Below are 56,126 nucleotides of genomic sequence, written 5' to 3'. Positions count from 1 at the left end.
GACGAACGCGCGCAGGGCCTCGTGCAGATCAAAGACCTGATCGAGGGCAAGCGCCTGTCGGGCGAGATCGAGGACAACACGGCATGGCGCGAAGCCCGCGTCGCCCAGGTCTCGGTGCCGGAGACAGACCTCGTCGCCAAGGTGCGCGAAATGCTGGCCGGGCAGGCAGAAGACCGGGCGCGTAGCTGAGATGCTTAAAATCGTGCCGGTGATGAGACCCCTCCCCAACCCTCCCCACAAGGGGGAGGGAGTGGTTTCGTGTGCGCCGGCCGCATCAGTTACGACAACCGATGCCGGACAGCCGTCGAGAGCGAGGCTTGGCCAGATCTGGCGGAGTGCCACCCCCAGAGTTTTAAATCTGGAAAACGGCCGGTTCGGCAGATTAACTCCCTCCCCCTTGTGGGGAGGGTTGGGGAGGGGCATTTCCGCACCCACCTTCTTTGCGAGTGTCCCATGCCCCTGATCAACCTTCCAGCCTTTGCCGCTGATCTTCTCGCGGATTTCGAGCGGCTGGGCACCGTGCGCGTCGATACGCCGGTCATCCAGCCGGCCGAGCCGTTCCTCGATATGGCCGGCGAGGACCTGCGCCGCCGTATTTTCATGACCGAAAGCGAGACCGGCAAGAGCCTGTGCCTGCGCCCGGAATTCACCATTCCCGTCTGCCTGCGCCATATCGAGACCGCCACCGGCACGCCGCAGCGTTACTCCTATCTCGGCGAGATCTTCCGCCAGCGGCGGGAAGGGGCCAATGAATTCTACCAGGCCGGCATCGAGGATCTCGGCGAAACCGATGTGGCAAGCGCCGACGCGCGCGCCATCAGCGATGCCATCGCGATCCTGACTGCGCGCCTGCCGGGCAAAAAGCTCGACGTGACGCTGGGCGATCAATCGGTGTTCGAGGCGGTCGTTGCCGCCTGCGGCCTGCCCGCCGGCTGGCAGAAGCGGCTGATCCACGCCTTCGGCAATCCCGCCCAGATCGACACGCTGTTGACGCGGCTCTCACGCCCGCAGCCGGTGACGGGGCTGAGCGCGGAGATCGAGGCGCTGCTGTCGTCCGGCGACGAGGCCATGCTGATTGCCCATCTCGACGAGACGATGGAGGCGACCGGCTATTCCACCAATGCCAGCCGCAGCCCGAAGGAAATCGCAGCGCGGCTGAAGGAAAAGCGGGCGCTCGAAAAAACAGCGCTCGATGGCCGCACGCTCGCCGTCCTGCGCGAATTCCTCTCTCTCAACATGCCGCTTGCGGATGCGCCGGCAGCTTTGTTTGCATTTGCGGAAAAATCCGGCCTGACACTTGATGGCGCCCTGTCGCGGTTCGATGCCCGCGTCGCCGCACTCGGCAATGCCGGGGTCGATGCAAAAGCGCTCGCCTACCGCGCCGCCTTCGGCCGTCCGCTCGATTATTATACCGGCATGGTGTTCGAGATCGCCGTCGAGGGCTCCCCGGCAGTGCTGGCCGGTGGTGGCCGTTTTGACCGGCTGATGACGCTGTTGGGCGCCAGGGAACGCATTCCGGCCGTCGGCTTCGCGCTCTGGCTCGACCGGATGGAACAGGCCCTTGCCACGCCGCACAGCGTCGCCACGCACAAACCGGAGGCCGCCCAATGACCATCACCATCGCGCTGCCTTCCAAAGGCCGGATGAAGGACGATGCCTCCGCCATCTTCGAAAAGGCAGGCCTGAAAATCGTCGCCGTCGGCAACGAGCGGTCGTATCGCGGCCGTGTCGAAGGTCTCGACGATGTCGAGATCGCCTTTCTGTCCGCATCGGAAATCTCGCGCGAAATTGGCGCAGGCTCGATCGATTTCGGCGTCACCGGCGAAGACCTGATCCGCGAGGGACTGTCGGAAGCCGATGCCCGCGTCGAATTCTGCGCCCGGCTTGGGTTCGGCCATGCCGATGTCGTCGTCGCCGTCCCGGAGATCTGGCTCGATGTGGATACGATGGCCGATCTCGGCGATGTCGCCGCCGATTTCCGCGCCCGTCATGGCCGCAGACTGGCAATCGCCACCAAATACTGGCGCCTGACCCAGCAGTTCTTCTCCTCCCAGCATGGCATCCAGCTCTACCGCATCGTCGAAAGCCTGGGCGCCACCGAAGGCGCGCCGGCCTCCGGCTCCGCTGATATCATCGTGGATATCACCTCGACCGGCTCGACCCTGAAGGCCAACCACCTGAAGATCCTCTCTGACGGCATCATGCTGCGGTCGCAGGCCTGCCTGGTGCGGGCCCGCAAGGCCGGCCATGCGGACGACCCGGCCGTGACAAGGATTATCGAGGCGGTGCAGGCGGCGGTCGCTTAGCCCAACGGCTTGGCATCACTCATCCTTTAAAGTCTGACCCAGCACCGCAGCATAGTCACGGCGGCCCCAGAAGACATTTGTGATCCAGACCACCTGGTTTTCAACGACGTAGAGAATAACGGCCTTGCGCTCGAAGGGGACGATCCGGATGCCCGGACCCAGATCGTCTCTTGAGACACCACCAAAGGGAGCATCGCCAATTTTCTCGCAGCGTTCGAACACCCGGTCGGTGAACCGGGCGGCCGTCACCGCATCGGAACTGGCTTGAAGGACGTCGTCGAACAGCCGCTCGATATCTTCAACCGCATCGGTGCGATACTCGACCGGAAGCCGCTGCATTGTGCTCAACCATTGTGTTTTGCATAAAGCGCGTCGAGCCGCGCGCGCACCTGTTGACCGGTCAGATTCGGCCGGGAGTCTTCGAGTGAATGTTTTACCCGGGCCCGCAATCCTTCCAGACGCTTTTCATGCTCTTCTTCAAGGCGCAGCCAGGTCCGCATTGCCTCGCGAATGACCTCGCTGGTCGAGGCGTGGGACCCGGCTTCGACGCGGCTTTTGATCGCATCGACCATTTCGGAGGGAAGCGTGATGCTCAGTTTCTCCACCATGAGGCAGCTCCAAAGTTTGCTGGGTGGCAGAGTAGGATAAAATCCCCCTGGAGCAAACCTCCAAAATTTCCAAAACCTCACCCTGACATTTTGGACACGACTGTCTTATATTCGAATTCCCACCTCAAGGAGTTCCTCATGGCCGATCTCAGTTCCTTTCCGATCACCACCCGCTGGCCTGCCAAAAATCCCGATATCATCCAGCTCTATTCGCTGCCGACGCCAAATGGCGTGAAGGTTTCGATCGCGCTTGAAGAACTTGGTCTGGCCTATGAGCCGCACTTGGTCTCCTTTGGCACCAATGACCAGAAAACGCCGGAATTCCTGTCGCTCAATCCCAACGGCCGCATTCCCGCGATCATCGATCCGAATGGCCCGGACGGAAAGCCGATCGGCCTGTTCGAATCCGGCGCCATCCTCGTCTATCTCGCCGAAAAGACCGGCAAGCTTATTCCTGCCGATGCGGCCGGGCGCTACGAGACCTTGGCATGGGTGATGTTCCAGATGGGCGGCGTCGGGCCGATGTTCGGCCAGTTCGGCCATTTCTTCAAATTCGCCGCCGACAAGGTCGCCAACAATTCCTATCCGATGGAACGCTACCGGGATGAAGCCAAGCGGCTTCTCAGCGTGCTGGAAGGCCGCCTTGAAGGACGCACATGGTTGATGGGCGATCAATATACCATCGCCGACATCACCACCTATTCCTGGATCGAGGGTGCCCGCAAATTCTATGGCGCAGCCGATGTGCTGGAATATGAGAGCTTCCCGAACGTCATGGCCTGGGTCGATCGTGCGCTCGCCCGGCCGGCTGTCCAGAAGGGCATGGAAATTCCCAAGCGCGACTGATCGCGCGCATGCCCCGATCCACACCCAATCTACACCCCAATCTACACATTGTCTGCCTGAGTTGACGGCACTCGGGCGGACAGGCTACGTCTGAGGAAAAGAAGCATTCTCGACGGGTGGAACAAACGTGACAGGCAGACTTGTTGTGGTGGGCGGCGGTCAGGCCGCTTTTGCGTTGGTGGCGAAGCTGCGGGCTTTGAAGGACGAGCGCCCGATTACGATCGTGGCGGCAGAAGCCAGCCACCCCTATCAGCGGCCGCCGTTGTCAAAGAAATACCTTCTGCGCGAGATGGATCTGGACCGGCTGCTCTACCGGCCGGAAAGCTGGTACGCCGAGCATAATATCGACATCCACCTCTCCACGTCGGTGACGGCGATCGATCGTCTGGCCAAGACGGTCACCCTCAGCGACAGTTCGACGCTGGACTATGACGTGCTGGCGCTCGCCACCGGCTCGACGCCGCGCAAGCTGCCAGCCAGTCTCGGCGGCGACCTCGAGGGCGTTTTCGTGGTGCGCGATTTCACCGATGCCGACCGGCTTGCCGGCGAAATGCAGCCCGGCAAACATGCGCTGATCATCGGCGGCGGCTATATCGGGCTGGAGGCAGCGGCGGTGGCGCGCTCGAGCGGGCTGGATGTCACCGTCATCGAAATGGCCGACCGTATCCTGCAGCGCGTCGCATCCGTTGCCACATCCTATCTCGTCAAGGATATCCACACCTCGCGCGGCGTCGATATCCGCGAAGGCACGGGCCTTGTCCGCCTGGTCGGCACCGATGGCCGGGTAACATCAGCGGAACTGACAGATGGTTCCACCATCCCGGTCGATCTCGTCATCGTCGGCATCGGCGTCACCGCCAATGATGCGCTGGCGCAGGCTGCGGGTCTCGACGTCGCCAATGGCATCATCGTCGATGGTTTCGGCCGCACGTCCGACCCTTCGATCCATGCGATGGGCGATTGCGCCGTGTTGCCGTGGAAGGACATGCGCATCCGGCTGGAATCGGTGCAGAACGCCGTCGATCAGGCCGAGGCCGTGGCGGCTCTGCTCGCCGGTGGAGAAGCGCCCTATGATCCAAAACCCTGGTTCTGGTCGGATCAGTATGACGTCAAGCTGCAGATCGCCGGTTTCGGCCACGGGCATGACGAGACGGTGGTGCGCAAGGGACAGCGCGAGGGCAGTGTTTCCGTCTGGTATTTCACGGCCGGCAATCTGGTTGCCGTCGATGCGCTCAACGATGCTAAGGCTTATGTCACCGGCAAGAAGTTGCTCGACCTCGGCCTCACGCCCGACCGCGCCCGTCTGGAAGATCCCCAGACAGATTTGAAGACGCTGCTGCCGTAGCAGCCGGCGATTGTCCTATTGATGGCGGGTGAAAACATGTCTGCGCGCTTCCAGCTGGAAGCGTGGAAAGAAGAACACGCCGGTGATCGCGCCGGAATAGCGCTGTTCCAGCCCGGTGGATTCGCCGATGCAGAAAACCGGCTGTTTCTGGCCGGATGAGAGAATGATCGTCGTCGAAAAGCAGAAGGACGAGGAGGTCGTCGCCGCCTGTTCGAACAGCGCCAGAACATGATTGCGGTCGGCGCTGTCATAGCAGCGCACCAGATTGAGCAGGCCGCATTCCGAATGGCTGAGGCCGTGCATGGCAGCAGCGCTGTCGCCGAGACGAAAGAGCCCGTTCGATAGATCACCCGACCAGGCTTCGGAGAAGCAGAATTGACCGAGCGCTTCCAGCCCGCTTTCGCCATGCGCAAAGGACTCCGCGCCCGGCGGCTGTGACAGACCTGTTCTTGCAATTTTAAACAAGGCAGGCCCCGGAATATTCACAAAATCCGAAATTCATTCGTCTCTTCCCATAAAGGGTTTTCAAGAAACAATTTCCAGTTTGCAGCATAACCAAACGGCAATTTCAGTAGAAATCCGGGGCAGGCCTGCGACAGAAAAAGGAAAGCTCAACTTTAAGGTCCTGCCAGGGTGCAGCAAGACAAAACAAATTGTACGCGAGGAAAATCTATAGGCTTTGCGGTCTGGGATCAAAGGAATGTTGGGTAAACAGTTAATACGGAAAAATTGATATAGTGTGTCTTCAATTCTTCCGGTCTTTTAGACCCCTCGTGACTCTGTGGTTCACTTGGTGCGCTGTTATAATTGCTTTTTCAGCCGCTTCAATGGGCTTGTGACAAATATTTTGCAGTCCGGGAGAAAGATTAGAGATTGCAGCTATGATCCCCGGTTCAATCAGAAAATGATCGGGGAATGGGGAGCGATCAGAGGATGAGGCTGGGTCTTTGCCACCATTACGCGCCCAAAAAAAAGGGCGAACCTTGCGGCTCGCCCTTTCCCGTTCCGGATGTCCGGAAGATGGCTTCGTAACAGGCTGACGCCTGATTACATCATGCCGCCCATGCCACCCATGCCGCCCATGTCAGGCATGCCGCCGCCAGCCGATTCCTTCTTCGGCAGTTCGGCAATCATGGCTTCCGTGGTGATCAGCAGCGAAGCAACCGAAGCTGCATTCTGCAGGGCTGTGCGGACAACCTTGACCGGATCGACGATACCCATGGCGATCATGTCGCCGAATTCGCCGGTCTGGGCATTGTAGCCGAAGTTGTCGGTGTTGCTTTCGAGGATCTTGCCAACGATGATCGAACCTTCATCGCCTGCGTTTTCAGCGATCTGGCGAACCAGCGACTGAAGTGCCTTGCGGATGATGGAGATACCGGCGGTCTGATCGTCGTTTGCGCCCTTGAGGTCGAGAACGATCGAGGCACGCAGCAGAGCCGTACCACCACCAGGAACGATACCTTCCTGAACGGCAGCGCGCGTTGCGTTCAGCGCGTCGTCGATACGGTCCTTCTTTTCCTTCACTTCGATTTCGGTCGCACCGCCGACGCGGATGACGGCAACGCCGCCAGCGAGCTTGGCAAGACGTTCCTGCAGCTTTTCGCGGTCGTAATCGGATGTGGTTTCTTCGATCTGGCCCTTGATCTGAGCAACGCGGCCTTCGATTTCGGCCTTCTTGCCAGCGCCATCAACGATGGTGGTGTTTTCCTTGGAGATCGAAACCTTCTTCGCACGGCCGAGCATTTCGAGCGTGACGTTTTCCAGCTTGATGCCGATGTCTTCGGAGATAACCTGGCCACCGGTCAGGATCGCGATGTCTTCGAGCATGGCCTTGCGGCGATCGCCGAAGCCCGGAGCCTTGACGGCAGCGATCTTCAGGCCGCCACGCAGCTTGTTGACGACGAGCGTCGCAAGCGCTTCGCCTTCGACGTCTTCCGAGATGATCAGGAGCGGCTTGCCGGTCTGAACGACGGCTTCGAGAACCGGAAGCATGGCCTGCAGGTTGGAGAGCTTCTTCTCATGGAGAAGGATGTAAGCGTCTTCCAGCTCGGCAACCATCTTTTCTGGGTTGGTCACGAAGTAAGGCGAGAGATAGCCGCGGTCGAACTGCATGCCTTCGACGACTTCGAGTTCGGTTTCGGCAGTCTTGGCTTCTTCAACCGTGATGACGCCTTCATTGCCGACCTTCTGCATCGCTTCAGCGATGTACTGGCCGATTTCCTTTTCGCCATTGGCGGAGATCGTGCCGACCTGGGCCACTTCTTCCGAAGTGTTGATCTTCTTGGCCTTGGCAACGAGGTCCTTGACGATGGCTGCGACAGCGAGGTCGATGCCGCGCTTCAGGTCCATCGGGTTCATGCCGGCTGCAACGGCCTTGCCGCCTTCGCGAACGATGGCCTGGGCGAGAACGGTCGCCGTCGTCGTGCCGTCACCGGCGATGTCGTTGGTCTTCGAAGCAACTTCGCGGACCATCTGGGCGCCCATGTTTTCGAACTTGTCTTCGAGTTCGATTTCCTTGGCGACGGAAACGCCGTCCTTGGTGATGCGCGGTGCGCCGAAGGACTTGTCGATGATGACGTTACGGCCCTTCGGACCGAGCGTGACCTTCACTGCGTCTGCGAGGATGTCGACGCCGCGCAGCATCTTTTCGCGCGCGGTACGGCCGAACTTAATTTCTTTGGCTGCCATGTTAAAAACTCCCGGGCTGGTGCCCAATTGGTTTTATGGAAAGTAAACGGGTGGAAACCGGCTGGATCAGCCGATAATGCCCATGATGTCGGCTTCCTTCATGATCAGAAGGTCTTCGCCGTTGAGCTTGACTTCGGTGCCCGACCACTTGCCGAACAGAACGCGGTCGCCAGCCTTGACGTCGAGCGCGACGAGCGTGCCCTTGTCGTCACGGGTGCCGGTGCCGACGGCGACGATTTCGCCTTCCTGCGGCTTTTCCTTGGCGGTATCTGGAATGATGATGCCGCCCTTGGTCTTTGCTTCAGACTCGACACGGCGTACGACGACGCGGTCATGCAGTGGGCGGAAATTGGTGCTTGTCATTGTCTAATCCCTCGATCAAATGACTTCACGGATCGTCTTTGCGATCCGATGGATGGATGTTAGCACTCCTCTTGTCTGAGTGCTAGCGGCTTGGAGATAAGGACGGCCGCGAGATGAGTCAAGAACGGCCTATCGAAAATATTTCATCGATCATGGTTATCTGACCGGCATGCTCTTGCCCCAACAACACGACCTGAATGTGACACCCGCCCATCCGTCCTTCGCTGAGGCTGCAAAAGTCTGGGCGCGGATCGGTGTTTTGAGTTTCGGCGGCCCGGCAGGCCAGATCGCCCTGATGCACCGCGAACTGGTGGAGGAACGCCGCTGGATTTCGGAAAGCCGGTTTTTACATGCGCTGAATTTCTGCATGCTGTTGCCGGGGCCGGAAGCCCAGCAGCTCGCCACCTATATCGGCTGGCTGCTGCATGGCACGCGCGGCGGCATCGCCGCGGGACTGCTGTTTGTCCTTCCCGGCTTTTTCGTCATTCTCGGCCTGTCGTCGGCCTATGCGCTGTTTCAGCAGACGGACTGGCTGACCGGCCTGTTCTTCGGCCTGAAGGCGGCGGTGCTGGCCATCGTCATCGAGGCCGTCATCCGGGTCGGCCGCCGGGCGTTGAAAACGCGGTTCGCGCTCCTCGTGGCCGTGCTCGCCTTTGCCGCGCTGTTCTTTTTTAATCTGCCGTTTCCGCTTGTCGTCCTGGTTGCCGGCATCGCCGGATACGTCGCCACGCGCCTGCAGCCGGCAACGGGCGAAAAGGCCGTTGCGGCGGCGGCAAAACAGGCGCTTGCCGACCGTCCATCGGTCATCGACGGCAGTTTTCGCGGAGGTGCGGCAAGCTGGACGCGCACATTCCAGGTTCTCTCCACCTGGCTTCTCCTGTGGATCGCGCCATTCCTCGTCATCGGCGCAGCGTTCGGGTTCTCTACCGTCTACACCGATATCGGACTGTTCTTCTCGAAAATGGCGGTGGTCACCTTTGGCGGCGCCTATGCGGTGCTGGCCTATGTGGCGCAGCAGGCAGTGGAGACCTATCATTGGCTGAAACCCGGCGAATCGCTCGATGGCCTGGCGCTGGCAGAAACCACGCCCGGCCCGCTGGTGCTGGTTTTGTCCTTCGTCGGCTTCATGGCCGCGTTTCGCGCGCCGCTTGGTTTTGAGCCGCTGCTGTCGGGCATGCTCGGCGCGGCGCTGGCGACCTGGGTGACGTTTGTGCCGTGTTTCCTCTGGATCTTTCTCGGCGCCCCCTATGTCGAGACCCTGCGCAGCAACAGGGCGCTGTCGGGCGCGCTGTCGGCAATCTCGGCGGCAGTCACCGGCGTCATCCTCAATCTGGCCGTCTGGTTCGGCCTGCACGTGGTTTTTTCCGGCGTGGGGCGTTTGGAGATCGGCCCGGTTTCCATGCCGCTCCCCGTCTGGGACACGTTCCAGCCGGCGTCCTTTTGCCTCGCGCTTCTGGCTGCCGTGCTGTTGTTTTTCTTCAAGCGCGGCGTTGTGCTGACGCTCGCCATCTGCGCGGTTGCCGGTTGGCTGGTGCGCGGATTTTAGCGTCCAGGACCTGTCTGACGCCGGAAACCTTGGAATTCCGCCGCCATTTTCCCGATGAAGACTTGTGTTTTTACCGCCTGCCTGCGATGTCAGCCCGACCATTTCTTTTCTGCGGGAAGCCAGCATGGCCGTTCGGATCAACAGTTTTCGCGACATTGCCAGCCGCTATGATGTCGTGCTGTGCGATGTCTGGGGCGTGCTGCACAATGGCGTGGAGGCTTTCAAGGGGGCCTGCGAGGCGCTGACCGAAGCGCGCGCCAAAGGCCTGACCGTCGTTCTCATCACCAATTCGCCGCGCCCGCATCCCGGCGTCATCGTCCAGATCCGCGGCCTTGGCGTGCCAGACAGCGCCTATGACCGCATCGTCACATCAGGCGACGTCACCCGCGCGCTGATTTCGGCTGGACCCAAGAAGGTGTATTTCATTGGCGCCGAACGGGACCTGCCGCTGCTCGAAGGTCTCGGCGTCAACCTGGTTTCGTCCGAGGAAGCCGAGATCGTCGTCTGCGCCGGCTTTTTCGATGACGAACACGAGACGGCCGAAGACTACCGCGCCACGCTGTCCAGCCTTGCCAAGCGCAAGGTTCCGTTCATCTGCGCCAACCCCGATCTCGTCGTCGAGCGTGGCCACAAGCTGATCCCCTGCGCCGGTGCCATCGCCAAGGTCTTTGAGGAACTGGGCGGCGAAACCCGGATTTCCGGCAAACCCTATGTGCCGATCTACCGCGCATCCCTGTCGGAAGCCAAGGCCGTGCGCGGCGGGCTCGACCTGACGCGGGTGATCGCTGTCGGCGACGGCATGCCGACGGACGTCAAGGGCGCCCAGGATTTCGGCCTCGACCTGCTTTATATCAGCGCCGGTATTCATGCCGCCGAATATATGATCGGCGAAAAGACCGATGAGGCCAAATTGACGGCATTCCTGAAGAGCGAGGGCGCCACGCCGAAATGGTGGATGCCCAGGCTCTCGTGACGGATTGGCGTGATCGACTTTGACTGAAGAGATGGCTGGCGCACGGACATGACGGTTTTTCATCGCAACGAAACCCGCGAACCCCTTCCGGAAGCCCTGCGCGGCGGGGTCATCGCGATCGGCAATTTCGATGGCGTGCATCGCGGCCATCAGTCGGTACTCGACAGGGCGCTGGAGGAAGCGCAAAAGCGCGGCGTGCCCGCCCTGGTGCTGACTTTCGAGCCGCATCCCCGCAGCGTGTTTCGCCCCGACCAGCCGGTGTTCCGCCTGACGCCAGCGCCGCTCAAGGCCCGCATCCTCGAAGGCATGGGCTTTGCAGCCGTCATCGAATATCCGTTTGACCGGACGTTTTCGCAGCTGTCCGCATCCGATTTCATCCGCTCGATCCTGATGGACTGGTTGCATGCCAGCCATGTGGTCACCGGGTTCGATTTCCATTTCGGCAAGGGCAGGGAAGGCGGCCCGGCCTTCCTGATGGCTGCTGGCGGTGAAAACGGCTTTGGCGTGACGCTGGTCGATGCGTTCCGCGACGAAAGTGCCGCAGTGATTTCCTCCAGCCACATCCGTTCGCTGCTGGGCGAGGGTGACGTATCGCAGGCGGCCGGCCTGCTCGGCTACCGCTATACGGTGGAATCGGAAGTCATCGACGGCAAGAAGCTCGGCCGCACGCTGGGCTATCCGACCGCCAACATGCAGCTTCCGCCGGAAGTCGAACTGAGAAACGGCATCTACGCCGTGCGCTTCCGCCGCGCCGACGGCAGCATTCACGATGGCGTTGCCAGCTTCGGCAAGCGCCCGACGGTCGCCAGCAACGGCATTGCCCTGCTGGAAACCTTCGTCTTTGACTTTTCCGGCGATCTCTACGGCGAAGTCTGTTCGGTCTCCTTCTTCGGCCATCTGCGCGACGAGCTGAAATTCGACGGTCTCGATCCGCTGGTGGTGCAGATGAAAAAGGACGATGCCGAAGCGCGCGCATTGCTATCCGGCGTCAGGCCGCTCAGTATGATCGACAGAAAAATCGCATTCGCTGCGGATGCAAATTCCTAAAAGGATGATCCCGATGGCCACCACGCCCCGCCGCCCCGTCAGCGCCATGGATGCCGCCGAAGCCCTGTTCAAGCCGGTCAAGAAAGCACCGGCACCCGCCGCCGAAAAACGCGCCTTGCCCGAAACCAGGGAACTCGTGTCGATCAAGCTCGACAGCGCCGTCCTCCACTATTTCCAGGACGACGGCCCCGGCTGGCAGGACCGCATCAACGACGCCCTGCGCGCCGTGATGCTGGCGAACCCGAAGGATTGAGGGGACTGCGACTGACCAATTGCGATTTGCGGGCTTTTCTATCAAAGCCAGGTCAAAGTTTTCGGTCAGAACCTGCTGTCTTGAGAATGGCATTTGCCGTATGGCGGCTTTTCAGGTTGCGCGGAACGAGAACCATTTTGCCTGTGGCACGTGATTGCCACTTTTCGTGCGAGCCTTTGGCATTCATCAGATACTCATAGCCAAGTGCAGCAAGGATATCGCAGACGGCCTTGTAATATCCTTGAGCCATTATGCCGCCGCCGGTACCTCTGGTCGTTGCCAGAGAATGGCTGGAATGAGCTCACGTAACGGCGTGCCGGCAAGATCAGGTAAGCTCATATGGTTGGCGACAATCAGGTCAATAGCCGTATCGAAAATGATGTCTTCGAATTCATCGATTGTATCGGCCTCGATATGGAAGCCTTCGATATCACTTTGCGAGTAAAACACCCGTGCTTCCGGGTCCCAGACCGCCTTCACAAAAAATGTCCGCTTGACCATATGCTGCTCCCGCATCGAACGTGCCACCGGTAATTCGTGACCGGCTCTAATATCATATAATAGTCCTAAATCCCCATTCCATCGCCATCCGCGTATCGTTCTTTGAAACTTTGCCGTTGTCATCTTCCTTTTCGCGTAAAAACCGCTTAAACAACCGCCACCATGACCCGATATCGTCGATTGATACGTGATCAGCGAATTATTGGCCCGGCCTTCCCAGCGCTTTGATTGCCGCCGGAAGGTCCGGGTTTTCGGCGTTCGCTCTGAGCGCCACCGTTATCCCCTTTGAAGACATCCCGTCCGCATGCGCGGCGACACGCGCTCACAAGTGATTGCAAAAACCATGACCGTGACCTCAGAAACACTCGATTATTCCAAGACGCTCTATCTGCCCGAAACCGAATTCCCGATGCGCGCCGGCCTGCCGCAGAAGGAGCCGGAAACCGTTGCCCGCTGGCAGGAAATGGGCCTCTACAGACAACTGCGCGCCTCTGCCGCCGGCCGCGAAAAATTCGTGCTGCATGACGGCCCGCCCTATGCCAACGGCAATATCCATATCGGCCATGCGCTCAACAAGATCCTGAAGGATATCATCACCCGCTCGTTCCAGATGCGCGGCTTTGATTCCAACTATGTTCCGGGCTGGGATTGCCACGGCCTGCCGATCGAATGGAAGATCGAGGAAGCCTATCGCGCCAAGGGCAAGAACAAGGACGAGGTTCCCGTCAACGAATTCCGCCAGGAATGCCGCGACTTCGCCGCCAACTGGATCAAGATCCAGTCGGCCGAGTTCAAGCGCCTGGGCATCGAGGGCGACTTCGACAATCCCTATACGACCATGGCCTTCCACTCCGAGGCCCGCATCGCCGGCGAACTCCTCAAGATCGCCAAGTCCGGCCAGCTCTATCGCGGCTCCAAGCCGATCATGTGGTCGGTCGTCGAACGCACGGCGCTGGCGGAAGCCGAGGTCGAATATGCCGATATCGAGAGCGACACGATCTGGGTGAAGTTTCCGGTGCTGGAAGGGCCCGAAAGCCTCGCGGACGCTTTCGTCGTCATCTGGACCACGACCCCCTGGACCATCCCGGGCAACCGCGCCATCGCCTATTCGGCGCGCTATCCCTATGGCCTGTTCGAGGTCGAAAGTGCCGAAAACGACTTTGGCCCGCAGCCGGGGGAAAAGCTGATCTTCGCAACGCGCCTGGCTGAAGAGTGCGCCGCCAAGGCCAAGGTGACGCTGAAACTGGTCCGTGAGGTTTCGGCCGACGAACTGGCCGCGATCACCTGCGCCCATCCGCTGGCGCATCTTGGTTACACCTTCAAGGTCCCGCTGCTCGCTGGCGACCACGTCACCGATGAGGCCGGTACCGGTTTCGTCCATACCGCGCCAGGACACGGTGCCGATGACTTCGAGGCCTGGATGGACAACGCCCGGGCTCTGGAAGCGCGCGGCATCTCTTCGAAAATCCCCTTCACCGTCGATGATGTCGGTTTCTACACCGCCGATGCGCCCGGTTTCGGCCCGGATCGCGACGGTGGCGCCGGCCGCGTCATGGATGACAACGGCAAGAAGGGCAATGCCAACGATCTCGTCATCAAGGCGCTGATCGAAACAAAGACCCTGTTTGCCCGCGGCCGCCTGAAGCACAGCTATCCGCATTCCTGGCGTTCGAAGAAGCCGATCATCTTCCGCAACACGCCGCAATGGTTCGTCTATATGGACAAGGACCTTGCCGACGGCACGACGCTGCGCAACCGCGCGCTCTCGGCCATCGACAATACCCGCTTCGTGCCGGCCGCCGGGCAGAACCGCCTGCGCGCGATGATCGAAAACCGCCCGGACTGGGTCCTGTCGCGCCAGCGCGCCTGGGGCGTGCCGATCGCTGTCTTTGCCGACGTTGACGGCGAAGTTCTGGTGGATGAGGCCGTCAATGCCCGCATCATCGAGGCTTTCGAGGCCGAGGGTGCGGATGCCTGGTTTGCGGAAGACGCCAAGGACCGGTTCCTCGGCAGCGATCATGACCATGAAAAATGGATCCAGGTCATGGACATCCTCGACGTCTGGTTCGACAGTGGCTGCACCCATACCTTCACGCTCGAAGACCGCCCCGACCTGAAATGGCCGGCCGATGTCTATCTCGAAGGCTCCGACCAGCATCGCGGCTGGTTCCATTCGTCGCTGCTCGAAAGCTGCGCGACGCGTGGCCGTGCGCCGTACAATGCCGTCGTCACCCATGGGTTCACGATGGATGAGAAGGGCGAGAAGCAGTCGAAGTCCAAGGGCAATGTCGTTGCCCCGCAGGACGTGATGAAGGAATCGGGCGCCGATATCCTGCGCCTGTGGGTCGCCACCACCGATTACTGGGAAGACCAGCGGCTCGGCAAGGCGATCATCCAGACCAATATCGACAGCTATCGCAAACTGCGCAACACGATCCGCTGGATGCTCGGCACGCTGGCGCATGACAAGGGCGCAGAAGGCGGCGACGATGTTGCCTTTGCCGATATGCCGGAACTCGAGCGCCTGATGCTGCACCGCCTGTCGGAACTCGACCAGCTGGTGCGCGAAGGTTATGACGCCTTCGATTTCAAGCGCATCGCCCGTGCCCTGATCGATTTCTCAAACATCGAGCTGTCGGCCTTCTATTTCGATATCCGCAAGGACGCGCTCTATTGCGATGCGCCCTCGAGCCCGCGCCGCCGTGCGAGCCTTGTGGTCATCCGCAAGCTGTTTGATTGCCTCGTCACCTGGCTTGCCCCGGTTCTGCCGTTCACCACGGAAGAAGCCTGGCTGTCGCGTGATCCCCAGGCGGTCTCCGTCCATCTCGAACAATTCCCGGCCGTGCCCGGCGAATGGCGCGACGAGGCGCTGGCCGAGAAGTGGAAGAAGATCCGCACGGTGCGCAAGGTGGTGACCGGCGCGCTGGAAGTGGAACGCCGCGACAAGCGGATCGGCTCGTCGCTCGAAGCCGCCCCCGTGGTTCACATCGGCGATGCCGATCTGCTGGCGGCCCTCGACGGCGAGGATCTGGCGGAAATCTGCATCACGTCCGGTGTGACGATCGTTGCCGGTACGGGCCCGGAGCAAGCCTTCAAGCTTGACGATGTCGCTTCCGTCAGCGTCGAGCCGGTTCTGGCAGAAGGCGTCAAATGCGCCCGGTCTTGGCGCATCACCGCCGATGTCGGCTCCGATGCAGCGTTCCCCGATGTGTCGGCGCGCGATGCGCTGGCGCTGCGTGAACTTGGCTACGCTTCTTAAGGGATTGTTTACCGGGTGAATTGCGTAATTGGCCTTCATCCGGTAAACCTGCCTGAAAATCGGCGGATTTATCCGTCATGGGCGCAGCAATGCCGCTCAAGTATCGATCGTGCCGGCACCGCTGGAAGGGTTTTCATGGGAATGACGCGAGAGTTTCGAGTGTATGCTGGCCTGTTTGCCGTTGTAGCGGGCAGCGTCGTGCTGACCGGCTGCATTGGCGGCCCGACCTATGGTACCGAAAAGACGGCCGGCGAACATCTGATGGACGACCTTGGCAGCTCGGTGAGCCTGGGGAGCGCCAAGCCCAATACCGTCAAGTATCAGCCGCGTCCCGGCCTGGTTCTGCCGCCATCGGGCGAAGCCGCGCAATTGGTTCAGCCGCAGCAAAATCTCGCCAGCAAGGACAATCCGCAATGGGTTGAATCGCCGGAAGACACGCGCCAGCGTCTGCGCGCGGAAGCCGATGCCAATGCCGATACGATTGGGTATGTCTCGCCTCTGGCCAAATCCAGCGCCAATGGCCGCAATCTGACGACGGCTGAACAGACCAAGGCCTATCGCGAAGCCCGCAAGATCCAGATGGGCGCCTATGCCGACAAGCGCCGCTTCCTCAGCGACCCGCCGCTCGAATACCGCAAGCTGCCGGAAGAGGCGACGGCGGATCTGGGCGAGCCGGAACAGGTCAAGGAACGCCGCCGCAAGAAGGAAGCCGCCGTCAAGGGCAGCGGCAAGAAGTGGTACGATATTTTCTGATGTTCGATGTTTGAAATTCGCAAGGCTACCCCCAGGGACGCAGAGACCATCCTGCGTTTCATCAGCGAACTGGCCGTCTACGAAAAGGCAGGCCATGAGGTCGAGGCGACCGTTCAGACGGTGACCTCCTCGATGTTTGGCGAACATTCCGTGTCACAAGCGGCCATCTGCGAGCGCGATGGCGTGCCCGTCGGTTTCGCCGTCTGGTTCTTCAGCTATTCCACATGGCTGGCGCGCAACGGCCTCTACCTTGAAGACCTCTACATCACACCGGACCAGCGCGGATCGGGCGCCGGACGCACGATGCTGCGCTATCTGGCACGGATCGCGGTTGAAAAGGGATGCGGCCGCTTCGAGTGGAGCGTGCTCGACTGGAATGAGCCAGCCATCAAGGCCTATGAGGCGATCGGCGCCGAGCCCCTGTCGGAATGGACGCGGTACCGTCTGTCCGGCGAAGCGCTTGAAAGCTTTGCCGCCGGGTAGAAATAAAGGTGACCCTCACCGCCGTCCGGCAAAGAATTCCTTGAGGATGTCCGCAGCGCTTTGTCCGGACAGTCCGGAATAGACATCGGGTGCGTGATGGCAGGTCGGCTGGCTGAAAAAGCGGACACCGTTATCGACGCCGCCGCCCTTTGGGTCTTCCGCCCCATAGTAAAGCCGGCGCAGCCGGGCAAACGAAATGGCGGCCGCGCACATGGTGCAGGGTTCCAGCGTCACGTAGAGGTCGGCGCCGTTCAGCCGCTCGGCACCGATAATGCTGGATGCCGCGCGGATCACTTCGATTTCGGCATGCGCGGTGACATCGTTGCGCTCGCGCGTGCGGTTCCCGGCGCTGGCGATGATCGTGCCGTTTAAGACAAGAACTGCGCCCACAGGCACTTCGCCGCGGGCGGCTGCCATTCTGGCCTCGTCCAAGGCCAAATCCATAAACCGGCTCGTTTCAGCCATCGTTGCGACCCATGATAATTTCTCTTAACCCAAGGGCCGTGACCTGATAGGACAGCCCAAAAGGCAGGCAACACAAATGACATTCAAAGACAAGCCCCAGCGGCCTGGCGGCAAACCCGCACGGTCCGACAAGAAGCCCGGCGCGCGCAAGACCGCTGCCGATCATTCGGCGGTTGACAGCACCGATACGGAAAAGCCGCGCAAGCCACGGCCGGCAGCAACCGAAACCGTCGGCGCCGATGTGCCGCAGCGCATTTCCAAGATCATGGCGCGCGCAGGCGTCGCCTCGCGCCGCGATATCGAGCGCATGATCATGGAAGGCCGCGTTTCGCTGAACGGCAAGCTGCTCGACAGCCCGGTCGTCAATGCAACGCTGGCCGATCACATAGAAGTGGACGGCCAGCCGATCCGGGGCATCGAGCGCACCCGCCTCTGGCTCTATCACAAGCCGTCCGGCCTAGTGACCACCAATTCCGATCCGGAAGGCCGCCCGACCGTTTTCGACAACCTGCCGGAAGAATTGCCGCGCGTCCTGTCCATCGGCCGCCTCGACATCAACACCGAAGGCCTGCTGCTGCTCACCAATGACGGTGGTCTTGCCCGCGTGCTGGAACTGCCCGCCACCGGCTGGCTACGCCGCTACCGCGTCCGCGCCCACGGCACGATCGACCAGGCAGCGCTCGACAAGTTGAAGGACGGCATCGCCGTTGATGGCGTGCTCTATGGCGCGATCGACGCGACGCTCGACAAGGTTCAAGGGTCCAATGTCTGGATCACCATGGGCCTGCGCGAGGGCAAGAACCGGGAAATCAAGAACGTCATGGGCGCGCTCGGGCTCGACGTGAACCGGCTGATCCGCATTTCCTATGGCCCGTTCCAGCTCGGCGAGCTGCCGGAAGGCCAGGCGCAGGAAATCCGTGGCCGCACGCTGCGCGACCAGCTCGGTCCGCGCCTGATCGAAGATGCCAAGGCGAATTTCGATGCGCCGATCTTCGATGCTGCAGCCGCCGAAGACGAAAAGCCGCAGAAGAACGAATGGGCGGCCGGAAAGCCGGAAGCCCGCGAGCGCGGTGCCTTCAAGGAAAAGGCCGGCGACAAGCGCGAGCGTGCCTTGTCGCGCCTGGATACGACCCGGCGCGACGATCGCGGCTCCGCCCGCCCAGAGCGCAATGACCGTGGCGGCCGCGATGCGCCCGAGGCGAAATTCGATGGCCCCAAGCGCGAGCCGGGTTTCCGCGCCCGCAAGGCCAATGTCTGGATGGCGCCCGGCGCCCGGCCTCTGCCGGAAAAGAAGGCCAAGGACGCGCAGGCTGCCGACACCGCTGAAAAGCCCGTGCGCCGCGAGCGTCCGGAAGGTGCACCGGCGGTCAAGCGGTATGGCAAGACCAAGGACGGCCTGGCGACGAAATCCAACCGGAAGTTCGACCCGGACCGCAAGAAGGCCTCCGTCTACGATCGTCCCGATCGCGGCCCGCGCGTGATCGTCACGCGTGACGCAGACGACAATGACTGGATCCGCGCAACCGACGAGCCGAGCCGCGACGAAGGCCGGGGCGGCGACCGCAAGCGTTCGGGCGGCGACGATCGTGGCGCCCGCAGCTTCGGCGACCGCGCTCCGCGCGGCGATCGTCCGCGTGGCGACCGGCCTCAGGGAGATCGCCCGCCGCGCCGCGAAGGTGGCGACAAGCCGTTCGGTGACCGCAAGCCGCGCACTGAAGGCGCACGGTCGTTCTCCGACCGGCCGAGAAGCGACCGGCCTGCCGGTGACCGTCCGGCAGGCGAGCGCCCGCGCAAGCCCTTCGGCGAAAAGTCCTTCTCGCGTGAGGATGGCGACCGCAAGCCACGGGATTTCGGTGATCGTCCGCCGCGTTCCGACCGCCCGCAGGGCGACCGTCCGTTCGGCGGCAAGCCTTCGGGTGACCGGCCGGCCGGCGGCAAATCCTTCGGCGGCAAGCCGGGTGGCGCAAAGCCGTTCGGCGCAAAGACCGGCGGTCCCCGCAAACCGGGTGGCGGCGGTGGAAAGCCTGCGGGCGGACGCCCGGCCGGCGGCAAGCCACGCGGACGCGGGAACTAAGCGCCGGTGCGGATCGTTGCTGGCGAATTTCGCGGTCGCGGGCTGGCAACGCCGAGCTCCAACGACATCCGGCCGACCACGGACCGGACGCGCGAAAGCCTGTTCAATATTTTAAGCCATGCCTATCCGGATGCGCTTGAGGGCCGGGTTCTCGATCTGTTTGCAGGCACCGGCGCGGTGGGGCTGGAAGCCCTGTCGCGCGGCTGCCGTCAGGCTCTGTTCGTTGAAATGGGCACCGAGGGCAGGGGCCTGCTGCGCACTAATATCGAAGCGTTCGGCCTGACCGGCCGGGCGCGTGTCTTCCGCCGCGATGCCACCGATCTCGGTGCCGCCGGCACCGTCGAGCCGTTCCAGTTCCTGTTTGCCGATCCGCCCTATGGCAAAGGTCTCGGCGAAAAGGCGCTGGCATCGGCGGCAGCGGGCGGCTGGCTGGTGCCGGGGGCGCTGGCGATTCTCGAAGAGCGGGCCGATATTTCGCCGGTCCTTCAGGACGGTTTCGAACTGGTCGAAGACCGCCAGTTCGGAGAAACCCGGATGCATTTCTACCGTTACCGCGCCGTGTGACACCGGAAAGACGCTGAGCATGACGCAAGGCCTCGAAACATCGAAAAAACCGGCGGACCCGACCGTCGCCATCGCCTTCGGCGGCGGCGGTGCGCGCGGGCTTGCCCATATTCACGTGATCGAGGCGCTGGACGAACTCGGCATCCGTCCCACCGTGATAGCCGGCTCGTCGATCGGCGCCATCATGGGCGCAGCCATGGCGGCAGGCATCAGCGGCGCTGAGATCCGTGAGCATACGCTTGCCACCGTCGGCCGCCGCAAGGAGATCGTCAACCGGCTCTGGAGCGTGCGCCCGGCCAGTTTCAAACAGGCGGTCGTGGGCGGTTTCCGCTTCGGCCAGTTCAATCTCGAACGCATCCTGCCTGCCTTCCTGCCGCCGGCAATCCCAAAAGAATTTGCCGGTCTCGGCATCCCGCTGCAGGTCACCGCGACCGATTATTACGGGCAGTCAGAGCATGTCTGCAAAAGCGGCGACCTGCATCAGGCGCTTGCCGCATCGGCGGCAATCCCGGCCATGTTCATGCCGGTGCGCATCGGCGGCCGCGTGATGATCGACGGCGGCATCTGCAATCCCGTGCCGTTCGATCTTCTAAAAGGGCTCGCCGATATCGTCATCGCTGTCGATGTGGTCGGCGGACCGGACGGCGACGGCGAAACCATGCCAAGCCGGATCGACAGCCTGTTTGGCGCCAGCCAGCTGATGATGCAGTCGATCATCGCCATGAAGATGAAGGCACATCCGCCGGATATCCTGTTGCGCCCCGAGGTCAACCGCTTCCGGGTCATGGATTTTCTCAGGGCACAGGAAGTGCTGACGGCAACGGCTGCCGTCAAGGATCAGCTGAAGGCGGCGCTCGGCCACGCCATCGAAGCCCGGATGAAGCTGTAAGCACTTGGCGCATTTTCCCGGCCCCCTCCATGGCGGCCGGGAAAACGAGATCGCTGATCAGCCCTCGCAATTGCTGGGCGCTGCCTTTCCGGCAAACCGGTCCTTGATCCAGTCGATCTGGACGCTGGTGGTTTTGGTCATTGCGGCGAGATGGTCGAGGCCGGGAAAGCTGCGATATTCCAGCTCCGGTTTCAGCGCGCAGGCTTTCTTGACCGCGTCGCGGGTGGCCTCCACCGGCACGGCATTGTCGCCCTCGCCGGCAATGACCAGGATCGGTCCTGCAATCGGCGTTTCCCCGGCGGAGTTTTCAAGGAAGAATTTTCGCACCGGGCCGTTCTCACGCCATTCCGGCTTGAGCATCTGCGGTGCCTCGACACCGGCATAGGTGAGGGCCGCATAGTATAGGCAGCCGTTTTCGGTGATGTCCTTGTAATGCGACTGACCGGTCTGCGACAGCATGTCGGCAGGCTTGAAGTCGCCGGGATAACGCTGCGCCACGCCATAGGCGTGCCAGCCGAGATAGAACCCCGCGCCCTTGGTCGCTTCGGGATGATCGAGAAACCAGCCAAGATGCGTTGCAGCCGCGATCGACACGGCGCCCAGATAGTTTTCATCCGGGTTCACCCTCAGCGCTTCGGCAACACCCCATGCGGCAAGCCCGCCCTGCGAATGGCCGGAAACTACCCATTTTTTACCAAGGGCCGGAACAGCCGCCTGTGCCGCCGGGAGCGCGTTGATGATGTCTTCGGCGTGATCGGCCTTGTTCATATAGGGATGCGCACCCGGCGCCCCGAGCCCGTAATAGTCGGTGGCGACGACGGCAAATCCGGCGGCGAGCATGTCGGTCAGGCCTTTTGCGCCGTAATAGACGTCCTTCATCGCCGAGGGCGCACATTGGCGCGCCATGCCGCTTGTGCCATGCGCCCAGGCGATGACCGGCCAGCCTCCGGCAGGCGGTGTGCCGGCCGGAGTAAGCACCACGCCCGAGGTCACCGCATCCTTGCCGCCCTGGAGGGACTGATAAAGAATGCGCGTCGCACCGGTGCCAGGCGGCAATGCGTAACCCGTGACGCTTTCCGTGGCGAGAAGTGCACCCGCCCGTCCGGCTTCAAGCGCAACGGGCTGGTCGTAAAAACCGGTCGGCGGCATCTCGTTGCGCTTCTCGGCTTCGATCGCCTGCGCAATCGTCTGCGGAAATTTCGGCGGGTCTGCCGCTCGCACGGTCAATGGACAGGCCAGAGCAGCGGCCAAGGCCATTTTCGAAATTGCGCCGGTTTTTGAATGTTTTCCCATCTCCATATGCACCGAATCTCCTCCCATGGTTGCAATTTGGGAAAAGAAATACGGGTTGGAATGAGTTTGTCAATTGCGGTATCAGCCGCTTTTGCAACGCTTTCAGTGCCGCAAGGTGCATACTGCGAATACCATTTTAAAGTTGTATATAATATGAGGCGGCGGCGATCATTCTGCCAAGGCTGCCTGTCGCGTGCTCCTGTTTTATCAATCCGCCTTGGCAAGAACCTCGGCTGCCGGTTTCGGCTTTACCGGCGGGGCTGACGGCAGGATATCGTCGTCGGCGGCAAGCGAGGGTGCCGTCTCGCGCCGGGGCTTGATCAGCGGCTCCGGCTTTACCGGTTCGAAATGCAGCATGTCGCGTCCGGCACTGATGCCTTCGGCTTCCTGCACCACCAGGCGGGCCTCGTCGCGGCGGCGGATATCGTTCATGATGGCCTCAGCCTCGTTATCGGCAATCCCCAATCCTTCCAGCGTCTTGCGTCCGAAGACGAGGCCGGACTCGAAGGTCTCGCGCAGCTCGTAATCGACGCCGCGGGCGCGCAGCGACAGCGTGTGCAGCCGGTCATAGGCGCGCGCGAAAATCCGGGCATTGGGATATTCCGCCTGCACCATATCGACGATCCGGTCGGTGATCTCCTGCTTCTGCGTGCAGATGGCAACGATCTTGGCGCGCTCGATGCCGGCGGCGCGCAGCACGTCCAGCCGCGTTCCATCGCCGAAATAGATGCGGAACCCGAAGGTCGCGGCCTGGCGCACACGGGCGGCGGAATGATCGATGATCGTCACCTCGCGGCCACCGGCAAGCAGGATTTGCGAGGCGATCTGGCCGAAGCGGGAAAACCCGATCATCAGCACGTCGGCGCCAGCCCCCTCAAAATCCTCTTCCATCTCTTCGGTTGCCTCGTCCTGCTCCTGCATGAGAAGCCCTGAAAGCGCGGAGGCTGCCGGCGTCAGTGCCATGGACAGGGTGACGATGACGATGAGAAGCGATGCCCAGCTGTCGGGAAACACGCCGGCGCTGGCGGCTGCCGTAAACAGCACGAAACCGAATTCGCCACCCTGCGGCAGAAGCAGGCCGATGCGCACGGCATCATTGTGCGGCGAGCCGGTCAGCCGGCAGATCGTGTAGATCACCAGAGCCTTGAGCAGCATCAGAGAGGGGACCGCGATCAGGATCAGCACATAGTTGTCGACGATGACCTTGAGATCGAGCGACAGTCCGACCGCCATGAAGAACAGGGCAAGCAGAAGCCCGCGAAACGGCTCGATATCCGCCTCCAGTTCGTGCCGGTAGGACGATTCCGCCAGAAGCACGCCGGCCAGAAACGCCCCCATCGCCATGGAAAGTCCGGCCAGCTGCATCAGCGTGGCGGCGCCCAGAACGATGAACAGGGCTGCGGCGATCATCACCTCGCGCGCGCCCGTGCGGGAGATCACCTGGAACAGCGGATTGAGCAGATAGCGCCCGGCGACCACCATGATCAGGATGGCGCCGACGGCCACGGAAAAATCCTGCAGCGGCGGCGTCGTATCTTCCGGTGCCTGCAGGGCAACCAGCGGGATCAGCGCCAGAAGCGGCACGATCGCCAGATCCTGCAACAGCAGCACCGAGAAGGCGCGCTGGCCATGGCGCGTATTGGTGTCGCCATTCTCATCGAGGATCTGCAGCGCAAAGGCGGTGGAGGACAGCGCCAGGCCGAACCCGGTGATGACGCTGCCGCTCCAGTCGAGCAGCCCGGCGAAGAAAACGATGGCGGAGATCAAAGCGCCTGTTACCAGCACCTGCGCGCTGCCAAGTCCGAAAATGTCGCGCCGCATCTGCCACAGGCGCGAGGGCTTCAGCTCCAGGCCAATGACGAACAGCAGGAATACGACGCCCAGTTCCGCAAAACCGAGGATCTGTTCGCCGTCGCTGATCTGGTGCAGCAGCGGGCCAATGATGACGCCGGCCGCCAGATAGCCAAGGACGGTGCCGAGCCCGAGCTTCTTGAAGATCGGCGCTGCGACGACAGCGCCACCGAGCAGAAGCAGAGCCTGTGATGTAAGAGCGGGTGACGTCGACATAACAGTTCTTTCCTGGCGCGCAGCCGCAGGGGGCGGCTCTGGCGTGTCTGGCTGGGCAGGAGTTTGCCCTAAATTCGGCATTTGGTCGGGGGCGGCGGTCAAGAATCAGGATATGCCCTTGATGCCGGTCCTACTGCACAATAAATGGAGCGGGAATGAAAGGCTAAATCATGTCCGATATTATCGATTCCGGTGTTCTGCAGACAAGGGCGGCCGCGCTCATCGATTTGGCGCTGAAGGCGGGTGCCGATCAGGCCGATGCCGTGGTCGTGCGGGGCCGCTCCCGCTCCGTTTCGGTGCGGCTTGGCAAGGTCGAGGGCACCGACGCCTCGGAAAGCGATGATTTTTCGCTTAGGGTTTTCGTCGGCCGCCGTGTCGCCAGCGTTTCGGCCAATCCGGGCTTTGACCTGAAGGTCCTGGCCGAGCGTGCCGTGGCGATGGCCAAGGCCTCTCCCGAGGACCCCTATGCCAGCCTCGCCGACAGCGAGCGCCTGGCACGCTCCTATCCCGATCTTGAACTCTACGATCCGGCAGAGGTCTCCACGGAAACCCTGACTGCCGCAGCGCTGGAAGCCGAAGAAGCGGCACTTGCCGTCAACGGCGTCACCAATTCGAGCGGCGCCGGCGCATCCGCCGGCACGGGCGGTCTGGTTCTGGTCACGTCGCACGGCTTTTCCGGCGCCTATATGGGCACCCGGTTCGGACGCTCCGTCAGCGCCATTGCCGGCGACGGCACCAAGATGGAACGCGATTACGATTTCGACAGCCGCCTCTATTTCGCCGACCTGAAATCCGCAGCCGAGATCGGCCGTACCGCCGGCGAAAAGGCGGTTGCCCGCATCGGTCCACGCCAGGTTCCGACCCAGAAGAATGTCACGGTTATTTTCGATCCGCGCATGTCGCGGGGTTTCGCCGGGCATATTGCCGGTGCGATCAACGGTGCCTCGGTTGCCCGCAAGACCTCGTTCCTGCGCGACATGATGGGAAAGCCGGTGATGAAGGCCGGCATCACCGTGACGGATGATCCGCTGGTGGTGCGGGGGTCCGCCTCGCGTCCGTTCGACGGCGAAGGGGTCACCGGGCAGAAATTGTCGATGATCGAGGATGGCGTGCTGCAGCAGTGGTTCCTTGCCACCTCGACCGGACGCGAACTAGGTCTGGAAACCAACGGGCGTGGCGCGCGTGGCGGCACGGCCGTTTCGCCGTCCTCAACGAATTTTGCGCTGGAACCCGGCGATATCGCGCGCGAAGAGCTGATCCGCAGCGTCGGAACCGGTTTCTACGTCACCGAACTGATCGGCCAGGGCGTCAATATGCTCACCGGCGAATATAGCCGTGGCGCCTCCGGTTTCTGGATCGAGAATGGCGAATTGACCTTCCCGGTATCCGAAGTCACGATCGCCTCCAATCTGAAGCAGATGTTCTTCGCCATCACGCTTGCCGACGATATCGACCGCAAGTTCGGCGTCGCTGCCCCGACCCTTGCCATCGAGGGCATGACGCTTGCGGGCAAATAAGGCCCGTCCGGATAGCTTTAACGCGGCCGATGCTGCGGGAATGGAAGACCAAGATGAACGCCCGCCTTTCGCCGGATGACTGGAGCAGCGATCTCAGCCTGATCACGATGGCGGCGAACGCTGCGGGTGAAAAGGCGCTGTCCTATTTCCGCAAGGATCCGGACGTCCAGTGGAAGAATGGCGGCCGTTCGCCGGTCAGCGAGGCGGATTTCGCCGCCAACGATATCCTCAAGGAAAAACTCCTGGCCGCCCGGCCGAATTACGGTTGGCTGTCGGAAGAAACCGATGACGATGCGGCAAGGCTCGGCTGCGATACCGTGTTCGTGGTCGATCCCATCGACGGCACGAGAGCCTTCATTGCCGGCAAGGATGTCTGGTGCGTCAGCGTTGCCGTCGTGCATCTTGGCCGTCCGGTGGCGGGCGTCCTCTTTGCGCCGGCGCTTGGCGAGTTGTTTCAGGCGGTCTTGACCGGTGACGCGCTGAAGAACGGCGAGCCGATCAGCGTCAGGCCAACCGGTGCGGACGTCCTACGGATCGCGCTTGCCGAGGAGACGGTCGGCTTGCTGGAACAGGGATATCGCGCCAGCGTGTCGCGCATTCCGCATGTGCCGTCGCTCGCCTATCGGATTGCGATGATCGCCGATGGCCGGATCGATGGCACGATCGTCAAGAAAAACTCCCATGATTGGGATTTGGCAGCCGCCGACCTCATCCTGGAGCGGGCAGGCGGGGCGCTTTTCGGGCTTGATGGACAGCCGCTTTCCTACAATCGCCCCAATGTTCGTCATACCGTGCTCTGCGCGGCGGCAAGGCCCGCTTTACCGGCATTGATTGCGGCGTCTCAGGGGCTGGAGGGCCATTGACCTTTCCGGCTGAATGCCGCAAACCACAAGCAAAATACGGCAAGAAAATTGGATGGTCTGATGGCTCAGAATTCGGAAGTAAAACAGCGGCTGCACCTCGTGTTCGGCGGTGAATTGACGACACTCACCGGCGTCCAGTTCCGCGATCTCGAAAAGCTCGATGTCGTCGGCATCTTCCCTGATTACGACACGGCCCTGACGGCATGGAAATCCAAGGCCCAGCTGACCGTCGATAACGCGCATATGCGCTATTTCATCGTCCACATGCACCGGCTTCTGGATCCGGAACAGGCTTGATGCCAGGGCGTTTCGGACAGGCAGGCCGCGCGGCTGAGAAGGCTGCCTTCGCCTTTACAGACGGCTTTTGCGCTGGCTGCTGTGCGCAGGACCTGACCCCATGAGCCGCATGCTCGCCCGGCTGGCTCTGTCAAGCTATCGCTGGATCGGCACGGCGGTCTACCCGTTGGTCTGGGGCTATCTGGCCGCCCGCGCCGCCAAGGGCAAGGAAGACAGCGCCCGCCGCCAGGAGCGCTATGGCCATGCCAGCGCGCCGCGTCCGCATGGGCCGCTGGTGTGGTTCCATGCCGCCAGCGTCGGCGAGACGACGGCCATCATTCCGCTGATCCATGAAGTTTCGCGCCGGGGCATCTCGGTGGTGCTGACCACCGGCACGAAGACATCGGCCCGCATCGTTGCCGACCGGCTGGGCGCGCGTGTCACCCATCAATACGTGCCGCTCGATTTCAAGCCGGCCGTCAGCCGCTTTCTCGATTATTGGGAGCCGGATCTGGCGATCATCGCGGAATCGGAGATCTGGCCGATGACGATGATGGAGCTCGGGAACCGTCATATTCCGCAGGTTCTGGTCAATGGCCGCCTGTCGGACCGCACCTTCGGCCGCTGGAAAAAGCGCCTGTGGCTTGCCGACGCGCTGTTTGAAAACCTGGCGCTGGTCATTGCGCAGTCCGAGGCCGATGCCGACCGTTTCCGCACGCTGGGCGCCCTGCCGGTGATGGTCTCCGGCAATCTGAAGGTCGATACCGATGCGCCGCCGTATGACAATCACGCGCTGAAGCATTACCGCCAGCAGATCCGCGACCGCAAGACCTGGGCTGCCATCTCCACCTTCGAGGGCGAGGAAAATGCCGCAGGCATCGTCCACCGTGCGCTCAAGGAGCGCACCGGCCTCCTGACCGTGATCGTGCCCCGCCATCCCGAGCGCTGCGACGCGATCGAGACGATGCTGACCTCCAAGGGGCTGACGGTCGCCAGGCGCACCCGCAACGATCCGATCACCCCGGAAACCGATATTTTCCTGGGCGATACCATTGGCGAGATGGGGCTCTACCTGCGTTTGACCGAGGTGGCCTTCGTCGGCCGCTCGCTGTTTGCCGAAGGCGGGCAGAACCCGCTGGAGCCGGCCATGCTCGGCTGCGCCATCCTGTCGGGCGGCAATGTCCAGAATTTCCGCGACACCTACCAGATGCTCGCCAAGAACGGCAGCGCCAAGATCATCCGTGATGTCGAGATGCTGGCCAAGGGGGTCAATTATCTTCTCGTCAACGACGAAGTGCGTCGCAAGATGATCGATGCCGGGCTCGAAACCGTGCATGAAATGCGCGGAGCATTGTCGGCGACGATCCGGGGGCTTGAACCCTATATCAACCCGCTGACAGTGAAGGCACGGCTGCAGCCACGCGGCGATAACTGACACTTTTTCCGGTGAGATATTCATGACGGCCGACAGAACCATTTCCGGTATCCTCTTCGACAAGGACGGAACGCTGCTCGATTACGTAAAAAGCTGGGTTCCGGTCAATTACGAGGTCGCCAGCATCGCGGCCAATGGCGATGCGGCTCTGGCAAGACGCCTGCTGGTGGCCGGCGGCATGGATCCCGATACCGGCCATGTCACGCCCGACAGCCTGCTGGCCGCAGGCAATACGATCGAGATCGCCACCGGCATGGTCGCGGCCGGCGCCCCCTATACGGTCGAGGCGCTGACGGTGAAGCTCGATGGATTGTTTTCCAATTCGGCCGCCTATGCGGTGCCGGTGACCGACCTTGCAACCTTCTTTGCCGGCCTTCATGCCAAGGGCTACCGCCTCGGCGTTGCCTCCAGCGACAACGAACGCTCGATCCGGGAAACCGCAAAACGCTTTGGTTTCGACGGTTATCTTCATTATGTCGCAGGCTATGACAGCGGCTTCGGCACCAAGCCGCAGCCCGGCATGGTGCACGGTTTCTGCGCGGCGACCGGGCTTGAGCCCCACCAGATCGCGGTCGTCGGCGACAACAATCACGACCTGCACATGGGCCGCAACGCCGGCGCCGGCTTGACGGTTGCGGTCCTCACCGGCACCGGCTCGCCGCAATCTCTGGCTGCCGCATCCGATCATTGCCTCAACGACATCACCGAGCTTGAAACGGTTTTGGTGTAACGCGCGCTCTGTTCCTTAGCGGAACAACTGCATCAGCAGTGACGGCGCGTTGTTGGCAATGTTCAGCGCCTGGACGGCCAGCTGCACCTGTGCCTGCACCGCTTTCAGCTTGGTCGAGGCATCGTTCATATCGGCATCCACCAGCCGGCCGATGCCCTTCTGGATCGTCGATGTCAGCGTCCTGTTGAAATCCGTCTGCATGTCGATGCGCATGCTGAGCGATCCGAGCGTCGCTGCCCGGTCCGTCAGGGTCGAATGGATGTCGTCATAGCGCTTCAGCAGCAGATCGGTGGCGGTTTCGACGAGATCGTCGGGCACTTCCCCCATATGCGAGGCGCTGAACATATCGTCGGTGCCCATGCCGATCTGGGTGCGGCCGTTGAAGGCCGGTAGCCAGGCGGTGGTCTTGGCCGGATCCGGATGCGGCACGCCGCCGGTCATGCCGTCCGCCTGTGGCGTGTCGGCCAGGCCGTTCTGCGCCGAGGTGCTGCCATCGGCATTCTTGTAGGTGGCCGGGCCGAAGACGTTGAGGTTGCTGTCGCCATAGATGTTGATGATGCCGACTTTGCCCTTGGTATAGCTCGCAACGATGCCGCCAAAGGCGACATTGGTGTCGGGAGGGCTCATCTCGATATAGTTCAGCGTCTTGCCGTTGCCATCGACATAGCTTTTCTCGGTATAATGCAGATCGCCCGGCGCCAGCAGGTTGCGGCCGTTGAACGACGAAGACTGCGTGGTGGACAGAAACTGTTTTTCCAGCTCGTAGATTTCCGAGCTGACCTTGTAGCGGTCCACCCCCGGTTCTTTCATCGCCATGATCTTGGTCTTGATCTCCGACGTAATGGAAATGAGGTCCTCCATCCCCTGATAGGACACATCGACAAGGGCAGCCCCCAGTTCCAGCGCGTCGATGACGGTGCTCGTGGCCTTGGTGGTGTTGCGCATGTCGGTGGCGATCGACCAGTAGGCCGCATTGTCGGCTGCTTCCGATATGCGCATGCCGGTGGTAATGACATCCTGCATCTTGGCATGGGTGCTGTCATTATGGCGCAGAACCGCCAAAGCGGCGGTGGCCGCCGAGTTGAAACTTATGTTCATTTTCAGGTCCGCTACGAAAAACAAAAAAACGGAAAGACACCAGATCTGGTTAACCGAGAGTGCCGCAGTCTGGTTAATACTCGGTATAGCGCGGAGGGTGCAACGGCTCTTCCGGTAACGTCTGGCGGTGGCGCATCGGTAGCAGAAGACGCCTGCAGACGCGCTCGCGGCTTGCAATTGCCGGCAATCTGACGTTTTGTGTCGCCGGCTGCGACGGTTTTTTCTGCGGAAAAATTGTTTTCGGCAGGACGAAAAATGTGCCGCGCGCAACGTTGCGAAAACCGGGAGACACCGGCCGGCGCGGGGAGGCCTGGAAGGACTGATGGTTTCTGATGCACCGCCATTCTGGTGGACCAAGGCGGATTGGCGCGCCTATGGCCTCTGGCCTTTTTCTTGGATTTATGGACGTATTTCCGGCTCGCGCATGGATCATGCGCGCCGCGCTTCCGTGCCGGTTCCGGTCATCTGCGTCGGCAATTTCACCGTCGGTGGCGCCGGCAAGACCCCGACCGCGATCGCCTTGGCACGGGCTGCGCGCCGGCGCGGCTTGAAGCCCGGCTTTCTGAGCCGCGGCTATGGCGGCTCGCTCGATGTCACCACCGTGGTCGATCCCACCCATCACCGCGCCCGCGACGTCGGCGACGAGCCGCTGCTGCTTGCCCGCGAAGGCCTGGCCGTCATCTGCCGCAAGCGCGTCGAGGGCGCACGCCGCCTGGTGGCCGAAGGCGCCGATATCATCATCATGGATGATGGGTTTCAGAGCGCCCGGCTGACATTCGATTTTTCCCTTCTGGTGATCGACAGCCGCCGCGGTATCGGCAACGGCTTCCTCATCCCATCCGGTCCGGTCAGGGCGCCGATCCCCCAGCAGATCCGCTATGCCTCCGCAATCTTGAAGATCGGCAACGGTGATCGGGCCGACGCTCTCATCCGCCGCTGCGCCCGCGCCGGCAAGCAGATCTATGCCGCCAATGTCGAGCATCTGGATGATGGCGGTCTGAAGAATGTAGAGGTTCTGGGCTGGGCGGGGATTGCCGATCCGGAGAAATTCTTCCGCACGATCCGCGAGACCGGCGCCGTGATCGCCGAGACCCGCAGCTTCCCCGATCACCACCATTTTTCCAGCGACGAAATCGCCGACCTGCTCGATCATGCCTCTGCCAAGGGCTACCAGCTGGTAACCACCGCCAAGGACATGGTGCGGCTGGAACCCGAGCATGGCCGCGCCGGCGAGCTGATGGAAAAAAGCAGGGTGATAGAGGTGGAGGTCCGTTTCGACGACCCCGGCTCACCCGGCAAGATCATCGATGCGGCGGTGAAAGCCGCGCGCACCCGCAAACTGCGCAAGTCGCCCGCATAGATGTGGCGCCTCGTACGAGGCTTTAGACTGCTGACAAGGTATTATCTGATAACTCTGCAGGTCACTTGGGAAATTGTGCCTATCGCCAAATTCCCCTCATCCCCGCCCTTGTGGTGGGGATCCAGCCAGCTCAAGTCCTTGAGCTGAAAGGGTCTTTTGACCCGACAGACGTCGGGTCACTGGATCCCCGCCACAAGGGCGGGGATGAGGGAGAGTGGGGTGTCGACGCTTAGTTCACGCTTTAACTAAACCCTATTGGTTCGGCAGGATGCCCGCGCGCTTGTCGGCGTCGTAGGACGCCTGCGCATCCGCATAGGGTTCCTGGCGCGCGACGCTCCAGTAGCGCAGTTCATCGACCGGGATGATGGCGCCGGTCATGGCGCAGATGACATGCGATCCGGGCAGCACGATCTGGAAGTCGCCGTCGAGATAGCGGATCTTGGCTTCCCGGTTGCCATTGCCCTCAAATCTGTTCATCGTCCTGCGACCCCGCATGATTTTTCGCCCGCCGTTCAGAAACGCTATCGAGGCATCCACGATGGACACGATCGGGAAGAAGCGCTCCAGCGTCATCTATTTTGAACATGCTCTCTAGCGCGGCAAGCGACGGATTTCCAGCGCAATTGACGGCCCGTTTGCTCAACTGCGCCCAAACAGCCGTTCGATATCGGAAAGCTTGATCTCGATATAGGTCGGCCGGCCGTGGTTGCACTGGCCGGAACCGGGCGTTGCCTCCATCTGCCGCAACAGCGCATTCATCTCTTCCGGCCGCAGCCGCCGCCCGGAGCGCACGGAGCCGTGGCAGGCCATGGTGGCGGCGAGATAATCGAGCCGGCTGGCAAGACCGTTGGCCGTGTCCCATTCGGCCAGCTCGTCGGCCAGCTGCCGCACCAATCCGGCGGCATCCATCTCGCCGAGCATGGAGGGCGTCTCGCGAATGGCGATGGCGCCGGGACCAAAACGCTCGATGCCGAGCCCAAGCCGTGAAAATTCGGCGGAATGACCGATCAACCGGTCGCAATCGTCTTCCGGCAGATCGACGATCTCGGGAATGAGCAGGGCCTGTGCCGGGATCGGCCGCGAATTCAGCCCTTTGCGCAGTTCCTCAAAGACCAGCCGTTCATGGGCTGCGTGCTGATCGACGATGACGAGGCCGTCTTCCGTCTGGGCGACGATATAGTTTTCGTGCAGCTGCGCACGCGCCGCGCCAAGCGGATGCGCCTTGTCGGGCTGCCGGGCTGCAGCCGGGTCCATCTCGGCCATCGGCGCGCGGGCGGATGGCGTCGTTATCCCGTCAAAGGCCGCTTGCGGACGTTCTGCAAAGCCGTTTGACCCGGAACCGGTTGACCCCGAACCATTTGACGTAAAACCATTTGACGTTGAGCCGAAATCCATCGGCCGGTAGGGGGAGGCGGCGGCCGTCCAGTTTGCGTTCGGCCGGTGCTGTCCAGACCGGTGCTGTTCAGGCCGGTGCTGCCAGGCTTGCTCATTTTGCGGCTGCCCGGTCCGGAACGCCCGCATCAGGCCGCTGGCGCCGGTTGTCGAGGCCCTATCGCCATCCTGCGCCAGGGCCTGGCGGATCGCGCCGATGATCAGCCCGCGCACCAGGCCCGGATCGCGGAAGCGCACGTCGGATTTTGCCGGATGCACGTTGACATCGACCACGTCCGGATCGACCGTCAGCGACAGCACCGCCACCGGATAGCGCCCTTGCGGGATCGTTTCGGCATAGGCGGCGCGCAGGGCAGACCAGATCAGCTTGTCCTGGACGGGGCGGCCATTGACGAAGGCATATTGCTGCAGCGAATTGCCGCGGTTGAAGGTCGGTACGCCGGCAAAGCCGCTCAGCCGCGCGCCCTCGCGCTCCGCATCGATCTCGATTGCGTTGTCGCGGAAATCGCGCCCCAGCACCTGGGCGATGCGGGCCAGCCGGTCGTCGCCGGTGGAGGCAAATTCCAGCGTCGTGCGGTCAGAGCCCGACAGCACGAAACGCACGCCCGGAAAGGCGATCGCCATGCGCCGCACCACGTCCGAGATCGCCGACGCCTCGGCCCGTTCGGTCTTCATGAAGTTGAGCCGGGCGGGTGTCGCAAAGAACAGGTCGCGCACCTCGACCACGGTGCCCTGGTTGACGGCGGCGGGTCTGACCGGCTGCAGCTTGCCGCCGAAAACGCCGATCTCGGCGCCGTGGCTCGCGCCGCCCGGCCGGCTGGTGATCGTCAGCCGCGCGACAGAGCCGATGGAGGGCAGGGCCTCGCCGCGAAATCCGAGCGTGCGGATATCAAGAAGATTGTCGGAGAGCTTGGAGGTGCAATGACGCCGCACGGCAAGCTCCAGATCATCAGGCCCCATGCCGCAGCCATTGTCGGTCACCCGCAACAGCGTCTTGCCGCCGCCGGCGGTGGCAATCTCGATGCGGGTTGCGCCGGCATCGAGCGCGTTTTCGATCAGTTCCTTGGCGGCGCTCGCGGGTCTTTCGATGACCTCGCCGGCGGCGATCTGGTTGATGAGGGTTTCGGAGAGCTGCTTGATGGCCATGATCTATTGTCCGGGATTCGGCGGCACATGAAAAGTGTTCCAAGGGGTCTATCCCCGGCTGTGTCGCGATGTGGGGACCAGACAAATTCGGCCGGGTTTAATCTGGCCTTAATACAAAGCTGCGACGTTCGGCGACGACCTGAATGAGCACAGGTTTTGTCATTTGGAGCCTGTGGCGCAGCTGTCCGCCCGGGAACGGCCCCCCAGATACGGCCTGACCGGCGCGTTGTCAGCATGTCCCGCAAAAAGAAGCCGCCAAGGTTATTAAGAGGGCTGTGCAATGAATGATGTAGCGTCTTTCGGCGCGAACATCCAGAAAACCGTGCTTGAGGCGACGTCTGACGCGCTCGGCTTGGCGATTCTTGTCTGCGACAAGAATGATGAGATTGTGTTTGCGAGCCGCCCCATTCTGCAATTCTATCCGATTCCAGTGCATTTTCTGGAGGCCGGCACCCGGCTGAAGGATTTTCTCGGCGCCATCTTCGATTCCGGTGTGCGCAGCGGCACGGCGCCCGAGACCAGCCGCCGCCATTCCAATCGCGACGAGTGGATTTCCGAGCATCTGTCCCATCACTGGCGCGAGCGCTTCGACGTTGTCGAGCGTATCGGCCGCCATCGCTGGATCAATGTGCGCAAGCGCCGCCTGTCGAGCGGTCTCGGCATTGTCGCGATCAACGATGTCTCCGAGCAGAAAAAACGCGAAGAGCAGATGCAGCTCGATATGGAGCGCGTCGAGCTGACCGAGGGCATCCTCGACTGCCTGCCCAATCCGATCTGCGTCAAGGATCGCAATCTGAGCTACATCGCCGTCAACAAGGCATTCTGCACCATTCATGGCATGACACCCGATGCCATCCTCGGGCGTTCCGTCTGGGATCTGCTCGAGCCGGATCTCGCCGAAAAATTCGAACGCTCCGACCGCAAGACGCTGGACAGCGGCGATGTCCATTGCCAGCCGGAGCAGATCGTTCAGGCCGATGGAGAGGATCTGTGGGTCGTCACCCGCAAGTTCCGCGTCGGCGATCCCGGCAAACATCTCCTGGTCACCTGCATGAACGACGTGACCGATCTGGTCGTCGGCTATAACGGCCTGGATGACGCCGCCTCCGGCCGCTCGCCGCTGGAGGTGCGAGACTACAGCGCGTTCGTGCCGGCGCAGAACTGCTACGACCCGTTCCGGTCGATCGACATGCAGCATCTGGTCGAAGCTGGCGCGATCATTGATCCCGACATGAAGGGCAAGCAGAAAATCCTTTTGATGACGGCAGCGGCAGCGCTTGAAATCAACCTGGTGCCACAGTTGCGCCGCTGGGGTTTTGATGCCTGCGCGGTCAGAAACGCCATCGAGCTTGCAGCCTTCAAGGATGCGTGCACGGCGCGTGGCGTCACCCTTGATGCCCTCCTGATCGACGGCATGATGACGGATGCGCTGGCAACGGTCGCAGGCTGGACGATCTCTCCGTCCCTGGTGATCGCCAGGGATTGGAAAGCGGTCGAACTGCGCACTGAAATTCTCACGCTCTGCGAAAACGGCGTCGGCGCCCTGCCTTCGGTGGAGGAAGATGGCCCCGCAGATTGGGAGATCATCGTGCCGGACGCAACCCTCACCGGCCGTCCGATGCCGGAGGTCGAAGTGGTGGTCGCCGAAGACAACGAAATCAACCAGTTCGTCTTTGCCCAGATCCTCGAAGGCATCGGCATATCCTACCGCATCGCCGCCAATGGCGAGGAAGCCGTCAAGCTCTGGCAGCAATACCGGCCGAACCTGGTGCTGATGGATGTCTCGATGCCGGTGATGAATGGTTTTGACGCCACGCGTGCCATCCGGGCGCTCGAAAAGAACGCGTCTTTCCAGACCCCGATCATCGCCGTGACGGCCCAGGCGCTCGATATCGATATCGAACACAGCAAGCAGGCCGGCATGGACGATTACATCACCAAGCCGATCAGCCCGGACATGATCGAAGCCGTCTACCGCAAGTTCGTCAACATCAAAGCCGAACGCATGGTTGGCTGACCGTTTGATCAAAACAAGCAATTAACGGAGAAAAACGCGAATAAAAGCACAGGCTTGAACCATATGGATGTCAACTCCCTAGAATTAGGGTGAGAGAGGGAGACAGAGCAGAAGGCACGCTTTCGAAATCTTAACCCTCCATGCCCATCGTCTGTTCCTGACACTGCTTGAATCCAATCCTGGGAATGCGTTTATGAAGTCTGCTGAAACACCGTCTCAGCACATCAGCCGGAATGACCTGCATGCAATGGCCTACACCGATCCGCTGACCGGGCTGGGCAATTCCTACAAGCTGCGTGACAAGGTGCGCGAAATCGCCGCCGAGCGCGCCAGCGATCCTGCGCCATTCACCATCGGCCTTGCCAATCTCGACGGGTTCAAGCCGATCAACGATCTCTTCGGCCCCAGTGCCGGCGATGAAATCCTGTGCCAGGTGGCAAGCCGGCTGCTGGCCTGCGTGCCGGACGGCGCAACCGTCATTCGCGCCGGTGGCGACGAGTTCGGCTTCGTTCTGCCGCTGGTCTTTGAGCGCAAGGCGGCCGAAAAGATCGGCCACATGCTGAAAGAGGTGCTGTCGGCGCCTTTCGATCTCGGCGAGCGCAATGTCCGCCTCTCGGCCTCCTTCGGCTTTGCCGTCTATCCCTTCGCCGGCGAGGACTTCGAGGATCTGTTGAAAAGCGCCGATACGGCGCTCTACCGTTCCAAACGCCGCGGCCGTGGCCAGATCACCGTCTATTCCCAGGAAATCGCCCAGGAGATGAAGCGGGCGACGCAGCTGGAACAGGCGCTGCGCAACGCCATCATCGCCGATGAGGTCGATGTCCATTTCCAGCCGATCGTCAATTTAAAGACGGAAATGGTCGTGGGCTTTGAAGCGCTGGCCCGCTGGTGCGATCCGGACCTCGGCTATGTCTCTCCCGCCGTCTTCGTGCCGCTTGCTGAAGAACGCGGCTTTATCGATTCTCTGTCCGAGACGCTTTTGCGCAAGGCGGCGGAAACGGCGCTGCTCTGGCCGAAGGAATTGTTCCTGTCGTTCAACCTGTCGTCGGCCCAGCTGATGGACCCGATGACGGCCACCAACGTCCTATCGATCATCCAGCGTGCCGGGCTTGATCCGCGCCGGCTGGAGCTCGAAATTACAGAAACCGCCGTGATGACCGATGCGGATGTGGCCCAGCGGATCGTCACCGAACTGCGCGCCGCCGGCGTGCGCATTTCGCTCGATGATTTCGGCACCGGGCAATCCAGCCTTGGCCGCCTGCGCGATTTCTCCTTCGACAAGGTCAAGGTCGATCGCGCCTTCGTGTCGCGCATCTCCGCCGACCGTGCATCCGAGCATATCGTCAAGGCGATCATCGCCATGTGCGACGGCCTCAATCTCGAAGTCGTTGCCGAAGGCATCGAGGATTTCTCCGAGGCGCTGAAGCTGAAAGGTCTCGGCTGCGGCATGGGGCAGGGCTATTTCTACGGCAAGCCCGCCGATTCCGTCACGACGCTGCGCTATCTTGCCGAAAAATATCATGACAACGGACCGGCCCTGTCCGTCGCTGTCTGATCCGACCGTTTAGAGCCTCATGGATCGTACGAGGCACTAGCTCTCCCGTTCCCGGCGGCCTTCTTCCAGAAGCCAGTCGCGCACCCGGCCTGCCTGCTGGTTGAGCTCGCGCGAGCGCGGCCAGACGACGTAGAAGGCGAGATCGGTCTTCAGCACATGATTGCCGACGGGAACGAGCGCGCCCGAGCGGACCTGCCGTTCGATGAGGTGGTTCCAGCCGAGTGCGATGCCTTCGCCGGCCAGCACGGCCTGGATGACCAGGACATAATCGTTCAATGTCAGCCGCCGCGCCTTGGCGGGATAGGGCACACCGGCGCTCGAAAACCACTCCTGCCAGCTATAGGCCTGCCTGACCGGTTCCTCCAGATGGATCAGCGGATGTTTCAGCAGGTCCGCCGGCCGCTGCGGCATGCCGTTTGCCTCGACGAAGGCGGGCGACGCCACCGCGCAGATCACTTCCGGCGCCAGAAGCGCGGTATGGTAACGCGGCCAGTTGACCGGATCGCCGCCGCCGCGAATGGCAAGCGGGATCGGCTCTTCCTCCAGATCCAGATCGCGCACGCTGGTCTGGATGCGCAGGTCGATCTCCGGCAGGTCCTCGCGCAGTTTGGTCAGCCGCGGCAGCATCCACATGGAGGCAAAGGCGGTCGAGGCGGCGAGCGTCACATTGGTCTCGCGGCGCTTGGCGCGAATGTCCTCGGCCGATTTCTGGATGCGCGACAGGCCAAGCGACACGTCCGCATGGAATTTTTCGCCCGCTTCGGTCAATTGCACAGCGCGGTGGACCCGGTGAAACAAGGGCACGCCAAGCTGCTCTTCCAGCCCGCGAATGGCATAGGAGACGGCGGCCTGCGTCATCGCCAGCTCATTGGCAGCACGGGTGAAATTCTGATGCCGCCCGGCTGCCTCAAAGACGATCAGGCTGGAGGCGGAGGGAAGCAGGCGGCGCAGGGTTTCCATAAGGTGAGCTTATATCATGTCTCCAATTTTTCCAGCGTTACATTGGCCTTTTTCACGATTAGCCTCGGAATGACAAAAGGGAGGCCTATCATGGAAACGCTTGTGGATACCGACGTCGAACCGGCAAGACGCGCACGCCCGGCCCGCTCAGCGCGGCGCGACAATTCCGCCAGGATCGTGGGCATTCCCTACATCGCCCGCAACATCCCGACCTATGACATTCTCAGCGAAGAAAACCTTCAAAAGATCGAGCGCGTTGCCGACCGCATCCTGTCCGAAGTCGGTATCGAGTTTCGCGACGACCCGGTCTCGCTGGAGCATTGGAAGCGGGCAGGGGCAAAGGTGGACGGTGTGCTCGTCCGCTTCGAGCCGGGCATGCTGAACGAGATCGTCTCGAGCGCGCCCGCCCAGTTTACCCAGCATGCCCGCAATCCCGCCCATAATGTCGAGATCGGCGGCAAGAACGTCGTCTTTGCCCCGGCCTATGGTTCGCCCTTCGTCATGGACCTCGACAAGGGCCGCCGCTATGGCACGCTGGAGGATTTCCGCAACTTCATCAAGCTGGCCCAGTCGAGCCCGTGGCTGCATCATTCCGGCGGTACGATCTGCGAGCCGGTCGATATTCCCGTCAACAAGCGCCATCTCGACATGGTCTACAGCCACATCAAATATTCCGACCGCGCCTTCATGGGCTCGATCACGCAGGAGGACCGCGCGGAAGATTCCATCGATATGGCGCGGATCGTCTTCGGGCGCGATTTCGTCGATCGCAACTGTGTCATCCTTGGCAATGTCAACGTCAACTCGCCGCTCGTCTGGGACGGCACGATGACGAAATCGCTGCGCGCCTATGCCCGCGCCAACCAGGCGGCGGTGATCGTGCCCTTCATTCTGGGCGGCGCCATGGGTCCCGTTACCAATGCCGGGGCCATCGCCCAGTCCTATGCCGAGACGCTGGCGGGCTGTGCGCTGACGCAGCTGGAACGCAAGGGCGCGCCGGTGATTTTCGGCAATTTCCTCTCCTCGATGTCGCTGCGCTCGGGCTCGCCGACCTTCGGCACGCCGGAACCGGCCATCGGCTCCATGGTCATCGGCCAACTCGCCCGGCGGCTGAAACTGCCCTTGCGCTGCGCCGGCAATTTCTCCAATTCAAAACTGCCGGATGGGCAGGCCATGCAGGAAGGCGTCATGTCGATGTTGTCGGCCGTGCATTGCGGCGCCAATTTCATCCTGCATTCGGCAGGTTTCCTCGATGGGCTGCTTGCCATGTCCTATGAGAAGTTCGTGATGGACACCGATTTCTGCGGCGCGCTGCATTCCTATCTTGCCGGTGTCGTGGTGGATGACAATACGCTCGCCATGGACGCCTTCCTGCAGGTCGGGCCCGGCAGCCATTTTCTCGGCTGCGACCACACGATGCGCAACTACCAGACGGCCTTCTGGGATTCCGCCCTGTCGGACAACGAGCCCTTTGAGAAGTGGAGCGAGGAGGGCGGCTCGACCGACATGGCCACGCGCGCCAACCGGCGCTGGAAAAAGACGCTGGCCGAATACGAAGCGCCGCCCCTGGACGTGGCAATCGATGACGCTCTGGCGGAATATATGACACGACGCAAGAACAGCATGGCGGATGCGTGGTATTGAGGGGGTACCCCTCACCAAGCGCGCCCATGCACTCAGCTTCGCTTCGTGCGGGCTTGCTATCCTCTCCCGCAAGGGGAGAGGTAGAGCGGAGGCGCCCACCGCGGGTCTTCCTCTCCCCTTGCGGGAGAGGATACGCAGGCCGGGCGAGTTTACGAGCCCTTGGCCGGAGTTGGTGAGGGGTGTTGCAATGATTGAATTTGAAACCCGAGCCTTATCATGACCCTTTCAAAAGACCCGCTCCTCCAACCCTATCAACTCAAACACCTGACGCTGAAAAACCGGATCATGTCGACATCGCATGAACCGGCCTATTCCGAAGATGGCATGCCGAAGGACCGCTACCGGCTCTACCATCTCGAAAAGGCCACGGGCGGCATCGCGCTGACGATGACGGCGGGGTCGGCGATCGTGTCGCAGGATTCGCCGCCTGCCTTCGGCAATCTTTATGCCTATTCCGACGAGATCGTGCCCTGGCTGAAGAAGATCGCCGACGACTGTCATGAGCACGGCGCTGCCGTGATGATCCAGCTTACCCATCTGGGCCGCCGCACCGGCTGGAACAAGGGCGACTGGCTGCCGGTGCTGTCGCCGTCGCCGGTGCGCGAGGCCGCCCATCGCGCCTTTCCAAAAGAGATCGAGGACTGGGATATCGAGCGTATCGTCGATGATTATGCCAGTGCCGCACAGCGCATGCAGGCGGCCGGGCTGGATGGAATCGAATTCGAGGCCTACGGCCATCTGATGGACGGCTTCTGGTCGCCCGCGACCAACCACCGCGACGATGAATTTGGCGGCTCGCTCGACAATCGCATGCGCTTTTCCGATATGGTGCTCGATGCCGTGCGCAAGGCCGTCGGCCCGGATTTCATCGTCGGTATCCGCATGGTGGCCGATGAGCAGTGGGATATCGGTCTCTCCAGGGAAGAAGGCGTGGGGATCGCCAAGCGGCTGGCCGGGTCCGGCAAGGTCGATTTCCTCAACATCATTCGCGGCCATATCGATCACGACGCGCATCTGACCAATGTCATCCCGATCCAGGGCATGGCGGCATCGCCGCATCTGGACTTTGCCGGCGATGTCCGCGCGGCCACGAAGTTTCCGGTTTTCCACGCTGCCCGCATCGCCGATGTCGCCACCGCGCGCCATGCGATCGCCGAGGGCAAGCTCGATATGGTCGGCATGACGCGCGCCCATATTGCCGATCCGCATATCGTCCGGAAGATCATCGAGGGCCGCGAAAACCAGATCCGCCCCTGCGTCGGTGCTACCTACTGTCTCGACCGTATCTATGAAGGCGGCGGGGCGCTATGTATTCACAACGCGGCGACAGGCCGGGAAGCAACCATCCCGCATGTGATTTCGAAGACCACCGGCGCGATCCGCAAGGCGGTCGTCGTCGGCGCCGGACCGGCGGGCCTGGAGGCAGCCCGGGTGCTGGCCGAACGCGGCCATACGGTCGAGGTGCTGGAGGCGACCGGTGAGGCCGGTGGGCAAATCCTGTTGGCCGCGCGCAATCCGCGCCGCAAGGAAATGATCGGCATCGTCGACTGGCGGCTGTCCGAGCTGGAGCGCCTCGGTGTTCCCATCCACTACAACGTCTTTGCCGAGGCCGCCGATATTCTCGAGCGAAACCCCGATCTGGTCGTCATCGCCACCGGTGGCATCGCCCAGAACCCGTTGCTGGATGCAGGCGACGATCTGGTCGTGTCGAGCTGGGACATCATTGCCGGCGCCATCAAGCCGGAAGGTCCGGTTCTGCTCTATGACGACAATGGCGCCCATACCGGCATGACGGCGGCGGAAATGATCGCCGCCACCGGTGCCGAACTGGAGATCGTCTCGCCGGAACGCATGTTTGCCCCGGAAATCGGCGGCATGAATCACGTACCTTATGCCAAGGCCTTCGCAGAAAAGAATGTTCGCGTGACCATCAACACCCGGCTGAAATCGGTTCGCCGCGAGGGCAATCAACTGGTGGCGGTTCTCGGCTCCGACTATTCGGACAAGGCCTCGGTGGAGCGCCGCGTGGCCCAGGTCGTCGTCGAGCACGGGACGCTGCCGATGGCCGAGCTCTACCTCGAGCTGAAACCGCTGTCGCGCAATCTGGGTGCGGTTGATTACAGAGCCCTGATTAACCAGCAAAACCCCATCCAGACGCGCAATCCGGACGGAAAATTCGACCTGTTCCGGATCGGTGACGCTGTCGCCAGCCGCAATATCCATGCGGGTATCTATGACGCGCTGCGCTATGGGGTGTTGTTTTGACAAAAACTGCGAGCATGGAAAAAGGCGCCACCTCGCGGTAGCGCCCTAATCTCATCATCTAGACCATTGCTGGTCAGCCGGTCATTACTGGGCCGGCTTGACTTCCGTTGCCGGGGTCGCCGGGTCGGTTGCCGATGTGGTTGTCGAATCGACCGGAGCATTGGCGTTCTGTTCGGCCACCTGCTGCGACTTGGTTTTGAATTCCGGCGCTGCCTTAAGCGTATCGGAAGTTTCAGCCGTGGTCAGCTTCAGGTCGTCGGAATTCGGGACTTCCGCAACGGTGATGGTGTCGAGCGGAACGGCGACGTTCTTTTCGCCGATGCCGAGGAAGCCGCCGACGCCGATCACGGCCGCTTCGACCGAGCCATCCTTGGTGAAGATTACATCATTGATCTCGCCGATGCTCTCATCCGAAGCGTTGTAGACGGACTGGCCGATATAGGTGCTGGCAGCGATCTGGTCAGCGCCCTGTTCGGTCAGGTAACCGGAACCGGAAGCGGGGGCAGTGGTGGCTGCCTGGTCTGCCGGCTTCATGGCGTCAGCCGGCTGCTCGCCGGTCATCGGCGTTTCCATGGCTGGCGGCTGCGCCGCTGGCTGGGTTGCCTCCTGAGCAAAGCTCATCGGGGCAAATACGGTAACGCCTGCAAAGAGTGCACCTGCGGCGACGGAAGCTACGAGTTTATGGGTCATTGTAAACCTGCCATTTCGTTCTTTTTGTCGATCAAAGCGCGGGGTTCAAATCCTTGCCGCCGCACCGGTGATGCAGACAGAACGTGGCAGGCCTGGAGTGGTTCCGAAAAAAGATTTGCAATTTGGAAGGGAACTTTTTCCAAAGTTTTTTATCGGGATGAAGGGCAAAGACGAGAAAACCGGGCTTTGCGCCCGGTTCTCATCTTTCTTCTGGCAAAGTCGAAAGCCGTGCCAGGTTGTACTCTCCCGTTCTGTCAGAGCGTGTAAGCCGGTTCAAAACGCCCGTTGACGGTAACGCCAAGTTCGAATGTCTGGCCGGCCTTCGCGTCAGCCTTTCGGGCTGCGTCATCCATGTCCTGCCAGGCTGACGTTACCAGAAGCCGGTCAGCCTTGGCGCCGATGAAGGCGGGGCAGCTCGACTGGCTGGCGGGGACCGCGTGGCGGGCGATGTGGGTGCCTTCGGGCGTGTAGACGTCGACGGCCCCCTGGCCCCAGCGCGCGTTCCAGATGCGGCCGTCGGCGTCGCAGACCGAACCATCGACATCGCCGGGATTGCCGCTCTGGTCGCTGAACACGGTTGCCTCGCCGCCCGGCAGGCCGGTCTTCGGGTCGAGATCGACGCGCATGATGTGGTTGATGGCGGAATCGACGAAATAGCCGGTCGTGCCATCCGGCGAAAAGCAGATGCCGTTGGGAATGCTGATGCCACCATAGATGCGCGTTACCGCACCCTTGGCCACATGATAGATGGCGCCCGCTTCCTTCTCGGCCTTGCGGCCCATGGTGCTGACCCAAAGGCTGCCGGACGGATGCACGCGGCCGTCGTTGGAGCGGTTGCCGGGATTGCTTTCCAGCGCCGCATAGGCCGTCAGCTCGCCGCTTATGGTGTCACGGATGAACAGGCCGCGATCGGACGCGATCAACTGGCGCTTAGGATCGATGACGGCGAGCACGCTGCCCATGAAGGGTAAGGCATGCAGGGTCTTGCGGCCGGTTTCCAGATGCAGCTCGTGCAGCTCGCGGCCCTTGATGTTGAACCACCAGGCGGTGCCGGTCGCCGGATCGAAGGTCGGGCCTTCGCCGAGTTCCAGCGGCAGGTCGCTCAGCACTTTGCCGGAAAAGGGAATGGTCTCGCTCATGCTCCGGCTCCATAGACTGCATCATAGGCTTTGATAGTGACCCGCGCCCGCTCCGCGACATCGGCAGCACTCATGCCGGCCTTGTACAGGCTGGAGCCCAAACCGAAGCTCTTGATGCCGATCTTGGCATAGTCGCCGAAATTGGTGTCGGAGACGCCGCCGACGGCTGCGATTTCGAGGTCCGTGGGCAGGATGGTCCGGATGGCGGCGATGCCGGCCGGGCCAAGCACGCTGGCGGGGAAGAACTTAAGGCCGGTGGCACCCGCATGGGCGGCGGCCAGTGCTTCGGTCGGGGTGAGAACGCCCGGCATGGTCACCATGCCGCGCGCGGCCGCCAGCGAGATTACCGCAGGCTCCACATTCGGGCTCACCATCAGCTTGCCGCCGGCGCTGTCGAGTGTTTCGACCTGCTGCGTGGTCAGGACCGTACCTGCGCCAATCAGGCAGCCGGCCGGCGCCATCTTCACGGCAATCTCGATCGAGCGGAACGGATCCGGCGAATTGAGCGGGATTTCGATGGCGGTAAAACCCGCTTCGATCAGCGCGCCGACGACGCCCTGCGTCTCCTCGGGCTTCAGCCCGCGCAGGATGGCGATCAGCGGATATTTCATCGGTGGAAAAGGGATGCGGCTCATGATCATTCTTTCTTCAAATGGGGCTTCAGGCAGGCCAGATGGCGTTGGCTGCAGCGGCAAGGCCGTGGCGGACGGCTTCATCGGCATCGATGGCCGTTGGGGTGAGGTCGAGCGCCGACAGGGCCGATTGGTAGAGACCGGCAAGCGCCCCGGACGCCACAAGACAAACGCTGCTTCCGGGCTTGGCCGTCGTCAGCGCACCGGCAATTTCAAGGCCGATCAATGTTCCCGAAAGCCGCGCCTTGGCGGCCTCGGGCGGCAGTCCGTGCAGCAGCTGGCCGCTGCGCACCGTAAAGACGAGATTGGTGGCAAGCGCCGGGTTTTTCGCAGCCTTGGCCACGGCCTTGAGGAATACGGGATCGCCGCTATCGAAAGGCGTGGCATCGGCAACGGCATGACTGAGGATCGAATGCTTGGAAATAACGTCGAACAGTTCGCCGGTCATGAAGGTGGAAAAGCCATCGACGATGCCGCCGGTGACGCGCACCCATTTGCTGTGCGTGCCCGGCATGCACACGAGATGACTGCCGCCGCCGAGCTGCGCTATCGCGCCCAGAAGCTGGGTTTCCTCGCCGCGGATCACGTCGGGCGCCTCCTCGCTACGCTGCGCAAGGCCGGGCAGGATGCGGATATCGCGGTTGGCGTCGGGCACGGTCACGGCAGCCTTGACGATGGCGCTAAGCGGTGCCGGCGTATCGAGATAGCCTGCCTCGACCCAGCCCTGGCGGGCGCCCGCCATGCCGCAGACGATCACCGGCAGATGCGCAGGCGCCGAAACGGCGGAAAGATGGGATTCGAGAATGGCGGAAAAACCGGACTTTGCGGCGGTCGTCATGCCTTCGCCGCTGCGGCGCTCGGCAAGAACCGCGCCGCTTTCGCTGACGATCCACAGACGGAAGCTCGAGGTCCCCCAGTCTACCGCCGCATAGGATGCTGCCGTCATTAAAATACTCCTCCGTCGATGATCATGGCCTGTGCCGTCATCCGCGCCGAACAATTGGAGGCGAGATAGAGACAGGGGCCAACCATGTCGTCTGCGACGAGCATGTGTTTCAGGCATTGTTTTTCGATCATGCCGGCAATCGCGGCATCGCTGATCCACAGCTTCTTCTGCCGCTCGGTAACGACCATGCCCGGCAGAACCGCGTTGACGCGGATATTGTCCGGTCCAAGCTTGCCGGCAAGCGATTTGGTCAGCCCGATGATGCCGGCCTTGGCCGTCGCATAAGCCGGGATTTCTCCCATATTGAGCATGAAGGCGATCGAGGAGAAATTGATGATCGAGCCGCCACCGGCCCGCCGCATATGCGGGGCCGCCGCCTGGCAGGTGAAGAACACATGCCGCAGATTGACGGCCTGGCTTTCGTCCCAGCTCGCTTCGGTCACCTCTTCCAGCGGCTGCCGGTCGTCGCGCGCGGCATTGTTGATGAGGATGCTGAGAGAACCGACCCTGCCTGCAGCCTGGTCGACGGCGGACTTGATCGCCGCAATGTCGCGCAGGTCTGCCTGAATGAAAACCGGGGCATGCTCGGCATGCGGAGCGAGCCGTTCAACCAGCGCCCGGCTCTCGGCTTTGGCAATATCGATGAAAGCAACGCGTGCGCCCTGGAGCGCAAAGCCCTCGACGAGGGCAGCGCCAATCCCCGATCCGCCGCCGGTAACGAGGACGCCACGCCCTTTGAGGTCGTGAAATTGCGCGGCTGGCAAGGCCATGATGGTGTCGTCTCCCGGATGCAAGCGACCGGCGCCGGCTTGCTTTTCTTTTTTTGTTGTTCCATTATACGGAACTGACTCTTACTATTTGGAATTATCGCGCTGCTGCTACCGGCTTGTCAAGATCGGAGCCTATGCGCTGGGCAAATCCGCATGCGGCCAATGGACATTAAGATGGAACGGGATCAACCTGATATGTCTTTGCCTGCGTCTGCGCACAATAGCGGCACAGGCACGCTGGGCAAGGTTGTTTCCGTGCTCGAAACGGTCGTGACATCCGACCGGCCGCTGCGTTTCAGCGATATCCTGGCTCTGACGGGCCAGCCGCGCGGTACGTTGCATAGGCAGCTTTCCCATCTGGTCGAGGAGGGCCTGCTGACTCAAGGCCGCGATCTCTGCTACGAGCCCGGTCTGCGCCTGCTGAAATTTGCCTACCGCTCCTGGTCGAAAAACCAGTTCCGCGCCGTGGCCGCCCCGCATTTGCGCCGGCTGCACGAAGAAACCGGCGAGACGGTTCATCTGGGCGTCCTGCGCGGCACCGAAATCATCTATGTCGACAAGGTCGAAAGCCGCCAGACGGTGCGGATGGAATCGCAGATCGGCAATGCCTCGCCGGTCTATTGTACCGGCCTTGGCAAAGCGGCGCTGTCGGTCTTGCCGCAGGCCAAGCTCGCCGATACGCTGGCCAAGCTGACATTCCACCGTTTCACCGGCAATACACATCTTTCCGTGGCGTCTTTAACGCGTGATCTGGACGAGGCTCGCTTGCGGGGATATGCCTTTGATCGTGAGGAACATGAAACGGACATCCGCTGTGTTGCCGCTCCCATCCATGATGCCGGGTTCGATCTTGTCGCCGGGATCTCGGTGACGGGGCCGGCCTATCGGGTGACGATGGAGCAGCTGGAAAGCTGGGCAGGGACGGTGCGGCAGGTGGCGATGGCGATCAGTGAAGACGCCGAAATCCGTCTCGGGCCTGGCCGTTAGACTTTGGTGATGCCTGGACAGTTAATTAGGTTTATCGACTGGACGTAGGAAAAACGGAGCTGTAGTTTTAATATATCAGATTCTGTGCCTGCCGACGTTCAAACCCCGCCGCAAAGACGGGAATGCAGGACGTGAATCCGGCAGGAAAGCCTGGGGAGGCGGCAGAACGGGTCTCGTGATGCCGGGTTTCATCGGCGGCGAGCCTGGAAGAGGTACGAAATGGTGGACTTCAGCGGACATCTATCACCCATGACGGTTGCCGCGGACCCGCGGGAAATCGGGGAGATGACGCGGGAAGCCGATATCCGCCAGGCCTTGGAAAAAGTCTCGCGCAGCTATGGCTTCCACGGTTTCCTGGTGATGGTCGTGCCGGGCAAATCCTGCTGCAGCCTGTCCGATACGGTCGTCATGACGAACTGGCCGGCGGATTTCCTGAGCAATTACGATGCCGCCAACCTGATGGCCGGCAGCCCGGTCATAGCGCGCCTGCGCAAGAGCACCATTCCCTTCACCTATGACACGACCCTTGATTCCGACCGGCGTTCGGATGGCAAGGGGCGCGAGGTGCTCACCCTGTTCGAACGGGTCAACCTACGGCGCGGCGTCTATATTCCCGTTCATGATGTACACGGCACCTGCGGTGCGGTCGCTTTCGCTGGCAATCGCGCGGTGGTGAACGCAGCGGAACTGAAGGAACTGACCTACAAGGCCGGCCACCTGTTTGGCCGGCTGAGCGAGATCAAGGGCCTTCGCGCGCCCATGCCCGCCGTGCTGTCGCGGCGCGAAGTCGAATGCCTGCACTGGGCGGCTGCCGGCAAGACGACGACGGAAATGGCGAAAATTCTCGATTTGTCGGAATATACCGTCAATCACTATCTGAGCCGTGCCACACGCAAGCTTGATTCTGTCAATCGCGTCCAGACCGTGGCAAAAGCGATACGGGCCGGGTTGATCAATTGAGAAATGTTTATGAATGCAAGCAGGAAACCGGCATGATGTGTAGAGTGAAATATCGGGCAAGCCTCAGAGCGCTTGACCGGCAACGCACTCGGATGTGCGGTGGAGTTTGTGAATGCGCGATACATTGATGGCAGAACCGGTCGAAGCAGAACAGTCGCGTGGCGGAGATTTCGCTGCGGATATCGCAGCGCTGGAAACCCAGTTCGATGCCATCCGCTACATGAAAAAGATTACCCAGGCCTTCGGCTTCCAGGCGTTCCTTGTCTGCGTCGTGCCGGCCTTCGATGCGGAAAAGCTGTCCAGCGCGGCGATCCTGTCCAATATGCCCGCCGATCTGGTCAATACCTATGACAGCATCTCGATGCTGAAGCATTCAACCGGCATTCGCCGTCTGCGGGAAACCACGACGCCGTTCCAGCTGACGCTGGAGGACTGGGAAAAGGAAAGCAGCCGCCTGCCACAGACCAATGGCTATATTACCCAGTTGCGTGAGCACGGTATTCTGCAGGCCAATTATTTCCCGGTTCACGATGCCGATGGCAGCCGGGCAACCGTCATCTGGATGGGCAAGCGCGCCGACCTGCCAATGTCCGCGCTGATGGAACTGCAGATGATCGCCATCCATGTCTATAATCGCCTGACGGAAATCGGCTCGTTCTGGAAGGGCGCCCCGGTTGCCCTGTCGGAGCGCGAGATCCAATGTCTGAACTGGACGGCCGCCGGCAAGACCAGCTCGGAGATCGCCGGTATCCTTGGTCTGTCCGAGCATACGGTCAACCACTATCTCAACCATGTCAGCAAGAAGCTCGATGCGGTCAACCGCACCCAAGCCGTCGTCAAGGCGATGAAGAAGGGCTATATCAGCTAGATCGCTTCCGTTTGAGATGAAGCGCTCCAGGTTCGGGGCCGCCTAAGAAGGCGTTTCGATTCTTGCCGGTATTTTAGATGAACATTAAGTTTTGTGGCGCACTTTACTGCCGGTGAAATGATTTCACTGGGAGGGTGCGTAAACACGCCCGCTTTCGATCTTTGGTCGAAGCGGGATGTAAAACGCTTTTACATTGCCGGTATTGTCCGTCTTCTGGGACGCAAGCCGGGCGAACGCTATCCTCCGCACCTTTTTCCAAATGATCGTCCAAATGATAGTCATGTGACGCAGCAACATTGAAGGCATTCGCCCGTTGCCGTCGCGCTTGCGAGGATACGAGATGCTGTTCAAGACTGCGACCTCCCGTAATATATTCTCTGTTGTGGCAACCGGGCTCTTCGCCACGGTGGTGACGGCGGGCACACTGTTCTGGATCTCCTATTCCGAAGTCGAGCGCCGCAGCGTCGGCGAAATGAATGCGGCCGCCGCGTTGACCGCTGCCGACCTGAAAGCGCAGATGTCGCAGGGCCTGCAGCTCGTCAGCACGTTCCAGAGCGTTTTTTCTGCGCTTCAAACATCGGGCGCTGCCGACCGCACCTCCGCCGATGCGATGATGAAGAAGGCACTGGAGGACAGCCCCTTCGCGCTGGGCGTCTGGAGCGGCTGGGAGCCGAACGCCTTCGACGGCAAGGATGCCGACTATGTCAACAAGCCCGGCCATGATGCGACGGGCCGCTTCGTGCCCTATTGGGTGCGCGCCGGCGGCAAGATCGACGTGACGCCGCTGGTCGATTACGACAAGCCGGGCCCCGGCGACTATTACCAGCAGCCTTTCAAGGCGCAGAAGATGGTCGTGATCGAGCCCTATAAATATGTGGTCGATGGCAAGGACGTGATGATGACCTCGCTGGTTGCGCCCGTCACCGTCAACGGCAAGCCGCTCGGCGTCACCGGCATCGACATCGCGCTCGACAGCCTGACATCGAAACTGGCCGCCATGAAGCCGCTGGGTGATGGCAATGTCGCCCTCGTTTCGCAGGGCGGACATTTCCTCAGCCATGTCAACGCCGCCAATCTCGGCAAGGCGTTCAAGGACAGCAGCGTCGATGCCGCCGCCTGGCAGACGATGATCGACAACCCCGGCAAGCTGGTCGACGTCACCGGCGAGGATGGTACCAAGTTCCTCTCCGTCGCGGTCCCCGTGCAACTCCTGCCGGATACTGCGTGGTATGCGATTGTTTCCGTCCCGAAGGCGACCGTGTTTGCCTACCTGACCCATATGGCCTGGATTTCCGTTGCTATCATCGCCGTCGCCTCCGTTCTGCTCGTGCTGCTTGGCGTGATGATCTCCAACCGTTTCCGCCGCCGCCTCGAAGCCATCGTCAATGCCACCGGCGAAATCGCCAGGGGCAATACCAGCATCGCCATTGCCGATGCCGAGCGGAAGGATGAGATCGGCGACATGGCCCGGTCGCTTGCCATTCTGCGCGACGCGACGATTGCCAAGCAGCGCCTGGAGACGGAGGCTGCAGAAACCCGCACGCACAGCGAGGAAGACCGCCAGCGCCGTGCCGCAGAGACCCAGGAAAACGAGCGCCAGATGCGCTTTGCCGTCACCGAACTCGGCACCGGCCTGCAGCGCCTGGCCGAAGGCGACGTGACGTTCCGCCTGATGACGCCGTTCATCGGCTCGCTCGATGCGCTGCGTGACGACTTCAACAGCTCGATGTCCACCCTGCAGCAGACCCTGCAATCGGTCGGCAACAACGCGCTCGGCATCCAGGCCGGCTCCGCCGAAATCCGTTCCTCGGCCGACGATCTGGCCAAGCGCACCGAACAGCAGGCGGCATCCGTCGAGGAAACGGCAGCAGCGCTTGACGAGATCACCGCCTCGGTGCGCGATTCCACCGTACGCGCCGAAGAGGCAGGCCAGCTGGTCGCCAAGGCAAAATCCGGCGCGCAGACATCCAGCGCCGTCGTCAAGAGCGCCATCGATGCCGTCGGCCAGATCGAGACGTCGTCGCAGGAAATCTCCAGCATCATCGGCGTCATCGATGAGATCGCCTTCCAGACCAACCTCCTGGCCCTGAACGCCGGTGTCGAAGCGGCCCGTGCCGGCGATGCGGGCAAGGGCTTTGCGGTCGTTGCCCAGGAAGTGCGCGAACTCGCCCAGCGCTCTGCCAATGCGGCGAAGGAAATCAAGGCGTTGATTTCGAAATCCGGCCAGCAGGTCAAGACCGGTGTCGAACTGGTCGGCCAGGCCGGAAAGGCGCTGGAGGTCATCGTGCATGAGGTCGATGAAATCAATCTGCGCGTCTCGTCCATCGTCGAGGCGGCCCGCGAACAGTCGATCGGCCTCAACGACATCAACCGCGCCGTCAATGTCATGGACCAGGGCACGCAGCAGAATGCCGCCATGGTCGAGGAATCCACCGCTGCCAGCCATACGCTTGCAGCCGAAGCCTCGGCGCTGACGACGCTGCTGTCGAACTTCCAGCTTGGCGAAGCCTCGCAGGCGGCCATGCACGCGCAGGCCAGCATGCATCGCGCGTCAAGCGACACTTCTGCGCACAGGGCAGCGCCTGCTGCGGCCCGCACATCCCCGCTGTCGAGAACCGGCATCCGATCCGCTTCGGCCACGACACCGGCCGTGCAATCGCCCGCCCGCTCGCTCAGCAACAAGCTCGCCGGTGCGTTCCAGGGACATGGCGGCGCCGCAGCGGCCCCGGCCAATGACGGCTGGGACGAATTCTAAGGACTAAGGGGGCGCCGCCCGCCGGCGCCCCTGTTGCAAAATCCGGCAATGCCAAACCTTGGGCAACGCAATTGCACAATTAATCATCGGAATTGATGTTGCGCTGCACTGGCATTGTCCGTGAAACCCCGGTTTCCAAAGGGTTTTCCAAACTGGCACGGTTCCTGCTTTGTTAGATGCATGTCCAGAGGGGACTATAATAAAAACTGCGCCCAAGAAGGTCGCGACAGATAAGGCCGCTTTCAGCCACAGGTGATCCCGGATGTACGGACACCACCGGCAGAAAGCGGCCTTTCTTTTGCGCCGGTTTTTTCTCGGCCGCCGCATTGGCGAAACACTCCGGCTCGATTATCTAAGGGAAAGCCCCGGTCTTGGCCGGGCGCTGATAAATATGTCCATGCATAATGCAGGGACGGGACAGCAGGGCAAACCAGCCGCGCTGGCGGCAGGAGTGAATGACATGACCGATGTGACCAAGGAACAGGTTCTCGACAAGCTGAGGGGCGTTCGCGGACCGGATATGGACGGCAATATCGTCGATATGGGTCTGGTCTCGGATGTCTTCATTTCCGATGCCAAAGTCTATTTCTCCATCACCGTGCCTGCCGAGCGCGCCCGGGAACTGGATCCCCTGCGGGCTGCAGCCGAGCGGGTGGTCAAGGATATCCCTGGCGTCAAGGGCGCCATGGTGGCGCTCACCGCCGACAAGAAGGGCGCCTCGTCGTCGGCGCCGGTGCAGCGCCCGGCAACTGCCCCCGCGCAATCTGCCCATTCGCACGCCGGTCATTCCCATGCGGGTCACTCCCATGCGGGCCATAGTCACGCACCCGCAGCCGCACCGCAGCGCACCCCGACAGCTGCGGCGAAAGCCGGCATTCCCGGCGTCGGCGCCATCATTGCCGTTGCCTCCGGCAAGGGCGGCGTCGGCAAATCCACCACATCGGTCAATCTCGCTTTGGCGCTAAAGGCCAACGGCCTGCGCGTCGGCATTCTCGACGCCGATATCTACGGCCCGTCCATGCCCCGCCTGTTGAAGATTTCCGGGCGGCCGCAGCAGATCGAAGGGCGGATGATCCGTCCGATGGAAAATTACGGCCTGAAGGTGATGTCGATGGGTTTCCTCGTCGATGAGGAAGTCGCGATGATCTGGCGCGGCCCGATGATCCAGTCGGCGCTGTTGCAGATGCTGCGCGAAGTCGCCTGGGGCGATCTCGACGTTCTGGTGGTCGATATGCCGCCGGGCACGGGTGACGCGCAGTTGACCATGGCCCAGCAGGTGCCGCTGGCCGGCGCCGTCATCGTTTCCACGCCGCAGGACCTGGCCTTGATCGACGCCCGCAAGGGATTGGCGATGTTCCGCAAGGTCGAAGTGCCGGTGCTCGGCATTGTCGAGAACATGAGCTATTTCATCGCGCCTGATACCGGCAATCGCTACGATATTTTCGGCCATGGCGGTGCCCGCAAGGAGGCCGAGCGTATCGGCGTGCCGTTCCTGGGCGAAGTGCCCCTGACCATGGGCATCCGCGAAACATCTGATGCCGGCACGCCCGTCGTCGCCTCCGAACCCGACAGCGAGATCACCCGCGTCTATCGCGATATCGCCAAAAAGGTCTGGGAACAGGTCGGCGCGCATCAGGGCGACAAGGCCCGGACCATGCCCAACATCGTGTTCGAGTAACGCAACAGCACCACCGAGCCGGTCTTCGTGTCTGCCGCACGGCCCTGGAAAACCGGGCCGGCAAATGCGGGCTGTTGACATTCGGGCGGCGAGCGTCGTTAAGTCTTTGGGCGGCATTGTGGCGCTTTGCCAATTTCCGCATTGATTTTGAGCGTGCCTTGTTCCATATGCCTCCCCGCATCCGCAAGGCTGCACCAGCGGTGCTGCCCTCCGTCGGGCTCCGCATGACTGTGATGACCGTTTGAGGGTTTGTCGTAAACGACGAGAGTTTCCATATGGATCTGCCGCGCGCAGCTTTTAACTTCTCCGGCCGGCTGGTTCAGGCTCGCCATGGTCCGGTTTCTGTCAGCCTTCGCCGCCCATGCGATGCGCAGGAAACGAGCGCCCGCGCCGATGCTGCGCATATAAGGCCGCACGTATGATCACTGCCTATCGCGACAATGGTGAAGCCGTGGTCATCAGCGCGGCGCAGCCGCCTGCGTCCCTGCCGGCCGATGTGGTCTGGATCGACATGCTGCGTCCGGACAAGGCCGAGGACCTTCTGCTTGAGGGCCTTCTCGGCATCGATGTGCCGACCCGCGACGACCTGAAGGACATCGAACCGTCCAGCCGTCTCTACACCGCCAAGGACGCCGTTTTCATGACGGCGTCGCTCGTCTGCAAGGCCGAAAGCGGCCATCCGGAACTGGCCGATGTCGCCTTCGTTTTGAGCAAGGGACGGCTGATCACCATCCGCTATGACGAGCCGAAAGCGTTTGCCCTGTTCACCGCCGCCATGCACCGCATTCCCGGCGGCTGCGCAACCGGGACGGTTCTGGCGACGCGGCTGTTTGAAACCATCGTCGATCGCACCGCCGAAATCCTCGAGATTGCGGTTGCCCGCATTGACGGCCTGTCGCTGCAGGTGTTCGGCGACCGGCCGGTTGGCAAGCGCCGCCCGCCACATTATCTCGAAGCCAAGCTGATGGACGTGGCGTCGCATCACCGGCTGGTGGCCAAGACCCGTGACAGTCTCGCCTCGCTCTCGCGCGTGCTGACATTTCTCTACACGGTCCCCTCGGTTCAGGAGAACCGGGAGACCAAGGAACTCTGTCGGACAATTTCGCGCGACATCCAGTCGCTGTCGGAGCATGCGTCCTTCATCTCCGGAAACATCACCTTCCTGCTCGATGCGTCGCTCGGCCTGATCAATGTCGAACAGAACGCCATCATCAAGATTTTCTCGATTGCGGCTGTCGTTTTCCTGCCGCCGACGCTCGTCGCCTCGCTCTACGGCATGAACTTCGAGATCATGCCCGAATTGAAATGGACCTTCGGTTATCCCATGGCCGTGATCGGCATGGTGATTTCGGCCATCGTCCCCTACTACTTCTTTCGCTGGAAAGGCTGGCTCTAGGAGCCCGAAATATTCAGATGTCTCATTCTGCAGCTCAACCCGGGACGCGCGACAAGGAAATACGGAAGCTTCTGGCTCTGTCCCTTGGCTCGATCGGCGTTGTCTATGGCGATATCGGCACCAGCCCGCTTTATGCGTTTCGTGAAGCGCTGCGCCCGGTCTCCGCTGACGGCGTGACGCGTCTGGAAATCATCGGCCTGATCTCGCTGATGATCTGGACGCTGACGATCATCGTCACCTTGAAATACGTGCTTTTCCTGCTGCGCGCCGACAACAATGGCGAGGGCGGCACGCTGTCGCTGCTGGCGCTGTTGATGAAATATTCCAGCAAGCGCGCCAACCGGCTGTTTTTCCTCGGGATCGCCGGCGCCGCCCTGTTCATCGGCGATGCGATCATCGCGCCGGCTTTGTCGGTTCTCTCGGCGGTCGAAGGGTTGAAGCTGGTGACGCCGACGCTCTCGCCCTATGTGGTGCCGATCTCGGTGGTGATCTTGCTTCTGCTCTTTGCCGTGCAATCGCGCGGCACGGCGGCGGTCTCGAAATTCTTCGGCCCGATCATGGCCGTATGGTTCATCGTTCTGGCGGTTGCCGGCGTCAGCCACATTACCGATGACTACGGCATCCTGGCCGCGTTCAATCCCTATTATGCCGTGCATTTCCTCATACACGCCGGTTATGTCGGGATCGTCGTGCTCGGCGCCGTGTTCCTGACCGTCACCGG

General features: G+C 61.7%; 52 protein-coding genes (2 of these 52 running past the window's edge). 32 read left to right on the top strand and 20 right to left on the bottom strand.

Translation table 11 applies throughout. The features are described 5' to 3' along the window. The 3 genes from hisS to hisG all read left to right on the top strand — a co-directional run. Positions 1–189, top strand: the 3' end of a protein-coding gene (hisS, locus tag PYR65_RS18395) for a histidine--tRNA ligase (RefSeq protein WP_276119023.1). It extends 1,293 nt beyond the left edge of the window; the window shows 189 of its 1,482 coding nt (coding positions 1,294–1,482); its start codon lies off the left edge, out of view; its stop codon occupies positions 187–189. 264 nt (positions 190–453) lie between these two features. Next, entirely contained in the window at positions 454–1,611 is a 1,158-nt protein-coding gene (locus PYR65_RS18390; RefSeq protein WP_276119022.1) for an ATP phosphoribosyltransferase regulatory subunit, read from the top strand. Further along, on the top strand, positions 1,608–2,306 hold the full coding sequence (hisG, locus tag PYR65_RS18385; protein ID WP_060635893.1) for an ATP phosphoribosyltransferase: 699 nt from the start codon (positions 1,608–1,610) through the stop codon (positions 2,304–2,306). The genes PYR65_RS18390 and hisG overlap by 4 nt, the downstream gene beginning before the upstream one ends. A gap of 15 nt (positions 2,307–2,321) precedes the next feature. On the opposite strand, the gene PYR65_RS18380 is transcribed toward hisG, so the two are convergent. Together PYR65_RS18380 and PYR65_RS18375 are read right to left on the bottom strand one after the other, a co-directional pair. Beyond that, positions 2,322–2,645 carry a type II toxin-antitoxin system RelE/ParE family toxin gene (locus PYR65_RS18380; protein WP_276119021.1) on the bottom strand — a complete coding sequence of 108 codons (324 nt, stop codon included), beginning with the start codon at positions 2,643–2,645 and terminating at the stop codon, positions 2,322–2,324. A gap of 5 nt (positions 2,646–2,650) precedes the next feature. Next, on the bottom strand, positions 2,651–2,914 hold the full coding sequence (locus tag PYR65_RS18375; RefSeq protein ID WP_276119020.1) for a ribbon-helix-helix domain-containing protein: 264 nt from the start codon (positions 2,912–2,914) through the stop codon (positions 2,651–2,653). A 138-nt stretch (positions 2,915–3,052) separates the two neighbouring features. Between PYR65_RS18375 and PYR65_RS18370 the strand changes: the two genes are divergently transcribed. After that, positions 3,053–3,760: a glutathione binding-like protein gene (locus PYR65_RS18370; RefSeq protein WP_276119019.1), complete on the top strand. Its 708-nt coding sequence runs from the start codon at positions 3,053–3,055 to the stop codon at positions 3,758–3,760. A 127-nt stretch (positions 3,761–3,887) separates the two neighbouring features. Next, positions 3,888–5,105 carry an NAD(P)/FAD-dependent oxidoreductase gene (locus PYR65_RS18365; RefSeq protein ID WP_276119018.1) on the top strand — a complete coding sequence of 406 codons (1,218 nt, stop codon included), beginning with the start codon at positions 3,888–3,890 and terminating at the stop codon, positions 5,103–5,105. Between the two features lie 15 nt (positions 5,106–5,120). On the opposite strand, the gene PYR65_RS18360 is transcribed toward PYR65_RS18365, so the two are convergent. From PYR65_RS18360 to groES, 3 genes are all read right to left on the bottom strand, one after another. Beyond that, positions 5,121–5,570, bottom strand: coding sequence for a hypothetical protein (locus PYR65_RS18360; protein WP_060636226.1), 450 nt, complete (start codon positions 5,568–5,570; stop codon positions 5,121–5,123). Positions 5,571–6,152: 582 nt separating this feature from the next. Further along, a complete protein-coding gene (gene groL / locus PYR65_RS18355) occupies positions 6,153–7,796 on the bottom strand; it encodes a chaperonin GroEL (RefSeq protein ID WP_060635889.1) in 1,644 nt (547 codons plus the stop codon). Between the two features lie 66 nt (positions 7,797–7,862). Further along, positions 7,863–8,159: a co-chaperone GroES gene (gene groES, locus PYR65_RS18350; RefSeq protein ID WP_060635888.1), complete on the bottom strand. Its 297-nt coding sequence runs from the start codon at positions 8,157–8,159 to the stop codon at positions 7,863–7,865. Positions 8,160–8,328: 169 nt separating this feature from the next. Between groES and chrA the strand changes: the two genes are divergently transcribed. The 4 genes from chrA to PYR65_RS18330 all read left to right on the top strand — a co-directional run bounded on the left by chrA (position 8,329) and on the right by PYR65_RS18330 (position 11,978). Continuing rightward, the gene (gene chrA, locus PYR65_RS18345) at positions 8,329–9,705 is read left to right on the top strand and encodes a chromate efflux transporter (RefSeq protein ID WP_276119017.1); all 1,377 of its coding nucleotides are present in this window, start codon (positions 8,329–8,331) and stop codon (positions 9,703–9,705) included. A gap of 124 nt (positions 9,706–9,829) precedes the next feature. Continuing rightward, positions 9,830–10,678, top strand: coding sequence for a TIGR01459 family HAD-type hydrolase (locus PYR65_RS18340; protein WP_276119016.1), 849 nt, complete (start codon positions 9,830–9,832; stop codon positions 10,676–10,678). 48 nt (positions 10,679–10,726) lie between these two features. Next, on the top strand, positions 10,727–11,725 hold the full coding sequence (locus PYR65_RS18335) for a bifunctional riboflavin kinase/FAD synthetase (protein ID WP_276119015.1): 999 nt from the start codon (positions 10,727–10,729) through the stop codon (positions 11,723–11,725). 13 nt (positions 11,726–11,738) lie between these two features. After that, a complete protein-coding gene (locus PYR65_RS18330) occupies positions 11,739–11,978 on the top strand; it encodes a BrnA antitoxin family protein (protein ID WP_276119014.1) in 240 nt (79 codons plus the stop codon). A gap of 52 nt (positions 11,979–12,030) precedes the next feature. Here PYR65_RS18330 and PYR65_RS18325 read toward each other — a convergent pair whose 3' ends face one another. Both PYR65_RS18325 and PYR65_RS18320 read right to left on the bottom strand, forming a co-directional pair. After that, positions 12,031–12,228 carry a type II toxin-antitoxin system HicA family toxin gene (locus PYR65_RS18325; protein WP_276119013.1) on the bottom strand — a complete coding sequence of 66 codons (198 nt, stop codon included), beginning with the start codon at positions 12,226–12,228 and terminating at the stop codon, positions 12,031–12,033. Further along, the gene (locus PYR65_RS18320; RefSeq protein ID WP_276119012.1) at positions 12,228–12,479 is read right to left on the bottom strand and encodes a DUF1902 domain-containing protein; all 252 of its coding nucleotides are present in this window, start codon (positions 12,477–12,479) and stop codon (positions 12,228–12,230) included. Before PYR65_RS18320 ends, PYR65_RS18325 begins: the two co-directional genes overlap by 1 nt. A 343-nt stretch (positions 12,480–12,822) precedes the next feature. On the opposite strand from PYR65_RS18320, the gene ileS reads away from it, so the two are divergent. From ileS to PYR65_RS18305, 3 genes are all read left to right on the top strand, one after another. After that, positions 12,823–15,738, top strand: coding sequence for an isoleucine--tRNA ligase (gene ileS, locus PYR65_RS18315; RefSeq protein WP_276119011.1), 2,916 nt, complete (start codon positions 12,823–12,825; stop codon positions 15,736–15,738). 135 nt (positions 15,739–15,873) lie between these two features. Further along, a complete protein-coding gene (locus PYR65_RS18310) occupies positions 15,874–16,491 on the top strand; it encodes a hypothetical protein (RefSeq protein WP_060635885.1) in 618 nt (205 codons plus the stop codon). A gap of 6 nt (positions 16,492–16,497) precedes the next feature. Then, positions 16,498–16,974 carry a GNAT family N-acetyltransferase gene (locus PYR65_RS18305; protein WP_276119010.1) on the top strand — a complete coding sequence of 159 codons (477 nt, stop codon included), beginning with the start codon at positions 16,498–16,500 and terminating at the stop codon, positions 16,972–16,974. 15 nt (positions 16,975–16,989) lie between these two features. Here the strand turns inward: PYR65_RS18305 and PYR65_RS18300 are convergent, their stop codons facing one another. After that, positions 16,990–17,439, bottom strand: a complete 450-nt coding sequence (locus tag PYR65_RS18300) for a nucleoside deaminase (protein ID WP_276119009.1) — start codon at positions 17,437–17,439, stop codon at positions 16,990–16,992. A 76-nt stretch (positions 17,440–17,515) separates the two neighbouring features. Between PYR65_RS18300 and PYR65_RS18295 the strand changes: the two genes are divergently transcribed. The 3 genes from PYR65_RS18295 to PYR65_RS18285 are packed head-to-tail and all read left to right on the top strand — an operon-like array spanning position 17,516 to position 20,966. Beyond that, positions 17,516–19,513, top strand: coding sequence for a pseudouridine synthase (locus PYR65_RS18295; RefSeq protein ID WP_276119008.1), 1,998 nt, complete (start codon positions 17,516–17,518; stop codon positions 19,511–19,513). A 6-nt stretch (positions 19,514–19,519) separates the two neighbouring features. Then, complete coding sequence (rsmD, locus tag PYR65_RS18290; protein ID WP_276119007.1) at positions 19,520–20,077, top strand: 16S rRNA (guanine(966)-N(2))-methyltransferase RsmD; 558 nt, start codon at positions 19,520–19,522, stop codon at positions 20,075–20,077. A gap of 19 nt (positions 20,078–20,096) precedes the next feature. Continuing rightward, complete coding sequence (locus PYR65_RS18285; RefSeq protein WP_276119006.1) at positions 20,097–20,966, top strand: patatin-like phospholipase family protein; 870 nt, start codon at positions 20,097–20,099, stop codon at positions 20,964–20,966. A 57-nt stretch (positions 20,967–21,023) separates the two neighbouring features. Here PYR65_RS18285 and PYR65_RS18280 read toward each other — a convergent pair whose 3' ends face one another. Continuing rightward, positions 21,024–22,265, bottom strand: coding sequence for an alpha/beta hydrolase family protein (locus PYR65_RS18280; protein ID WP_276119005.1), 1,242 nt, complete (start codon positions 22,263–22,265; stop codon positions 21,024–21,026). 201 nt (positions 22,266–22,466) lie between these two features. Further along, positions 22,467–24,326, bottom strand: coding sequence for a monovalent cation:proton antiporter-2 (CPA2) family protein (locus tag PYR65_RS18275; protein WP_060635878.1), 1,860 nt, complete (start codon positions 24,324–24,326; stop codon positions 22,467–22,469). A 170-nt stretch (positions 24,327–24,496) separates the two neighbouring features. Here PYR65_RS18275 and PYR65_RS18270 point away from each other — a divergent pair, with 170 nt between their 5' ends. The 5 genes from PYR65_RS18270 (at position 24,497) to PYR65_RS18250 (ending at position 29,147) form a co-directional block, all read left to right on the top strand. Continuing rightward, positions 24,497–25,843 (top strand): TldD/PmbA family protein, encoded by a 1,347-nt coding sequence (locus PYR65_RS18270; RefSeq protein ID WP_276119004.1) that lies wholly within the window; start codon positions 24,497–24,499, stop codon positions 25,841–25,843. 53 nt (positions 25,844–25,896) lie between these two features. Beyond that, a complete protein-coding gene (locus PYR65_RS18265) occupies positions 25,897–26,706 on the top strand; it encodes a 3'(2'),5'-bisphosphate nucleotidase CysQ (protein ID WP_276119003.1) in 810 nt (269 codons plus the stop codon). A 60-nt stretch (positions 26,707–26,766) separates the two neighbouring features. Continuing rightward, positions 26,767–27,003, top strand: a complete 237-nt coding sequence (locus PYR65_RS18260) for a DUF4170 domain-containing protein (RefSeq protein WP_060636222.1) — start codon at positions 26,767–26,769, stop codon at positions 27,001–27,003. Positions 27,004–27,103: 100 nt separating this feature from the next. Next, positions 27,104–28,417 (top strand): lipid IV(A) 3-deoxy-D-manno-octulosonic acid transferase, encoded by a 1,314-nt coding sequence (waaA, locus tag PYR65_RS18255; protein ID WP_276119002.1) that lies wholly within the window; start codon positions 27,104–27,106, stop codon positions 28,415–28,417. A gap of 22 nt (positions 28,418–28,439) precedes the next feature. After that, positions 28,440–29,147, top strand: coding sequence for an HAD family hydrolase (locus PYR65_RS18250; protein ID WP_276119001.1), 708 nt, complete (start codon positions 28,440–28,442; stop codon positions 29,145–29,147). A 15-nt stretch (positions 29,148–29,162) separates the two neighbouring features. Here the strand turns inward: PYR65_RS18250 and PYR65_RS18245 are convergent, their stop codons facing one another. Next, positions 29,163–30,245, bottom strand: coding sequence for a flagellin N-terminal helical domain-containing protein (locus PYR65_RS18245; protein WP_276119000.1), 1,083 nt, complete (start codon positions 30,243–30,245; stop codon positions 29,163–29,165). 322 nt (positions 30,246–30,567) lie between these two features. Between PYR65_RS18245 and lpxK the strand changes: the two genes are divergently transcribed. Beyond that, a complete protein-coding gene (gene lpxK, locus PYR65_RS18240; protein WP_276118999.1) occupies positions 30,568–31,605 on the top strand; it encodes a tetraacyldisaccharide 4'-kinase in 1,038 nt (345 codons plus the stop codon). Positions 31,606–31,857: 252 nt separating this feature from the next. On the opposite strand, the gene PYR65_RS18235 is transcribed toward lpxK, so the two are convergent. Together PYR65_RS18235 and mutL are read right to left on the bottom strand one after the other, a co-directional pair. Further along, the gene (locus PYR65_RS18235; RefSeq protein WP_060636542.1) at positions 31,858–32,082 is read right to left on the bottom strand and encodes a DUF2093 domain-containing protein; all 225 of its coding nucleotides are present in this window, start codon (positions 32,080–32,082) and stop codon (positions 31,858–31,860) included. A gap of 162 nt (positions 32,083–32,244) precedes the next feature. Next, on the bottom strand, positions 32,245–34,143 hold the full coding sequence (gene mutL / locus PYR65_RS18230) for a DNA mismatch repair endonuclease MutL (protein WP_276118998.1): 1,899 nt from the start codon (positions 34,141–34,143) through the stop codon (positions 32,245–32,247). Positions 34,144–34,423: 280 nt separating this feature from the next. On the opposite strand from mutL, the gene PYR65_RS18225 reads away from it, so the two are divergent. Further along, positions 34,424–36,160, top strand: coding sequence for a response regulator (locus PYR65_RS18225; RefSeq protein WP_276118997.1), 1,737 nt, complete (start codon positions 34,424–34,426; stop codon positions 36,158–36,160). A gap of 193 nt (positions 36,161–36,353) precedes the next feature. Further along, the gene (locus tag PYR65_RS18220; RefSeq protein WP_276118996.1) at positions 36,354–37,715 is read left to right on the top strand and encodes a putative bifunctional diguanylate cyclase/phosphodiesterase; all 1,362 of its coding nucleotides are present in this window, start codon (positions 36,354–36,356) and stop codon (positions 37,713–37,715) included. Between the two features lie 36 nt (positions 37,716–37,751). Here PYR65_RS18220 and PYR65_RS18215 read toward each other — a convergent pair whose 3' ends face one another. Beyond that, complete coding sequence (locus PYR65_RS18215; RefSeq protein ID WP_276118995.1) at positions 37,752–38,675, bottom strand: LysR substrate-binding domain-containing protein; 924 nt, start codon at positions 38,673–38,675, stop codon at positions 37,752–37,754. A 90-nt stretch (positions 38,676–38,765) separates the two neighbouring features. On the opposite strand from PYR65_RS18215, the gene PYR65_RS18210 reads away from it, so the two are divergent. After that, the gene (locus tag PYR65_RS18210) at positions 38,766–40,319 is read left to right on the top strand and encodes a trimethylamine methyltransferase family protein (protein ID WP_060636516.1); all 1,554 of its coding nucleotides are present in this window, start codon (positions 38,766–38,768) and stop codon (positions 40,317–40,319) included. Positions 40,320–40,535: 216 nt separating this feature from the next. Beyond that, on the top strand, positions 40,536–42,584 hold the full coding sequence (locus tag PYR65_RS18205; protein ID WP_276118994.1) for an NADH:flavin oxidoreductase: 2,049 nt from the start codon (positions 40,536–40,538) through the stop codon (positions 42,582–42,584). An 84-nt stretch (positions 42,585–42,668) separates the two neighbouring features. Here PYR65_RS18205 and PYR65_RS18200 read toward each other — a convergent pair whose 3' ends face one another. The 5 genes from PYR65_RS18200 to PYR65_RS18180 form a co-directional block, all read right to left on the bottom strand. Continuing rightward, positions 42,669–43,274, bottom strand: a complete 606-nt coding sequence (locus PYR65_RS18200; protein WP_060636514.1) for a PRC-barrel domain-containing protein — start codon at positions 43,272–43,274, stop codon at positions 42,669–42,671. A gap of 254 nt (positions 43,275–43,528) precedes the next feature. Beyond that, positions 43,529–44,413 (bottom strand): SMP-30/gluconolactonase/LRE family protein, encoded by an 885-nt coding sequence (locus PYR65_RS18195; RefSeq protein WP_276118993.1) that lies wholly within the window; start codon positions 44,411–44,413, stop codon positions 43,529–43,531. Beyond that, positions 44,410–45,048, bottom strand: a complete 639-nt coding sequence (locus PYR65_RS18190) for a 2-dehydro-3-deoxy-6-phosphogalactonate aldolase (RefSeq protein WP_276118992.1) — start codon at positions 45,046–45,048, stop codon at positions 44,410–44,412. The genes PYR65_RS18195 and PYR65_RS18190 overlap by 4 nt, the downstream gene beginning before the upstream one ends. Before the next feature lie 25 nt (positions 45,049–45,073). Then, positions 45,074–45,991 (bottom strand): 2-dehydro-3-deoxygalactonokinase, encoded by a 918-nt coding sequence (locus tag PYR65_RS18185; protein WP_276118991.1) that lies wholly within the window; start codon positions 45,989–45,991, stop codon positions 45,074–45,076. Beyond that, complete coding sequence (locus PYR65_RS18180) at positions 45,991–46,761, bottom strand: SDR family NAD(P)-dependent oxidoreductase (RefSeq protein ID WP_276118990.1); 771 nt, start codon at positions 46,759–46,761, stop codon at positions 45,991–45,993. Before PYR65_RS18180 ends, PYR65_RS18185 begins: the two co-directional genes overlap by 1 nt. Before the next feature lie 195 nt (positions 46,762–46,956). Here PYR65_RS18180 and PYR65_RS18175 point away from each other — a divergent pair, with 195 nt between their 5' ends. The 5 genes from PYR65_RS18175 (at position 46,957) to apbC (ending at position 54,009) form a co-directional block, all read left to right on the top strand. After that, a complete protein-coding gene (locus PYR65_RS18175; RefSeq protein WP_276118989.1) occupies positions 46,957–47,748 on the top strand; it encodes an IclR family transcriptional regulator in 792 nt (263 codons plus the stop codon). A 219-nt stretch (positions 47,749–47,967) separates the two neighbouring features. Beyond that, positions 47,968–48,708 (top strand): helix-turn-helix transcriptional regulator, encoded by a 741-nt coding sequence (locus PYR65_RS18170; RefSeq protein ID WP_407951252.1) that lies wholly within the window; start codon positions 47,968–47,970, stop codon positions 48,706–48,708. A 112-nt stretch (positions 48,709–48,820) separates the two neighbouring features. Further along, positions 48,821–49,576 (top strand): LuxR family transcriptional regulator, encoded by a 756-nt coding sequence (locus PYR65_RS18165; RefSeq protein WP_060636508.1) that lies wholly within the window; start codon positions 48,821–48,823, stop codon positions 49,574–49,576. A gap of 340 nt (positions 49,577–49,916) precedes the next feature. After that, entirely contained in the window at positions 49,917–52,331 is a 2,415-nt protein-coding gene (locus PYR65_RS18160; protein ID WP_276118987.1) for a methyl-accepting chemotaxis protein, read from the top strand. Between the two features lie 460 nt (positions 52,332–52,791). After that, complete coding sequence (apbC, locus tag PYR65_RS18155; RefSeq protein ID WP_276118986.1) at positions 52,792–54,009, top strand: iron-sulfur cluster carrier protein ApbC; 1,218 nt, start codon at positions 52,792–52,794, stop codon at positions 54,007–54,009. A 98-nt stretch (positions 54,010–54,107) separates the two neighbouring features. On the opposite strand, the gene PYR65_RS18150 is transcribed toward apbC, so the two are convergent. After that, entirely contained in the window at positions 54,108–54,413 is a 306-nt protein-coding gene (locus PYR65_RS18150) for a hypothetical protein (protein ID WP_276118985.1), read from the bottom strand. Between the two features lie 14 nt (positions 54,414–54,427). On the opposite strand from PYR65_RS18150, the gene PYR65_RS18145 reads away from it, so the two are divergent. Beyond that, on the top strand, positions 54,428–55,405 hold the full coding sequence (locus PYR65_RS18145) for a magnesium transporter CorA family protein (protein ID WP_060636506.1): 978 nt from the start codon (positions 54,428–54,430) through the stop codon (positions 55,403–55,405). 17 nt (positions 55,406–55,422) lie between these two features. Next, positions 55,423–56,126, top strand: the 5' end (the start) of a protein-coding gene (locus PYR65_RS18140; protein ID WP_060636505.1) for a potassium transporter Kup. Its footprint extends 1,198 nt past the window's final position; the window shows 704 of its 1,902 coding nt (coding positions 1–704); the start codon lies at positions 55,423–55,425; its stop codon lies beyond the right edge, outside the window.

Origin of the sequence: Pararhizobium qamdonense (genome assembly GCF_029277445.1) — a bacterium.
Classification (GTDB): domain Bacteria; phylum Pseudomonadota; class Alphaproteobacteria; order Rhizobiales; family Rhizobiaceae; genus Pararhizobium; species Pararhizobium qamdonense.
This window is presented reverse-complemented; position numbering and strand designations above follow the sequence as displayed.

Excerpts from the sequence above, each read along its gene's own strand:
- PYR65_RS18390 (WP_276119022.1), top strand. The coding sequence starts at position 454 with ATGCCCCTGATCAACCTTCCAGCCTTTGCCGCTGATCTTCTCGCGGAT.
- hisG (WP_060635893.1), top strand. The coding sequence starts at position 1,608 with ATGACCATCACCATCGCGCTGCCTTCCAAAGGCCGGATGAAGGACGAT.
- PYR65_RS18380 (WP_276119021.1), bottom strand. The coding sequence starts at position 2,645 with ATGCAGCGGCTTCCGGTCGAGTATCGCACCGATGCGGTTGAAGATATC.
- PYR65_RS18375 (WP_276119020.1), bottom strand. The coding sequence starts at position 2,914 with ATGGTGGAGAAACTGAGCATCACGCTTCCCTCCGAAATGGTCGATGCG.
- PYR65_RS18370 (WP_276119019.1), top strand. The coding sequence starts at position 3,053 with ATGGCCGATCTCAGTTCCTTTCCGATCACCACCCGCTGGCCTGCCAAA.
- groL (WP_060635889.1), bottom strand. The coding sequence starts at position 7,796 with ATGGCAGCCAAAGAAATTAAGTTCGGCCGTACCGCGCGCGAAAAGATG.
- groES (WP_060635888.1), bottom strand. The coding sequence starts at position 8,159 with ATGACAAGCACCAATTTCCGCCCACTGCATGACCGCGTCGTCGTACGC.
- chrA (WP_276119017.1), top strand. The coding sequence starts at position 8,329 with ATGCTCTTGCCCCAACAACACGACCTGAATGTGACACCCGCCCATCCG.
- PYR65_RS18340 (WP_276119016.1), top strand. The coding sequence starts at position 9,830 with ATGGCCGTTCGGATCAACAGTTTTCGCGACATTGCCAGCCGCTATGAT.
- PYR65_RS18335 (WP_276119015.1), top strand. The coding sequence starts at position 10,727 with ATGACGGTTTTTCATCGCAACGAAACCCGCGAACCCCTTCCGGAAGCC.
- PYR65_RS18330 (WP_276119014.1), top strand. The coding sequence starts at position 11,739 with ATGGCCACCACGCCCCGCCGCCCCGTCAGCGCCATGGATGCCGCCGAA.
- PYR65_RS18325 (WP_276119013.1), bottom strand. The coding sequence starts at position 12,228 with ATGGCTCAAGGATATTACAAGGCCGTCTGCGATATCCTTGCTGCACTT.
- PYR65_RS18320 (WP_276119012.1), bottom strand. The coding sequence starts at position 12,479 with ATGGTCAAGCGGACATTTTTTGTGAAGGCGGTCTGGGACCCGGAAGCA.
- ileS (WP_276119011.1), top strand. The coding sequence starts at position 12,823 with ATGACCGTGACCTCAGAAACACTCGATTATTCCAAGACGCTCTATCTG.
- PYR65_RS18310 (WP_060635885.1), top strand. The coding sequence starts at position 15,874 with ATGGGAATGACGCGAGAGTTTCGAGTGTATGCTGGCCTGTTTGCCGTT.
- PYR65_RS18305 (WP_276119010.1), top strand. The coding sequence starts at position 16,498 with ATGTTTGAAATTCGCAAGGCTACCCCCAGGGACGCAGAGACCATCCTG.
- PYR65_RS18300 (WP_276119009.1), bottom strand. The coding sequence starts at position 17,439 with ATGGCTGAAACGAGCCGGTTTATGGATTTGGCCTTGGACGAGGCCAGA.
- PYR65_RS18295 (WP_276119008.1), top strand. The coding sequence starts at position 17,516 with ATGACATTCAAAGACAAGCCCCAGCGGCCTGGCGGCAAACCCGCACGG.
- PYR65_RS18285 (WP_276119006.1), top strand. The coding sequence starts at position 20,097 with ATGACGCAAGGCCTCGAAACATCGAAAAAACCGGCGGACCCGACCGTC.
- PYR65_RS18280 (WP_276119005.1), bottom strand. The coding sequence starts at position 22,265 with ATGGAGATGGGAAAACATTCAAAAACCGGCGCAATTTCGAAAATGGCC.
- PYR65_RS18275 (WP_060635878.1), bottom strand. The coding sequence starts at position 24,326 with ATGTCGACGTCACCCGCTCTTACATCACAGGCTCTGCTTCTGCTCGGT.
- PYR65_RS18270 (WP_276119004.1), top strand. The coding sequence starts at position 24,497 with ATGTCCGATATTATCGATTCCGGTGTTCTGCAGACAAGGGCGGCCGCG.
- PYR65_RS18265 (WP_276119003.1), top strand. The coding sequence starts at position 25,897 with ATGAACGCCCGCCTTTCGCCGGATGACTGGAGCAGCGATCTCAGCCTG.
- PYR65_RS18260 (WP_060636222.1), top strand. The coding sequence starts at position 26,767 with ATGGCTCAGAATTCGGAAGTAAAACAGCGGCTGCACCTCGTGTTCGGC.
- waaA (WP_276119002.1), top strand. The coding sequence starts at position 27,104 with ATGAGCCGCATGCTCGCCCGGCTGGCTCTGTCAAGCTATCGCTGGATC.
- PYR65_RS18250 (WP_276119001.1), top strand. The coding sequence starts at position 28,440 with ATGACGGCCGACAGAACCATTTCCGGTATCCTCTTCGACAAGGACGGA.
- PYR65_RS18245 (WP_276119000.1), bottom strand. The coding sequence starts at position 30,245 with ATGAACATAAGTTTCAACTCGGCGGCCACCGCCGCTTTGGCGGTTCTG.
- lpxK (WP_276118999.1), top strand. The coding sequence starts at position 30,568 with ATGGTTTCTGATGCACCGCCATTCTGGTGGACCAAGGCGGATTGGCGC.
- PYR65_RS18235 (WP_060636542.1), bottom strand. The coding sequence starts at position 32,082 with ATGAACAGATTTGAGGGCAATGGCAACCGGGAAGCCAAGATCCGCTAT.
- mutL (WP_276118998.1), bottom strand. The coding sequence starts at position 34,143 with ATGGCCATCAAGCAGCTCTCCGAAACCCTCATCAACCAGATCGCCGCC.
- PYR65_RS18225 (WP_276118997.1), top strand. The coding sequence starts at position 34,424 with ATGAATGATGTAGCGTCTTTCGGCGCGAACATCCAGAAAACCGTGCTT.
- PYR65_RS18220 (WP_276118996.1), top strand. The coding sequence starts at position 36,354 with ATGAAGTCTGCTGAAACACCGTCTCAGCACATCAGCCGGAATGACCTG.
- PYR65_RS18215 (WP_276118995.1), bottom strand. The coding sequence starts at position 38,675 with ATGGAAACCCTGCGCCGCCTGCTTCCCTCCGCCTCCAGCCTGATCGTC.
- PYR65_RS18210 (WP_060636516.1), top strand. The coding sequence starts at position 38,766 with ATGGAAACGCTTGTGGATACCGACGTCGAACCGGCAAGACGCGCACGC.
- PYR65_RS18205 (WP_276118994.1), top strand. The coding sequence starts at position 40,536 with ATGACCCTTTCAAAAGACCCGCTCCTCCAACCCTATCAACTCAAACAC.
- PYR65_RS18200 (WP_060636514.1), bottom strand. The coding sequence starts at position 43,274 with ATGACCCATAAACTCGTAGCTTCCGTCGCCGCAGGTGCACTCTTTGCA.
- PYR65_RS18195 (WP_276118993.1), bottom strand. The coding sequence starts at position 44,413 with ATGAGCGAGACCATTCCCTTTTCCGGCAAAGTGCTGAGCGACCTGCCG.
- PYR65_RS18190 (WP_276118992.1), bottom strand. The coding sequence starts at position 45,048 with ATGAGCCGCATCCCTTTTCCACCGATGAAATATCCGCTGATCGCCATC.
- PYR65_RS18185 (WP_276118991.1), bottom strand. The coding sequence starts at position 45,991 with ATGACGGCAGCATCCTATGCGGCGGTAGACTGGGGGACCTCGAGCTTC.
- PYR65_RS18180 (WP_276118990.1), bottom strand. The coding sequence starts at position 46,761 with ATGGCCTTGCCAGCCGCGCAATTTCACGACCTCAAAGGGCGTGGCGTC.
- PYR65_RS18175 (WP_276118989.1), top strand. The coding sequence starts at position 46,957 with ATGTCTTTGCCTGCGTCTGCGCACAATAGCGGCACAGGCACGCTGGGC.
- PYR65_RS18170 (WP_407951252.1), top strand. The coding sequence starts at position 47,968 with ATGGTGGACTTCAGCGGACATCTATCACCCATGACGGTTGCCGCGGAC.
- PYR65_RS18165 (WP_060636508.1), top strand. The coding sequence starts at position 48,821 with ATGCGCGATACATTGATGGCAGAACCGGTCGAAGCAGAACAGTCGCGT.
- PYR65_RS18160 (WP_276118987.1), top strand. The coding sequence starts at position 49,917 with ATGCTGTTCAAGACTGCGACCTCCCGTAATATATTCTCTGTTGTGGCA.
- apbC (WP_276118986.1), top strand. The coding sequence starts at position 52,792 with ATGACCGATGTGACCAAGGAACAGGTTCTCGACAAGCTGAGGGGCGTT.
- PYR65_RS18150 (WP_276118985.1), bottom strand. The coding sequence starts at position 54,413 with ATGCGCAGCATCGGCGCGGGCGCTCGTTTCCTGCGCATCGCATGGGCG.
- PYR65_RS18145 (WP_060636506.1), top strand. The coding sequence starts at position 54,428 with ATGATCACTGCCTATCGCGACAATGGTGAAGCCGTGGTCATCAGCGCG.